Annotated in this window: 41 protein-coding genes (1 of these 41 running past the window's edge); 21 read left to right on the top strand and 20 right to left on the bottom strand. The window is 74.0% G+C overall.

Annotated elements, in window-relative coordinates:
• The 4 genes in view from ACGF5C_RS28825 to ACGF5C_RS28810 are tightly spaced (at most 3 nt apart) and all read right to left on the bottom strand, a layout consistent with a single transcriptional unit that may run on beyond the window.
• Positions 1 to 4,129: the 5' portion of an SDR family NAD(P)-dependent oxidoreductase gene (locus ACGF5C_RS28825; protein WP_393306639.1), read on the bottom strand. 1,745 nt of this gene lie to the left of the window's left edge; the window shows 4,129 of its 5,874 coding nt (coding positions 1–4,129); it begins with the start codon at positions 4,127 to 4,129; its stop codon lies off the left edge, out of view.
• Entirely contained in the window at positions 4,012 to 4,974 is a 963-nt protein-coding gene (locus tag ACGF5C_RS28820) for an enediyne biosynthesis protein (RefSeq protein WP_393306618.1), read from the bottom strand. Before ACGF5C_RS28820 ends, ACGF5C_RS28825 begins: the two co-directional genes overlap by 118 nt.
• A complete protein-coding gene (locus tag ACGF5C_RS28815; RefSeq protein ID WP_393306616.1) occupies positions 4,971 to 6,944 on the bottom strand; it encodes a CRTAC1 family protein in 1,974 nt (657 codons plus the stop codon). Before ACGF5C_RS28815 ends, ACGF5C_RS28820 begins: the two co-directional genes overlap by 4 nt.
• Positions 6,945 to 6,947: 3 nt before the next feature.
• Positions 6,948 to 7,916 (bottom strand): DUF1702 family protein, encoded by a 969-nt coding sequence (locus ACGF5C_RS28810; RefSeq protein WP_393306614.1) that lies wholly within the window; start codon positions 7,914 to 7,916, stop codon positions 6,948 to 6,950.
• A gap of 300 nt (positions 7,917 to 8,216) precedes the next feature.
• Between ACGF5C_RS28810 and ACGF5C_RS28805 the strand changes: the two genes are divergently transcribed.
• From ACGF5C_RS28805 to ACGF5C_RS28795, 3 genes are all read left to right on the top strand, one after another.
• Positions 8,217 to 9,059, top strand: a complete 843-nt coding sequence (locus tag ACGF5C_RS28805; RefSeq protein WP_393306637.1) for a helix-turn-helix domain-containing protein — start codon at positions 8,217 to 8,219, stop codon at positions 9,057 to 9,059.
• 118 nt (positions 9,060 to 9,177) lie between these two features.
• Entirely contained in the window at positions 9,178 to 10,497 is a 1,320-nt protein-coding gene (locus ACGF5C_RS28800; protein ID WP_393306636.1) for a nucleotide sugar dehydrogenase, read from the top strand.
• A 6-nt stretch (positions 10,498 to 10,503) separates the two neighbouring features.
• Positions 10,504 to 11,493, top strand: a complete 990-nt coding sequence (locus ACGF5C_RS28795; protein ID WP_393306612.1) for an NAD-dependent epimerase/dehydratase family protein — start codon at positions 10,504 to 10,506, stop codon at positions 11,491 to 11,493.
• Positions 11,494 to 11,924: 431 nt separating this feature from the next.
• Here the strand turns inward: ACGF5C_RS28795 and ACGF5C_RS28790 are convergent, their stop codons facing one another.
• Positions 11,925 to 12,662, bottom strand: a complete 738-nt coding sequence (locus ACGF5C_RS28790) for a class I SAM-dependent methyltransferase (RefSeq protein ID WP_393306610.1) — start codon at positions 12,660 to 12,662, stop codon at positions 11,925 to 11,927.
• Positions 12,663 to 12,763: 101 nt separating this feature from the next.
• Between ACGF5C_RS28790 and ACGF5C_RS28785 the strand changes: the two genes are divergently transcribed.
• Positions 12,764 to 13,150, top strand: coding sequence for an ArsR/SmtB family transcription factor (locus tag ACGF5C_RS28785; RefSeq protein WP_393306608.1), 387 nt, complete (start codon positions 12,764 to 12,766; stop codon positions 13,148 to 13,150).
• Between the two features lie 212 nt (positions 13,151 to 13,362).
• On the opposite strand, the gene ACGF5C_RS28780 is transcribed toward ACGF5C_RS28785, so the two are convergent.
• Positions 13,363 to 14,550, bottom strand: a complete 1,188-nt coding sequence (locus ACGF5C_RS28780) for a glycosyltransferase (protein ID WP_393306606.1) — start codon at positions 14,548 to 14,550, stop codon at positions 13,363 to 13,365.
• Positions 14,551 to 14,755: 205 nt separating this feature from the next.
• On the opposite strand from ACGF5C_RS28780, the gene ACGF5C_RS28775 reads away from it, so the two are divergent.
• The 3 genes from ACGF5C_RS28775 to ACGF5C_RS28765 all read left to right on the top strand — a co-directional run bounded on the left by ACGF5C_RS28775 (position 14,756) and on the right by ACGF5C_RS28765 (position 16,810).
• On the top strand, positions 14,756 to 15,529 hold the full coding sequence (locus ACGF5C_RS28775; RefSeq protein ID WP_393306604.1) for a class I SAM-dependent methyltransferase: 774 nt from the start codon (positions 14,756 to 14,758) through the stop codon (positions 15,527 to 15,529).
• A 178-nt stretch (positions 15,530 to 15,707) separates the two neighbouring features.
• Positions 15,708 to 16,253: an SRPBCC family protein gene (locus ACGF5C_RS28770; RefSeq protein ID WP_350712417.1), complete on the top strand. Its 546-nt coding sequence runs from the start codon at positions 15,708 to 15,710 to the stop codon at positions 16,251 to 16,253.
• An 8-nt stretch (positions 16,254 to 16,261) separates the two neighbouring features.
• Positions 16,262 to 16,810, top strand: coding sequence for an SRPBCC family protein (locus tag ACGF5C_RS28765; protein WP_357699560.1), 549 nt, complete (start codon positions 16,262 to 16,264; stop codon positions 16,808 to 16,810).
• A 284-nt stretch (positions 16,811 to 17,094) separates the two neighbouring features.
• On the opposite strand, the gene ACGF5C_RS28760 is transcribed toward ACGF5C_RS28765, so the two are convergent.
• The 4 genes from ACGF5C_RS28760 to ACGF5C_RS28745 form a co-directional block, all read right to left on the bottom strand.
• The gene (locus ACGF5C_RS28760; protein ID WP_393270329.1) at positions 17,095 to 17,937 is read right to left on the bottom strand and encodes an ABC transporter permease; all 843 of its coding nucleotides are present in this window, start codon (positions 17,935 to 17,937) and stop codon (positions 17,095 to 17,097) included.
• The gene (locus tag ACGF5C_RS28755) at positions 17,934 to 18,920 is read right to left on the bottom strand and encodes an ATP-binding cassette domain-containing protein (RefSeq protein ID WP_393306602.1); all 987 of its coding nucleotides are present in this window, start codon (positions 18,918 to 18,920) and stop codon (positions 17,934 to 17,936) included. The genes ACGF5C_RS28760 and ACGF5C_RS28755 overlap by 4 nt, the downstream gene beginning before the upstream one ends.
• Before the next feature lie 116 nt (positions 18,921 to 19,036).
• On the bottom strand, positions 19,037 to 20,746 hold the full coding sequence (locus tag ACGF5C_RS28750) for an ABC transporter substrate-binding protein (RefSeq protein WP_393306600.1): 1,710 nt from the start codon (positions 20,744 to 20,746) through the stop codon (positions 19,037 to 19,039).
• 23 nt (positions 20,747 to 20,769) lie between these two features.
• On the bottom strand, positions 20,770 to 21,768 hold the full coding sequence (locus ACGF5C_RS28745) for a methyltransferase (RefSeq protein WP_393306598.1): 999 nt from the start codon (positions 21,766 to 21,768) through the stop codon (positions 20,770 to 20,772).
• 204 nt (positions 21,769 to 21,972) lie between these two features.
• Between ACGF5C_RS28745 and ACGF5C_RS28740 the strand changes: the two genes are divergently transcribed.
• Genes ACGF5C_RS28740 through ACGF5C_RS28730 form a run of 3 tightly spaced genes read left to right on the top strand, consistent with a single transcriptional unit; the run spans position 21,973 to position 26,224 of the window.
• Entirely contained in the window at positions 21,973 to 23,295 is a 1,323-nt protein-coding gene (locus ACGF5C_RS28740; protein WP_393270319.1) for an aminotransferase class V-fold PLP-dependent enzyme, read from the top strand.
• Positions 23,296 to 23,297: 2 nt separating this feature from the next.
• Positions 23,298 to 24,980, top strand: coding sequence for an ABC transporter substrate-binding protein (locus ACGF5C_RS28735; protein ID WP_393306596.1), 1,683 nt, complete (start codon positions 23,298 to 23,300; stop codon positions 24,978 to 24,980).
• Between the two features lie 53 nt (positions 24,981 to 25,033).
• Entirely contained in the window at positions 25,034 to 26,224 is a 1,191-nt protein-coding gene (locus ACGF5C_RS28730) for a DUF885 domain-containing protein (RefSeq protein ID WP_393306634.1), read from the top strand.
• 69 nt (positions 26,225 to 26,293) lie between these two features.
• Here ACGF5C_RS28730 and ACGF5C_RS28725 read toward each other — a convergent pair whose 3' ends face one another.
• A complete protein-coding gene (locus tag ACGF5C_RS28725) occupies positions 26,294 to 27,487 on the bottom strand; it encodes a macrolide family glycosyltransferase (RefSeq protein WP_393306594.1) in 1,194 nt (397 codons plus the stop codon).
• 50 nt (positions 27,488 to 27,537) lie between these two features.
• Complete coding sequence (locus ACGF5C_RS28720; protein WP_363709474.1) at positions 27,538 to 28,530, bottom strand: aldo/keto reductase; 993 nt, start codon at positions 28,528 to 28,530, stop codon at positions 27,538 to 27,540.
• 197 nt (positions 28,531 to 28,727) lie between these two features.
• On the opposite strand from ACGF5C_RS28720, the gene ACGF5C_RS28715 reads away from it, so the two are divergent.
• The 11 genes from ACGF5C_RS28715 to ACGF5C_RS28665 all read left to right on the top strand — a co-directional run bounded on the left by ACGF5C_RS28715 (position 28,728) and on the right by ACGF5C_RS28665 (position 43,791).
• A complete protein-coding gene (locus ACGF5C_RS28715) occupies positions 28,728 to 29,858 on the top strand; it encodes a DegT/DnrJ/EryC1/StrS family aminotransferase (RefSeq protein WP_393306592.1) in 1,131 nt (376 codons plus the stop codon).
• Between the two features lie 34 nt (positions 29,859 to 29,892).
• Positions 29,893 to 31,029 carry a nucleotide disphospho-sugar-binding domain-containing protein gene (locus tag ACGF5C_RS28710; protein WP_393306590.1) on the top strand — a complete coding sequence of 379 codons (1,137 nt, stop codon included), beginning with the start codon at positions 29,893 to 29,895 and terminating at the stop codon, positions 31,027 to 31,029.
• A gap of 71 nt (positions 31,030 to 31,100) precedes the next feature.
• On the top strand, positions 31,101 to 32,309 hold the full coding sequence (locus ACGF5C_RS28705; protein ID WP_393306588.1) for a cytochrome P450: 1,209 nt from the start codon (positions 31,101 to 31,103) through the stop codon (positions 32,307 to 32,309).
• Between the two features lie 41 nt (positions 32,310 to 32,350).
• Positions 32,351 to 33,613: an NAD(P)/FAD-dependent oxidoreductase gene (locus ACGF5C_RS28700; RefSeq protein ID WP_393306586.1), complete on the top strand. Its 1,263-nt coding sequence runs from the start codon at positions 32,351 to 32,353 to the stop codon at positions 33,611 to 33,613.
• 49 nt (positions 33,614 to 33,662) lie between these two features.
• Positions 33,663 to 34,697: a ketoacyl-ACP synthase III family protein gene (locus ACGF5C_RS28695; protein ID WP_393306584.1), complete on the top strand. Its 1,035-nt coding sequence runs from the start codon at positions 33,663 to 33,665 to the stop codon at positions 34,695 to 34,697.
• Positions 34,698 to 34,740: 43 nt separating this feature from the next.
• On the top strand, positions 34,741 to 38,556 hold the full coding sequence (locus tag ACGF5C_RS28690; RefSeq protein WP_393306582.1) for a type I polyketide synthase: 3,816 nt from the start codon (positions 34,741 to 34,743) through the stop codon (positions 38,554 to 38,556).
• 30 nt (positions 38,557 to 38,586) lie between these two features.
• Positions 38,587 to 39,657, top strand: a complete 1,071-nt coding sequence (locus ACGF5C_RS28685) for a methyltransferase (RefSeq protein WP_393306580.1) — start codon at positions 38,587 to 38,589, stop codon at positions 39,655 to 39,657.
• A 4-nt stretch (positions 39,658 to 39,661) separates the two neighbouring features.
• On the top strand, positions 39,662 to 40,612 hold the full coding sequence (locus ACGF5C_RS28680; protein ID WP_393306578.1) for a formylglycine-generating enzyme family protein: 951 nt from the start codon (positions 39,662 to 39,664) through the stop codon (positions 40,610 to 40,612).
• 2 nt (positions 40,613 to 40,614) lie between these two features.
• Entirely contained in the window at positions 40,615 to 40,881 is a 267-nt protein-coding gene (locus ACGF5C_RS28675; protein WP_350677252.1) for a MoaD/ThiS family protein, read from the top strand.
• Positions 40,882 to 40,966: 85 nt separating this feature from the next.
• Positions 40,967 to 42,412, top strand: coding sequence for an NDP-hexose 2,3-dehydratase family protein (locus ACGF5C_RS28670; RefSeq protein ID WP_393306576.1), 1,446 nt, complete (start codon positions 40,967 to 40,969; stop codon positions 42,410 to 42,412).
• A gap of 179 nt (positions 42,413 to 42,591) precedes the next feature.
• Positions 42,592 to 43,791, top strand: a complete 1,200-nt coding sequence (locus ACGF5C_RS28665) for a cytochrome P450 (RefSeq protein WP_393306632.1) — start codon at positions 42,592 to 42,594, stop codon at positions 43,789 to 43,791.
• A gap of 32 nt (positions 43,792 to 43,823) precedes the next feature.
• Here the strand turns inward: ACGF5C_RS28665 and ACGF5C_RS28660 are convergent, their stop codons facing one another.
• The 8 genes from ACGF5C_RS28660 to ACGF5C_RS28625 all read right to left on the bottom strand — a co-directional run bounded on the left by ACGF5C_RS28660 (position 43,824) and on the right by ACGF5C_RS28625 (position 57,653).
• Positions 43,824 to 44,396: an SRPBCC family protein gene (locus ACGF5C_RS28660; protein ID WP_393306575.1), complete on the bottom strand. Its 573-nt coding sequence runs from the start codon at positions 44,394 to 44,396 to the stop codon at positions 43,824 to 43,826.
• A gap of 260 nt (positions 44,397 to 44,656) precedes the next feature.
• Positions 44,657 to 45,217: a copper resistance protein CopC gene (locus ACGF5C_RS28655; RefSeq protein ID WP_393306573.1), complete on the bottom strand. Its 561-nt coding sequence runs from the start codon at positions 45,215 to 45,217 to the stop codon at positions 44,657 to 44,659.
• A 10-nt stretch (positions 45,218 to 45,227) separates the two neighbouring features.
• Positions 45,228 to 45,821, bottom strand: a complete 594-nt coding sequence (locus ACGF5C_RS28650) for a hypothetical protein (protein WP_393306571.1) — start codon at positions 45,819 to 45,821, stop codon at positions 45,228 to 45,230.
• Positions 45,822 to 45,964: 143 nt separating this feature from the next.
• Positions 45,965 to 46,714, bottom strand: a complete 750-nt coding sequence (locus tag ACGF5C_RS28645) for a thioesterase II family protein (RefSeq protein WP_393306569.1) — start codon at positions 46,712 to 46,714, stop codon at positions 45,965 to 45,967.
• A gap of 94 nt (positions 46,715 to 46,808) precedes the next feature.
• Positions 46,809 to 47,744, bottom strand: coding sequence for a TauD/TfdA family dioxygenase (locus tag ACGF5C_RS28640; protein ID WP_393306567.1), 936 nt, complete (start codon positions 47,742 to 47,744; stop codon positions 46,809 to 46,811).
• A gap of 80 nt (positions 47,745 to 47,824) precedes the next feature.
• A complete protein-coding gene (locus ACGF5C_RS28635; protein WP_393306565.1) occupies positions 47,825 to 49,231 on the bottom strand; it encodes an MFS transporter in 1,407 nt (468 codons plus the stop codon).
• The gene (locus ACGF5C_RS28630) at positions 49,198 to 50,181 is read right to left on the bottom strand and encodes an ornithine carbamoyltransferase (RefSeq protein WP_393306563.1); all 984 of its coding nucleotides are present in this window, start codon (positions 50,179 to 50,181) and stop codon (positions 49,198 to 49,200) included. Before ACGF5C_RS28630 ends, ACGF5C_RS28635 begins: the two co-directional genes overlap by 34 nt.
• Before the next feature lie 5 nt (positions 50,182 to 50,186).
• Positions 50,187 to 57,653, bottom strand: a complete 7,467-nt coding sequence (locus ACGF5C_RS28625) for an amino acid adenylation domain-containing protein (protein WP_393306561.1) — start codon at positions 57,651 to 57,653, stop codon at positions 50,187 to 50,189.
• Positions 57,654 to 57,671 lie beyond the last annotated feature (18 nt).

Raw genomic sequence — 57,671 nt, 5'->3', positions numbered from 1 at the left:
CCCGACCGATGATGCTGCCGAACGTGACCAGCAGGCGCAGTTGTGCGGGATCGACCGCGGCGAGGACCGCCCGCAGGCCGTCGACCTTGGCGGCGAACACGCCCCGCAGGGCCGCCTCGTCCAGGTCGACGAGCGCGGTCGGGGTGTTCTGCCCGGCGCCGTGCAGCACGGCGGTCACCGGGCCCCAGTCGGCGGTCACCGCGGCGACCGCGTCGGCCACCGCGTCGGCGTCGGTGACGTCGACACGCAGGTAGCGCAGGTCGGACGCGGCGTCCGCGAGCCGCATCAGGTTGCCGGCCAGGGCCTCGTCGGCGGCGGGGTCGGACCGGCCGAGGACGGCCAGCCGGGCGCCGCTCTCCCGGGCCAGCATCAGCGCGGACTCGGCGGTGATGCCCTTGCCGCCGCCGGTCACCAGCAGCACGTCGGCCGGGCCCAGCGGCAGCGCGTCCGGCTCGGCGCCGGACGCGGGCAGCGGGCGCAGCACGGGCACCCGGCGGCCGCCGCCCGGGTCGTACACCACCTCGGTGAAGTCCTCCGTGGCGGCGACGTCGGCGACCACCCGGTCGACCGCGGCCGGGTGGAGGGGGGTGGTCACGACGGTGGTCCGCAGCCGGTCGCCCTCCAACCGGGCGGTCTTGGCCACCGCTCCCGCCCGCGCCGCCGGCTGCACGACCACGAGCCGCCCGCCGGGCGGTTGGCGCAGCGCCGCCTGGGCCCCGCGCACCGCGACGGCCAGGTGCTCCTCGTCGGGTTCGTCGGGCAGGCAGACCAGCACGCCGTCGCCGACGCCGCCCGCCTCCAGGGCCCGGCCCAGCGCGTCCGCGAGCGGGTGGTCGGGGTCGGCGAACACCTGCCAGCGACCGCACGGCTCCGTCGGGTCCGTCACCGACAGCGGCTCGTCGACCAGGTCGACGACGAAGGTACGCACCCACGGCGCGACGCCGGCGACGAGGTCCGCGCGCTCGTGCGGGGCCTCGCGCTCCCGGGCCTCCAGCGCCTCGGCCATCTCCCGGACGGTGGCGGTGGCGAAGTTGGTCGGTATCGCCACCGCGGAGAGCCCCATGGCGCGGGCGGCCTCGTTGACGAGCTGGCCGACGGTGATCGAGCTCATGTGCAGGTCGTCGAGGAACCGGCTGTCGTCCCGGAGCACCTCCACCGGCAGTTCGGCGCGCTGCGCCACGAGGTGCCGCACCAGTTCCAGCGCGCCGGTGGCGGCCGGCAGCGGGGTTTCGTCGGCCGGGGCCGGAGCCGGGACCGGTTCGACCGCGGCCGGCGCCGGCCCGGCCAGCTCGGGTGCCGCCTCGCACGGGCTCGCGAAGAAGGTGCGGGCGCGGTGCGGGTCGAACGGTCGGGTCAGTCGGTCCTCGAACAGGGCCGGGTACGCGGCCGGCCCGCCGAGCGCGTACACCGCGCCGACCGCGGCGAGCAGGCCGGACAGCGACTCGGCGTCGGTGTCGACCGCCAGCGCCGGCACGTCCGGCGCCTGCTCGCGGGCCAGCCCGGTGAGCACCTTGCCGGGGCCGACCTCGAGGAACAGGTCGACCTCGGCGGCGGCGCGTGCCAGCGCGGCGGCGAAGCGCACCGGAGCCTCGATCTGCCGGTGCAGGTGCTGCGGCAGGTCGGTGTCCGACGGAAGGACGGCGCCGGTCACCGTCGAGGCCACCCGGCGCAGCAGCGGCCCGAACCGGCGGGACCGCAGGCGCTCGGCGAAGGCGGAGGCCGCCGGTGTCATCAGCGGCGAGTGGAAGGCGTGCGGGACGGGCAGCCGGGTGCAGCTCACCCCCGCCGTCGCGGCCCGCCGGGCCACCTCGGCCACGACGTCGTCGCCTCCGGCGACAACCGTCTGCCGCGGCCCGTTGTAGCCCGCGATCACCGCGCTGGTGCCGGCCAGCAGGGCGACGGTCTCCTCCGGCCCGGCGGTGACGCCGAGCATCGCCCCCGGCGCGGCGTGCCTGGCCATGGCCTCGCCCCGGAGCGTGACGAGTTCCCGCAGCTCGTCCTCGTCGAGGCAGCCCGCCCAGTGCAGCGTGGTGAGCTCGCCGAGACTGTGGCCGACGACGACGGTCGCGTCGATGTCGAGCGCGGCGAGGGCGCGCAGCCCGGCCAGTGAGCCCGTGACGATCCGGGGTTGGGCGAACGCGGTCGACCCGGCCGCCTCGTCCCTGGGCGGTTCCCCGGCCGCCCGGTAGACGTCGTCCACCTCGGTGAACCGCCGGCGCAGCGCCCCACCGCCCCAGCCCCGGCCGGAGCCCTGGCCGGGGAACAGGAAGCCGACCCGGGCCGGCCGGGTGACCCGGCCGACGAAGACGCCCCGCGCCGGGTCGACCAGTGTCCCGGCGCCCCCGGGCGCCAGGGCCCGGGCCGCCAGTCCGAGACCGCGGTCGGCCTCCTCCGGCGACCGGGCCACGACCGCCGCCCGGTACGCGCGGCCGCGCTGGCCCCGGTGCAGGGTCGTGGCGAGGTCGCCCAGCTCGGCGAAGGCCAGCCCGGCCACGACCGTCCGCAGGTCGTCCAGCCGGTCGTGCAGCTCGTCGCGGGTGTCCGCGTCGACCAGGAGCAGCTCGGCGTCCTGCACGGACCGGGCGAGCTGCTGCGTCCGCCGGTCCAGGGACCGGCGGCGGGGGCGGGCGGGGCCGTCGACGACGAGGTGGGTGTTGATGCCGCCGAAGCCCATCGCGGTGACGCCGGCCCGCTGCGCGGCGCCGGCCGGCCACGGCTCGGCCCGCCGTACGGCGCGCAGCGCGGGCCGGTCCGCGGTGAGTTCCGGGTGCGGCTCGACGCACCCGACGGTCGGCGGGACGACCTGGTGGTGCACGGCCAGCACGGCCTTGATCAGGCCGGCCACCCCGGCTGCGGCCTTGGTGTGACCGATCATCCCCTTGATGGATCCGATCGCGGCGGCGGCGGCGTCCGGGTCGGCCGTCCGGCGCTCCTCGCTCAGGGCCCGCAGCTCGGTGCCGTCGCCGACGGCCGTGCCGGTGCCGTGCCCCTCGAACAGCGGCACGGTGTCCACCCCGAAACCGGCCCGCTGGTACGCGCGCCGCAGCGCCAGCCGGTAGCCGGCCGCCTCCGGCCGGGTGATGCCGCCCCGGCCGTCCGAGGAGACGCCCCACCCGGCCACCGAGGCGTAGATGCGCCGGCCCTGCGCGAGCGCGTCCCGCTCCCGCATGAGCACCACCATGCCGCAGCCCTCGCCGGGCCAGAACCCGTTGGACCGGCGGTCGTAGACGCGCATCTCGTCGCCGGCGAGCGCGCCGGTCTTGGCGAAGCCGACCATCTCGAAGGGGTCGATGGACAGGTCCACGCCGCCGGCCACCGCCACGTCGACGTCGAGGTCGGTCAGGCTGCGGCAGGCGGTTACCACCGACAGCAGCGAGGAGGCGCAGGCCCCGTCCACGGTGTACCCGCCGCCGTGCAGGTCGAAGTGGTTGCAGATCCGCCCGGCGATGGTGTTGGACAGGCCGCCCGCGAGGCTGTCCTCGGTGATCTCGGCGAACGGCGCCTTGTAGGAGCGCTCCAGGTCGGCGAGGAAGGCCGCCACCCGGTCGCCGTCCCAGCCCTGCTCGCCGAGGGCGGCGCCCACCACGCGCCGGACGTACGGCCAGCGCAGGCGCATCATGCCGGCCCGGGTGAACTCGCCGGTGAGGGTGTTGCCGACGACCACCGCCGTCCGCTCCCGCGGCAGCCCGTCGCCCTCGGGGTACCCGGCGTCGGCGAGTGCCTGCGCGGCCATGTCGAGGGCCAGCCAGTGGGTGAGGTCGGTGGACCGGTACGTGCTCCCGCTGACCTTGAACCCGACCCGGTCGAACTCGTAGCCCTCGATGACGGCCGCGTTGCCGGCGTAGTAGCGGTCGGGGGCGGCCGGGTCCGGGGACCAGTAGTCGGCGGCCCGCATCCGCTCGTCGGGCAGGCGCCGGAACGCGCGCCGCCCGGCGAGGGCGTTCTCCCACAGCTGCCCGGGGCCGGCGGCGTCCGGGAAGCGGCAGGCCAGGCCGACGACGGCGATCCTGCTCATGCCCGCACCATCTCGCGGGCCACGGGTGGCACTGTGCCGTCGACGGTCCCCGGGGCGGCGGGCGTCGTGCCCCTGCCGTCGCGGGCGGCGACGCGCACCGCGTGCAGCGACCAGAGGAAGCCGCCCCGGATCAGGCAGACGATGGCGGTGGCGAAGAAGAGGCCGTAGACGATGGACGCGCCGGTGAGGACGCCGTACACCAGGGCCACCCCGCCGCCGAAGGCGAACTGGGACAGCGGCCGCGACGGGGTCGTCCCCGGGTCGGTGATCATGTAGTTGGTGAACAGGACGAACGCCACCCCGGTCATGGTGGCCAGCGCCGACGGGATGGAGGTGTCCAGCACGAGCCCCCGCACCACCGACTGGAGCACGAAGACGCCCAGCCAGCCGGCGATCAGCCACATCCGGCCGGTGAGCTTCGCGTTGAGCATGGTGCCGAAGACGACGATGACCGCGGGGACGATCCAGTCCGCGGGGCCCTCCAGGTATTCGGTGAACTGGTACGGCGGGGAGATCGAGATCCACGGGAAGAGCAGCAGCACCACGGCGATGCCGAAGTTGGACGGGTTCATGAAGTGCCGCAGCCGGCCGTTGACCGGCACCCGCAGCAGCCACTTCCCGCTGATCGCCACGGCCACCGCGAAGATCATCACCGGCAGGCGGTCGTTGACGTACAGCAGCATGTTCACCGCGAGGGCGGTGATGTGCGCGGGGTAGAGGAACTCGACCAGGCCGCGCAGGCCGTTGCCGCGGAACCGGGGCGGGCGCTGCTCGGCCCGCGCGCCGATGATCTCCAACCCGAGCTCGACGGTGTAGCCGGTGGCGAGCGCGATCAGCGGCCACGCCCAGGCCTGCTCGAAGCCGAGCACGGTGTAGCCGGCGATGTTGAGGATGGTGATGGAGATGGCGAACCTGCGCAGCGCGGTGATCCGCGGGTCCTTCGCCGGCTTCTGCGTCATCGCGAGACCTCCCGAGCCTGCGAACCGAGGGTGAGGGTGTGTCGACCGGCGGTGAGCGACAGCTCCTGCTCGTGCGGGACGCCGGACCGGTCCCGCCAGGTGAGGTGGACCGACACCGGGCCGGTCACGTCGCCGAGACCGAGCGACACCTCGTTGCTGCGCCGGCCCGAGTGGCCGCTGCCGCCGTCGACCCGGTCGACGAGCACCCGGCCGTCCGGGGTGGTCACCCGGACCTGCGCGCCGACGACCGGCGACCCCGCCCCGGCGAGGGGGCCGGCGGCCGGCGCCTGCTCGTGCAGCAGCCGCAGGGTGAGGAAGGACCCGGTGTCCGGGCTGTCGTTGCGGTAGAAGACCGGAGCGTCCCACTGCCGGGCGACGGCGAAGTCGAGCCGCCCGTCGCCGTCGGCGTCGCCGGTCGCGATGCCCCGGCTGGGCACCCGGTCGGCCAGGCCCAGTTCATGGCTGAGGTCCTCGTAGCGGCCGTCGGCGCCCCGGACGTGGAAGGCCAGGTGCTGGCCCCCGGCGATGTCGTCGCCCTGCTCGACCCTAGGCCACCAGCGGGGGTTGGACAGCAGGTCGTCGTTGGCGGTGGCCGCCTCCTGCAACTGCGCCCAGCGGTTGACCTCGCCCTTGACGAAGCCGGCGGTCTGCACGATGGCCGGTTCGCCGCGGTTGGTGAAGTCGCCGAACTTGACGTCCCAGCTCCACCCGCTCCAGGCCAGGCCCAGCTCGGCGCTCCGGTCGTGCCACGGCGCCTCGCCGGCCCGCAGCGCGGCGCGCAGCGCATCGGTGTCGGCGGCGGTGTTGACGAACGCGAAGTTGCTCTCCTGGATGCCGAACGAGGTGGTGATGTTGCCGACGTACAGGTCGAACATGCCGTCGCCGTCGATGTCACCGAAGTCCACGCCCATGCCCTTGAACGAGTCGTGGCCGAGCCGCTTGGACTTGGGGGTCAGGCCGGGCAGCCCCGGGCTCTCGACCAGCGCGAAGGCGACCCGCCCCCGCTCCGACCGGTTGTGCAGCAGCCGGTCCGGCCCGAAGTCGTTGGCCACGTACAGCTCGGGCAACTGGTCGCCGTCGAGGTCGTTGGCGGCGACGGCCAGGGTCCAGCCCCGGGAGACCTTGGTGTCGAAGACGTCCGGGACCTCGGCGAAGGAGACGCTCGGCGTGGCGCCGGCGGTGGCGCCGGTCCATCGGAACACGTGGTCCTCGCCGCCGTTGAGGCCGTTGGACATGGACCGGTTCATCGCCACCCCGCCGTGCACGGTGTCGTCGAGGACGGCGCTGTCGGGGAAGTAGTTGCCGATGTAGACGTCCAACCGCCCGTCCCCGTCGAAGTCGGCCAGCGTGGCGGCGTTGGTGTTCCACTTCGGCCCGTCGTAACGGCTCCCGCCGGTCGACGCGCCCGGCACCAGCTCGACCGGGTGGTAGGCGTCCCGGGACAGTCCGGTCGCGTCCGCCCGGGCCAGGAAGACCACCGGGGTCCGGCCCCACCAGTACACGAGCAGGTCGGTGCGGCCGTCGGCGTTGAGGTCGCCGGGCAGGCAGCCCATCGGGGCGATGTACGGGTTCGTCGGCAGCGGCGCGGGGTCCAGCACGAACGGCTGGTAACGCTCGGCGCCGGCGGTCGGGGCCGGGGTCACCACGACGCGGTCGACGCGCGGGTCGGTGACGCACATGTCGTTGGCCAGCCCGTCACCGTCCAGGTCGTTCATCGCGACGCCGGCGCCGACGGAGGAGATCCACGCCGCCAGGTGCTGGTACGCGCCGTTGACCCGGCGGATCGACTGCTGCGGCAGCCCGCCCGGCATCGGCAGCGACATCGGCGTGAACCGGTACGGCTGGGCCATGGCGCGCCGCTCGTCGGCGTTCGCCTCCGGCTGCCGGACCAGCACGTACATGCCGGTGAGCAGCACCAGCGCGACCAGCCCGGCGATCTGCCGGCGGAACATAGTGATGATTGCCGACAAGGGTCAGCACCTCCCCAGCGTCACGAACTGCTTGGCGATCCGCTGCCGCCACACCAGGTAGGCCGGCTCCGGCCCGTCCCGGTCGAGGTCGGCCAACGCGGCCTGGGTGACCGCCGCCGCCTCGGCCGGTGGCGCGCCGCAGAAGACGTCGGTGGCGGCCGCGGTGTGCGCGGTGGTCAGTCCGGCGCGCTCCCGGGCCTCCGCCGCGAAGGCGCTGCCCTGGGCCATCGCCGGGGCGTACGCGCCGCTGCGCTCGCGCAGCCGCCGCAGGTCCTCGGGCGGTGCCCCGCCGGCGTACGTGGCGGCCAGCGCCACCCCGCTGTACAGGTCCTCGTGCCGGTCCGGCGGGAAACCGTCGACCGTGTCGGCGATCCGGTCGGTGTCGCCGCCCTCGACGAACCACAGCGCGCGGCCGATGCCCTGGTCCACGACGCGCCCGGTCCACCGCCCGATCGGGTCGCCGGGCCAGGGCAGCACCTCGTCGCGCCGGTGCGACCGCACGTACCGCCGGGTGTGGAAGTACGCCTGGTGGAATCCGTAGCCGTCCAGGGCGAGCCAGCCCAGCAACCGGTCGGCGGGTTGGATGGCGTGCCGACGCCAGCGGGGCAGGCGGGCCATCGCCCAGCCCACCCCGACATGGACCATGTAGACGTGCCGGGCGGCCGGCCCGGCCAGGAACCGGGCGACCCGGCGGCCACCGGTCAGCCCGTCCAGGACGGCGAGGCCCATCGCCGCGCCCTCGTACGCGAACCCGCGCAGCTCCGGCTCGACGGTCTCCAGCGCCACGGCCGCCTCGTCCGGGCCGCGCACGCCGACGGCGTGCCCGTAGCCGGTGAGGAAGTGGGCGCCGACCGACTCAAGCCGCTCACGGGTCGGCTCGTCCCGGGCGCGGAAGCCCCGGGTCGCGAAGGTGGTCTGGGCCATCCCCGGCGTCAGGACGTATTGACGAATGGTTCGCCAATTGGCGGGCATGGCGCACTCCTCCCGCAGGTGGGACGCGGTTAAATCAGACGACAGTTGACGAAATGGTTCGTCGAAATCCAGCTCCGACGGGAGCACCGGATCGCCGTACCGCTACGGACCCATGTTTCACGGCGTTCATCGGATCCACTTCTCCCAACTTGCTCGGCTGACCCGCCAATGGCGCCCCCAGCCGGTTGCCGAGGCGTTCAAGAAATCGTCAAGGAGGACTACGCAGACTCCTCTGCGGTGCCCGATCCACTGCCACAGGGAGCTGATGTGAAATCGACGTCTGGCGTTGCCCGGAGCACGATGGAGCAGTCCCGGGAGGCGGCTGCGGCGCGGGCCATCGACTACATGCGCCGGCATCTGTCGGAGCCGCTGCAGCTGGCCGACCTGGCCCGGGTGGTTCCCTTCAGCCCGTTCCACTTCCACCGGCTGTTCCGTGACGTGACCACGATGACCCCGGCCCGCTTCCTCGCCGCGCTGCGGATGGCGGAGGCCCGCCGGATGCTGCTGCACTCCGGCCTGACGGTGACCGCGATCAGCGGCCATGTCGGCTACACGAGCGCGGGGACCTTCACCACCCAGTTCTCCCGGCTGGTCGGCACGTCGCCGGGGCACTTCCGGCAGATGTCCCGGCTGCTGGCCGGCCGGCCCTGCCACGTCCTGGCGGGCTGGCTGCGCAACGCCGTCACGGAGGTCACCCGGCCCCGGATGGTGCTGCACGTGCCCGCCAGCGAGCCCGGCGACCTGGTGCTGGTCGGCCTGCGGGCCGACGGGGAGGCCGCGGACGCGTCGACCGCGTGGGCGGTGGCCCCCGACGGCGCGCAGGTCCCGGTGCTGGCGCGCCCGGGCACGTACCAGGCCCGGGTCGTGCTGGTCCGGGGCGACAGCACGCTGACCCGGGCCCTGGTGGACGAGGAGCCCACCAGCCACCTGGTCGGCACCGCCGAGCTGGTGCTGCCCCAGGACGGCTGCGCGGCCGCCCCGGTCGCCACCGCGCCGCCGCGGCCGACCGACCCGCCGGCGCTGGCCATCGGCCCGGTGTGCCGGCTCGTCGAGACGTTCACGCGGCTGTCCGGCCCGGTGGGCCGGTCGGGCCCGGCCTGGCCGGCCGGCCGCACCGCGCTGGCCGCGGCGGCCATCGCGTGACCCGGCGGCACGGGCACGCGCGCGTGCCGGCGACAGGACCACGAGGTCGTGACCAGGAAGGCGGTGCCGGGCCATCATGCCGTTCCTTCCCGACCCGGGCGGACCGTCCCCGCTGAGGGTGGTCATCGCCGGTGCCGGCTACGTCGGCACCTGTCTCGCCGTCACCCTCGCCGGCCGCGGCGCCGAAGTGGTCGCCGTCGACAGCGACCCGGGCACCGTCGCGGACCTGCGGGCCGGCCGCTGCCGGCTGCCCGAACCCGGCCTGGCCGGCGCCGTCCGGGACCTCGCCGCCACCGGACGGCTGACGGCCAGCACGTCGTACGACCCGGTCGGCGCGGCGGACGTGGTGGTCGTGACGGTCGGCACCCCGACCGACGCCGGCCACGAGATGGTCACCGACCAGCTCGTGGCGGCGTGCGAGCAGATCGCCCCGCGGCTGCGCGCCGGGCAACTGGTGATCCTCAAGTCGACGGTCTCCCCCGGCACCACCCGGACCCTCGTCGCGCCCCTGCTCGAGAGCGGCGGGCTGGTGCACGAGCGCGACTTCGGGCTGGCCTTCTGCCCGGAGCGACTCGCCGAGGGGGTGGCGCTGGCGCAGGTGCGGACGCTGCCGGTGGTGGTGGGCGGGTGCGGCCCGCGCAGCGCCGCCGCGGCCGAACGGTTCTGGCGGTCCGCGCTCGGCGTGGACGTCCGGCAGGTGCCGTCGGCCGAGGCCGCCGAGGTGGTCAAGCTCGCGACCAACTGGTGGATCGACGCGAACGTGGCGATCGCCAACGAGCTCGCCCGGTACTGCGCGGTGCTGGGCGTGGACGTCCTCGACGTCATCGGCGCGGCGAACACCCTACCCAAGGGCAGCAGCATGGTGAACCTGCTGCTGCCGGGAGTGGGTGTCGGCGGCTCCTGCCTGACGAAGGACCCGTGGATGGCGTGGCGGGACGGGCGGGACCGGGGCGTGCCCCTGCGCACGGTCGAGACCGCGCGCGCGGTCAACGACGACATGCCCCGGCACACCGCCGCCGTCATCGCCGACGAGTTGGTCAAGCTGGGGCGGGACCGGTCCGACACGACGATCGCCGTGCTCGGTGCGGCGTTCAAGAACGACACCGGGGACGTCCGCAACACTCCGGTGCGCGGGGTCGTGGCGGCGCTGCGCGACAGCGGCTTCCGGGTCCGGATCTTCGACCCGCTGGCCGACCCCGCCGAGATCGTCGCCCGGTTCGGCACCGCACCGACGGCGAGCCTGGACGAGGCGGTGAGCGGGGCGGGCTGCCTGGCCTTCCTCGCCGGGCACCGCCAGTTCCACGAGCTCGACTTCGGCGCCCTGGCCGAGCGGGTGGACGAGCCCTGCCTGGTCTTCGACGGCCGCATGCACCTCTCGCCGGCGCGCATCCGCGAGCTGCACCGGTTCGGCTTCGCCTACCGCGGCATTGGAAGGTGAGGAACAGTGCCCAGATCACTGGTCACCGGCGGCTTCGGCTTCGTCGGCAGTCACGTCGTCGAGCGGCTGGTCCGCCGGGGTGACGAGGTCGTTGTCTTCGACCTCGCCGACCCGCCGCCCGACCTGGAGCACCCGCCGGGCGCGATCCGGCACGTCCGCGGCGACGTCCGGGACGCCGACGGGCTGGCGGCTGCCGCCACCGGGGTGGACGAGGTCTACCACCTCGCGGCGGTCGTCGGCGTCGACCGGTACCTCAGTCGGCCGCTGGACGTGGTCGAGATCAACGTGGACGGCACCCGGAACGCGTTGCGCGCCGCGCTGCGCGCCGGCGCCCGGGTCGTGGTGTCCAGCACGAGCGAGGTGTACGGGCGCAATCCGCGGGTGCCGTGGCGGGAGGACGACGACCGGGTGCTCGGCAGCACGGCGACGGACCGGTGGTCGTACTCGACGAGCAAGGCGGCGGCCGAGCACCTGGCGTTCGCGTTCCACCGGCAGGAGGGCCTGCCGGTGACGGTCCTGCGGTACTTCAACGTCTACGGCCCGCGCCAGCGCCCGGCCTACGTCCTGAGCCGCACCGTCGCCCGCCTGCTGCGGGGCGTTCCGCCCGTGGTGTACGACGACGGCCGCCAGACGCGGTGCTTCACCTGGATCGACGAGGCGGCCGAGGCGACCCTGCTGGCCGCCGCCCACCCGCGCGCCGTCGGCGAGTGTTTCAACATCGGCAGCAGCGTGGAGACCACCGTCGCCGAGGCGATCCGGCTGGCCGGCACGGTGGCCGGGGTGCCGGTGACGGCCCAGAACGCGGACACCGGAGCCGGGCTCGGCTCCCGCTACCAGGACATCCCCCGCCGCGTACCGGACTGCGGCAAGGCCGCCGCGCTGCTGGACTGGCGGGCCCGCGTACCGCTGGTGACCGGCCTGCGCCGGACCGTCGAGTGGGCCCGCCGCAACCCGTGGTGGACCGCCCAGGCCGACGACGGACTGGTCGTCAGGTAGGTCGGGCCGGTGCGTCGGCCTTCACCGCCGGCGGGTGGCGGGCGGGTCGGTCCGGGTGCGGCCGTCCCGCCGGGGGCAGCCGTGGCCACGTTGTCACGTCGCCATCAGGAACCCGACGGCGACGGCCCAGCGGTGTCTGTCGGCCGTGGCCGGCCGGACCACACGGCGTCCCGCGCCGTCCTCGGGCGGGCGCAGCACGCCGTCGTGTTCGGTCCGGTCAGGCACGGAAAATGAACCGGGACACATTCCGACGAATCCGCGAACTGTTCACGAGATCGCCGCCGACTGTCCGGTTCCAGCATTTTCCGACAAACTGACGAATAGATCGTTACGAACAGAAGACTTCCACGGCCGTGATGCCGCGGCTAGCGTCCCGTCGGCTATGTGAAGGGCTCGGAAAGATCGACCGTCGAGCCGCTCGACCCGGGCGGTCAGCCCTTTGACCGGGTGGCGGAGCCGCCGGTGCGCGTCGCCACGAAAAGGCCCCGGCCGGTCAACCAGCCCTCGACGTACGCGGACTCGCAGCCGACCGCCGCGAACGCCGAGTCGTACTCCTCGCGGGTGAACATGGTGAGCAGGCCGACCTGGCTGAACTCCCGGATCCCGGCGGCGTCGCCGACGAGCCAGCGCTCCTCCATCCGCGTCACCCGCCCCTGCCGGGTGGACCGCGACACCCGCGCCACCGTGCGGCCCTCCTCGCGCACCAGGTCGCCGCCGACGTACCCGTCGATGAACCGCTCCGGGAACCACCACGGCTCGAGCACCAGCACGCCGCCCGGCGCCAGGTGGGCCGACATCGTGGCCACGGCGGCCCGCATCTCGGCCACCGTGCCGAGGAAGTTGACCGCGGTGAACAGGCAGGTCACCGCGTCGAACGTGACGCCGAGGTCGAACGCCCGCATGTCCCCGGGGTGCAGGCGCACCCCGGGCAGCCGGTGTCGGGCCAGCGCCAGCATCGCCGGGGCCAGTTCGAGCCCCTCCACGTGGGGAAAGCGGGCGGCGAAGGTCTCGAGGTGCGCGCCCGTGCCGCAGCCGACGTCGAGCAGCCGGACGGCGTCGGGGCGGGCGGCCAGGATCCGGTCGGCCACATCCGACGCCTCGTCGTGCCAGCTCTTGCCGCGGCCGCGGTAGGCGGCCTCGTACACCTCGGCATGCTCCGGTCCGAACATCTCTCCCCCTCGCGGCGTGGCCGCCCGTCCGTCGGCCGCCCCGGCGGCCCGACCGGCCGAACATGCGGCTTCTATAACCCCGGTCTGATATTGTCGTACCCGTGCACGCGTTCGACATCCTGGGCGATCCCGTCCGCCGGCGCATCATCGAGCTGCTGGCGGACGGCGAACTGTCGGCCGGTGAGGTCGGTGCGGTCGTGCAGCGCGAGTTCGGCATCTCCCAGCCCGGCGTCTCCCAGCACCTGCGGGTGCTGCGGGAGAACGGCTTCGCCACCGTCCGCCCGCAGGGCACCCGGCGGCTCTACGCGGTCGACCCCGCCCCCCTGCAGGAGCTCGACCGGTGGCTGGAGCGCTACCGGCGTTTCTGGAACCAGCGCCTCGACGCCCTGGGCACCGAGATCGCGCGCGGTCGCGCGCGGTCGACCGAGGACCGCACCGGCCGGTCCGCCGGGCGCCGGCCGCGCCCCCGGGCCGCCGACGAGGGCTGAGCAGTACGGGTGGCCGCGCGCGGCGCGGCCGGGGCACGGGCCAGAGGCCGCGAGGGGACACACCCGTCGGCGTGTCGCCGGCGCGCCGGCCATCCGCCCGGCGGGCGCGATGAGCCGAGGCGAGTGCCCCGGGGTCACCCCCGCCGCCGTCACCGCCCCCGGTGGGCGCCGACCGGGGCCGACGGGCGTCGGCCCCGGCGGCGGGCCAGCGGTCAGCCGGCGCTCCGGGCGGCGAAGTCCGGCAGCAGGCGGACGACCTCGTCGGGGCCCGGCATGGCGGCGATCTCGGCTGCTACGGCTTGAGCTCCCTTCCGGTAACTCTCGTCGGTCAGCAGGCGCTTCGCGGCGCTCGCCACCGTGTCGGGGCTGATGTCGTCTGTCAGCAGGTGGCCGCCAGCGCCGGCCTGCGCCACCGCCTGGGCGTTGGCGAACGAGTCCCCCGCCCACGGGAAGGACAGCTGCGGCACGCCGGCGCCGAAGGCGCCGAGAGTGGTGCCGCTGCCGCCGTGGTGCACCACCAGGTCGACGTGGGGCAGCAGCGCCGCCTGCGGCACCCACGACTCCAGCCGCACGTTGGCCGGCACGTCGCCCAGGCCGCTGACGTCGAGGGACGGGCCGCTGGCGACCAGGACGTCGGCGTCGAGGCCGGCGAGCCCGTCGATCGCCGCCCGCAGCACCTCGACGGTGCCGCCGCTGGCCGTGCCGAGCGTCAGGTACACCAGCGGGCGGGCGGTGTCGCGCGAGGACACCCAGGCCGGAACATCCCCCTGCTCGGTGAAGGGCACCGGGCGCAGCTCGTAGCGGTGCGGACGGGCCCGGAAGTCCGGCTCCTGCAGCGACGGCGGGAAGATGTCGACGAAGGGGTTGCCGAAGCCGTCGATGCGCCCGGCCGGCAGGTCGAGGCCGAGCCGCTGGGCCAGCCCGTGCACCTCCTGCTCGATGGAGCGGGTCAGCTCGTCCGGCGTGTCGCGGCCGACGCCGTGGCAGACGGCCGGGATGCCCGCCTTGAGGGCGGCCAGACCAGCGGCGTAGTTGCTGATCCCCTGCACCACGAGGTCGGGACGCACCCGGTCGATCACCGGCTGGAGCTCGTCGTAGATGCGCTGCGGGATGACGCGCCCGAAGACGATCTGCGGCAGCTCGCTGAGCTGCTCGGGGGTCAGCCCCTCGGGGCTGTCCGTGTCGAAGCGGATCCGCAGCGCCGCCAGGAATCCGTCGAAGACAGGCATCCCCGTGGCGACCGGGTCGAAGCCCAGCTTCCGCAGGGTGCCCGCGAAGGCCTCGCCGGTGGCGAAGGTGACTTCGTGGCCCGCCGCACGGGCCGCCGTGGCCAGTGGCAGCAGGGGATAGGTGTGGCCATGGGTTCCGAGACTGGAGAACAACACGCGCACCGCGATCACTCGCCTTTCCGGAGCTGAGGGAGGCGACCTTGCACTTCAGTCATATGTAGCACGCGGCTTGTCGCTTCAGGATGGTCCACCTTGCTGAAACCGGCGATCGAGCGCCCGGCAGGCGGAGCCCTGCGGACCGACCTTGTTGTTGTGTGGACAACCCCCCTCTACTACGCTTGAAACTATAAAGTGATCTAGGTAGTGGAGGCTGCGGATGGACAGCGGCGACGGCCAGGACCTGCGTGCGTTCGTACACGACTCACCGGAGGAGACGGAGACCACCCAGCGCCTGACGAAGCTCTTGACCAACTCCCCAATCCCGACAGAGGAACTGGTCAACAACCTCCCCCTGTTCCTGCGCCGCCACCAGATGACCGACCTGCTCTCCATGGACGCGCTCTACCGTGAGGTCCTCGACGTCCCGGGCGTGATCATGGAGTTCGGCGTCCGGTTCGGCCGTCACCTCGCCACCTTCGCCGCCCTGCGTGGTGTCTACGAGCCCTACAACCCGCTGCGGCGCATCGTCGGCTTCGACACCTTCACCGGATTCCCCGACGTCAACGACGTCGACCGCGTCGGCCCGACGGCGTACGAGGGCCGGTTCGCCGTGCCCGGGGGCTATCCGGCATACCTGAAAGAGGTGCTGGACGCGCACGAGTGCAGCGACTTCTTCGGGCACGTGACGCGGCGCAGCGTGCTCGTCGAGGGGGACGTCCGGGAGACGGTGCCGCGCTACCTCGCGGAGAACCCGCAGACAGTCATCGCGCTGGCGTACTTCGACCTCGACCTCTACGAGCCGACGAAGGCCGTCCTGGAGGCGATCCGGCCCTACCTCACCAAGGGCAGCATCGTCGCCTTCGACGAGCTCGACAATCCGAAGTGGCCCGGCGAGAACATCGCGATGCGGGAGGTGCTCGGGCTGGACCACGCCCCACTGCGCCTGTTGCCGGGTCGCCCGGCGCCGGCGTACCTGCGGTGGGGCGACTGACCAGCGACACCTGCCGCGGGCCCGGGACGGCGACACCCGGCGGGAACCGTGGCGCTCGCCGCGCGATTGACCGGACTACGTATAAACTATAACTTACGTTCGTGCCGACTTATGGAGGAGGATGGGCAGACCCCGTCTGACCCGCCCATCCTCCGCGCAGCGACAGTGAGGACGAGACATGACTCAGGAGAAGACCGCACCGGCCGCGAAGAGCACGACCACCAAGAGCACCGCCGCGAAGAAGCCCAAGCCCCCGAACTACGACCCGTTCGTCCGGCACAGCGTCACTGTCAAGGCCGACCGCAAGACCGCCTTCACGGTGTTCCTCGAGGGCTTCCCCGAGTGGTGGCCGAACAACTTCCGCACCACCAAGGTCGGGGCCCCGCTGGGCGTCGACAAGAAGGGCGGTCGCTGGTACGAGATCGACGAGCAGGGCGAGGAGCACACCTTCGGCCTGATCCGGAAGGTGGACTCGCCGGACACGCTGGTCATCGGCTGGCGGCTCAACGGCTTCGGCCGGATCGACCCGGACAACGCGAGCGAGTTCACCGTGACCTTCGTGGCCGACGGCCAGAAGAAGACCCGGGTGGACGTCGAGCACACCCACTTCGACCGGATGGGCACCAAGCACGCCAAGCGGGTCCGCAACGGCATGGACAAGGGCTGGCCGACGATCCTCCAGTCGTTCCAGAACAAGATCGACGAAGAGGGGGCGAAGAAGTGAACGGCCCGGTGGCATCAGGTCAGGCGACGGAGCGGGCCCTCGGCCGGCGCACCATCCCGGCCGGCGAGGCCCGCAGCATCATCATCCGGCAGCGGTACGACGCGCCCGTTGACGAGGTCTGGAGCGCCTGCACCGACCCGAACCGCATCAACCGCTGGTTCATCGAGCCCAAGGGCGACCTCCGCGAGGGCGGCAACTTCGCCCTGCAGGGCAACGCCAGCGGCGACATCCTGCGCTGCGAGCCGCCGCGGCGGCTCACCATCAGCTGGGTGTATGAGGGCAAGCCGGACAGCGAGGTGGAGCTGCGACTCAGCGAGGAGGGCGACGGCACCCTGCTGGAGCTCGAGCACGCGACGACCTCGGAGCAGATGCTCGTGGAGGTCGGCATCGGCTGGGAGATGGCCCTCGACTTCCTCGGCATGTTCGTCCGGGGCGACCTGCCGGGCGGCCCGGTCCCGGAGGACGCGGCCGAGGAGTTCGAGCCGAGCCCCGAGATGATGCGCATCTCGCAGGAGCGCGGCGAGGCCTGGGCGGCGCTGGTCCACTCCGGCTCGTAGCCGGGGCGGGGAGCTGCTCGATCGACCACGACGCGGCCCCGGACGGACGTGAGTCCGCCCGGGGCCGTCGTCTGTCCGCCGGCCGGTAACGGCTTCCCGGACGGCGCAAATGCCAGGGAAAGCTACCCGGCGCCGGCAGGTAGCGGCCCCTGGAGGGCACCCATGCCTGGGGAAGGGGGGCCGCCTCCGCCCGGCCGGTAGCGAATCCGCGGCCCACCGGGACACGCCGCGACGGCCCGGGCCCTGCGAGGGGAACAGGGCACCGGGGCCGTCGGGGAGGGGCGTCAGCGCTGCTTGCGGTTGTAGAGCCAGATGGTGGGCGGGGCGAGCACCGCGACGAGGATGACGCAGGCCAGCAGGCCGGCGCCCATCTCGCCCGAGGTCACCGTGCCGTGCATCAGCCCACGGGTGGCGGTCGCGGCGTGGGTGACCGGGTTCAGCTTCACCACCGCCTCAAGCCAACCCGGCATCGTCTGCGACGGGGCCAGGATGTTGCTGCCGAAGAGCAGGACGAACTGCAGGAGGTTGACCACACCGGCGGCGGCGGCCGGCTGCGGGATCAGCACCGCGAACAGCATCCACAGCCAGTTGACGCTGAAGGTGAACAGTTGCAGGTAGAGCAGGGCGAGCACCACGCCGGACAGGCCGCCCTCCGCCCGGAAGCCCAGCAGCAGGCCCACCGACAGCGGCACGACCGACGTCAGGGCGTACCGCACGGCGTCGCCGGCCATAGCCCCGACCAGCACGGCGGGCTGCCAGATGGGCGTGCTGCGGACCCGGTCGAACATACCGGTCGCGATGTCCCGGTTGAGCGTCAACGCGCTCATCATGCTCGACGACACCAGCGACAGGACGATCACGCCGGGGAGGAAGAACTGCAGGTATTCCCGGGGCGACCCGGCGATCGCGCCACCGAGCAGGTAGGTGAAGACCAGCGTCAGGACGATCGGGAAGACCACCGCGGTGCCCAGGTGGTCGTGCACGTAGCGGAGTTTGATCAGATTCCGCCAGGCGAACGTGCGAACGGCGAACAGCGCGCCGGGACGTGGCGGCCGTTCCGCGCCGGCCACCGACCGGCTGAAGATCTCAGCCGGCAGCGGCCTCACCTCCGTGCTGGGTGTCGTCATGCCCGTACCTCTGCTTCCTCTTCTTCGCTGGCGTCGAGCGTCGAGTGACCGGTGAGGGCGAGGAACACCGTGTCCAGCGAGGGCTGGCCGAGCGTGAAGTCGTCGACGTGGATGCCGGCCCGCGCCAGCTCGCCCAGGGCCAGGGCCGCCCGGTCGGGATCGGTCACCCGCACCGACAGCCGCGCCGGATCGGCGTCGAGGTCGACGGAGGCGCCGACGGCCCCGGCGAGCAGGGTGCCCGCGTCGGCCCGACGCTCGGGGTCACGCAGCCGGATTTCGAGCACGCCGGCGGCGCGGCTCGCCTTCAGCTCCGGCGGCGTGCCCTGGGCCACGATGCGGCCGTGGTCGATGAGCGTCAGCTCGTCGGCGAGGTGGTCCGCCTCGTCGAGGTACTGCGTGGTCAGCAGGACGGTGCCCCCCTCCCGGACCAGCCCCCGGATCATTTCCCAGACCTCGCTGCGGCTGCGCGGGTCGAGGCCGGTGGTCGGCTCGTCGAGGAACAGCAGCTCGGGGGCGACCACCATGCTCGCGGCCACGTCGATGCGCCGGCGCTGCCCGCCGGAGAAGGTGCTCACCAGCCGGTTGCCGACCTCGCTGAGGCTGAACGCCTCCATCAGCTGCTCCGCCCGCGCGGCCGCGGACGCGTGCCGGAGACCCTGCAGGCGGCCGGCGAGGATCAGGTTCTGCATGCCGGTCAGGTCCTCGTCGAGGGACATGGTCTGGCCGGTGAGGCCGATGCGGCGCCGGACCTCGGCGGCCTCGCGGACCACGTCGTGCCCGAGCACGGACGCGGCGCCGGAGGTCGGTCGCATCAGCGTGGCGAGCATCTTGATGGCCGTCGTCTTGCCCGCCCCGTTCGGGCCCAGCACCCCGTGGATCGTCCCGGCCCGCACCACCAGGTCCAGTCCGTCGACCGCGCGCGTCTGCCCGAAGGCCTTTACCAGCTCGCGGGTCTCGATGGCCAGGGCCGGATTGGTTGTCATGCTCACTCCTGTCGCGTCACAGGCGAACTCGGGCAGCTGGATCACGAAGTCCCGTCGAGGCAAAACTACAAGAGCCGCTTATATCAGTCAAGGCTGCTATTAGTCGCGGGCCGAATTCAGTCGGGCGGGTCCAGCCAGAGGTTCGCCGCGTCGTACCAGCGGTCCACGTGCGGCAGCGGGATCGCGCCCCGCACCCGGGAACTGGCCAGGTGCGCGATGGTCGGCTCGCAGGCCAGGATCGGCACGATCGCCACGTCCTGGAGCACCTGCCGGTCGACCCGGTGCCACAGCTCCTCCGCCTCGGCCTCCGTCCGGGCGGACAGCGCTCGGTCGATCAGGTCGTCGACGACCGGGTTGTGGTAGCCGCCGTAGTTGGCCGTGCCGGCGGCGGTGTTGGACTGGAACATGGGCTGGACGTACGACCGCCCGTTGTTGCCGAACCAGTCCGGCATCCAGGCGGCCGGGGTGATGTCCCACTCCCCCGCCGCCGCGCGGGCCGGGTCCTGGAGGATGCGGTAGTACTCGTCGGTCTGGTCGATCTCCACCAGCCGGACGTCGACGCCGCCCGCGCCCAGGTCCTCGGCGATCGCCTTGGCCACCTGGCCGTGCACCGCGTCGATCCGGTAGATCATGGTGAGCCGCAGCCCGTCGGGGTACCCGGCCTCGGCGAGCAGCTGCCGGCAGCGGGCCCGGTCGCCCCGGTCCCCCGGCGTCGGGTACGGGTCGTACTCGCGGTGGCCGAAGTTGCCCGGCGGGATGGCCGTGTGCGCGGGCCGGGTCACCGTGCCGATGTCCATGTCGTCGAAGAACCGGACCAGCCGCGCCTTGTCCACGGCGTACGCGATCGCCAGCCGGACGCCCCGCTTGCGCAGCGCCCCCCGCTCGTGCGGGCTGTGCAGGTTGAACGCCAGGTAGGGGTTCAGCGCCCAGCCGAGGTTCCGGTCGGCGTCGGTGGCGCGCCGGCGGGGGCTGCCCACGGCGGCGCCCCACGACAGGTCGGCCGCCCCGCTCTCGATCTCGGCGCGGACCCGCTCGTCGCTCACCCTCGCCATCCGGACCTCGATGCGGTCCACGTAGCGGCGGCGGATCGGGTCGGCGTCGGCCCGCCACGCGGGGTTGTGGTCCATGGTCAGGTGGCTGCCCCGGGCATAGCTGGTGATGCGGTACGGCCCGTTGGAGCGGACCAGCCGCGCGAAGTCCGGACCGTCCGGGACGAGGTCGTCGAACTCCCGCGGGGCGGCGGAGGCGAACGGCATCGCCAGCAGGTTGAGCATGTCGTTGGCGGGGCGCAGCAGCTCGATCACCAGGGTCCGGTCGTCCTTGGCCCACAGGCCGCGGATCTCGTGGCTGTTCTGGTAGTCGGCCAGCTCGGCGGCGGTGGGCGTACGATCGGCGAAGCGGGCGCGGTAGCCCTCGGCGAACTCCGCCATGCCGGCGATGGTGCTCGTGTAGTAGGCGATGGCGCCGGCCCCGGCGACCGGGTTGGCCATCCGCTTGAAGCCGCGCACGAAGTCCCCGGCGGTCACCGGCCGTGGCGGCGTGGTGTCCCACCGGACCCCGTCGCGCAGGCGGATCGTGTACGTGCGGCCGTCCTCGCTGAGCCCGCCGTTGTCCACCGTGGGCAGTTCGGCGGCCACGTCGGGCACCGGCACCAGCGCGGCGGCGTCCTCGGTGGTCGGGTAGCTGAACAGCTGCCGGGCGAAGAGCCGGATGACCTGGTGGGAGAAGGCGTAGTAGGCGGCGGCGGGGTCCAGGTGGTCGAGGCCACCGGGCCCGTAGTAGCGCAGCGTCCCGCCGTGGCGAGGCTGCTGGTCGTGGTCCGGCACGGGTCTGCGGCCCCTTCCCCGGGTCAGGCCGGCACGCCGACCGCGACGGACATGACCGACGAGGTGCCGACGACCCGGTCCAGGCGCAGCCCGGCCGCGGTGAACAGCGGCTCCAGCTCGGCGGCGGTGCGTTCCTGGCCGGTGCGCGCGGCGAGCATCATGAAGTCCATCTCCTTGCTCTGGTGCGCGTCGTTGCCCTCCGGGACGACCGCGTCGATCACGAGCACCCGGCCGTGCGCGGGCATGACCCGGCGGCAGTTCGTCAGGATCCGGACGCTGTCCTCGTCGCCCCAGTTGTGCAGGATGCGCTTGAGCACGTGCACGTCGGCGTGGGGCACCTCGCGGAGGAAGTCGCCCTCGACCACCTTCCAGCGCCCCGCCACGTCCGGGGCGTCCAGCCGGTGCCGGGCGACCACCTCCGCGCGGTCCAGCAGCACGCCCTGCAGGCCGGGATGCTCGCGCAGGACGGTGAGCAGGAAGCCGCCCCGGCCGCCGCCGACGTCCGCCACGGTGCCGGTGGCGGGGAAGTCGCCGGCACGGGCGAGGATGAGGTGTTCCGCCGCGCTGACCGTCTCCATGCCCTCGTAGTAGAGCGCCTCGACCTCGGCGTCGCCGTCGAAGTAGGCGTCCAGCGAGCTGCCGAAGATGTCGGCGAAGGCGGGCCGTTCCGGCCCCAGCGCGCTCGCCACCCGGTGGCTCATCGTCCAGAACATCGTGTCGGTGAACATGAGGATGCCGGCCCGCGCGGGCACCGGCGAGTCCGATCGCAGCGCCGCGCCCTTGTCGGTGAGCGCGAACCGGCCGTCGGACTCGCGGACCACGTCGCGGACCGCCAGCAGACGCAGCACCCGCCGGAGCGCGTCCGCGTCGGTGCCCGTCACGGCGGCCAGCTCGGCGGGCGTACGGGGGCCGTCGACCAGGTGGTCGGCGACGCCGATGGTGGCGGCGGCCCGCAGGGCTGCCGCGTAGGTGTAGCCCATCGCCTCCTCGTAGAGGGCCAGCGCCGACTGCAACCTGTCCATGTCCCCTCCGGCCCGTGATGGCGGACTCTGCCGCTGCACTGTGTCGAATGCTATACCTGAGTCAAGTGCCTGTCAGGTGTAGTGGAGGCCAGGAGCGCAACTTGCGCGATAGTCCTGACCATGTCCGCTTGAGAAAGTGATTGCAGTTCCCGGCCCGGAACGCCGCCGAGCCCCGGGCCCGCCGTCGGCTACGAAGGGATCACCGTGAGCCGTACCGTGGAGTCCCCTGGCCCGGCCACCGTGTCGGCGTCACCGGCGCAGAGTCCGCTGCGCACCGCGTCCTGGGCCCGCATCCGCGAGCTGTTCGCCCTGGACCCGACGACCGTGCACCTCAACACGGGGACGGTCGGCGCGATGCCGTACGAGGTGCTGGACACCGTGGACCGGGTGACCCGGCAGTGGACCGGCGGCCTGCTCGACGTCTACCGCCCGGCGATGTTCACCGAGTACCGGGACGCCATCGCCAGGACGTTCGGCGTGGACGGGGATGAGATCGTGATCTGCCACAACGCCACCGAGGGGGTCGCCCGGGTCATCCACGGCCTCGACCTGCGCGAGGGCGACGAGGTGGTGACGACCACGCACGAGTGCTACTCCGTGCTGTCCAACTTCAACCTGCTGCGCAACCGGTTCGGGGTGGTACTCAGGACCGTCACCCCACCGTCCGGCCACGAGGTGCGCGCGGAGGAGATCGTCGAGCTGGTCGAGGCCGCGATCACACCCCGGACGAAGGTGCTCTCGTTCGCCGCGATCACCCTGTTCACCGGGACGATGTTCCCGATCCGGCAGCTGTGCGAGCTGGCGCACCGGCACGGGCTGACCACCGTCATCGACGGCGCGCTGATCCCCGGCATGCTCGACATCGACCTGCGCGCGACCGGGGCGGACTTCATCACCTGCTCCGGGTCGAAGTTCCAGTGCGGCCCGCTGGGCACCGGCCTGATCTACGTCCGCAACAAGGTCGTCCCCGAGCACAACCCGCTGCCGCTGCCCACGTTCTGGCCGCTCATCTCGACCTGGTACCCGATGATGGGCAGCCCGCCGCCGCGGACCAGCACCGCCGTGGAGAGCTACAACATGGGCGACTTCCTGCAGAGCGCCGGCAGCGCCAACCTGGCGCGGGGCGCCGCCCTGGCCCGGGCCTTCGAACTGTGGGACGACATCGGCCGCGACCGCATCGAGGCGTACATCATGGACCTCGCCGAGTACGCCCGCGGCCGGCTCATCGACGCCTTCGGCGCCGAGGCGATGTACTCCCCCGGCGCCGACCCGCGGCTGCGCTCGCCGCTGCTCGCGTTCAACCCGTTCCGGCGGCCGGAGGACGCCTGGAACATCAAGAAGTTCATCGGCTTCGTCAAGCGCCTGGAGACCGAGCACCGGATCTGGACCCGCTGGACGGAGTTCGACGTGCCCGGCTCACCGCACCAGCACTACGCGGCGCGCATCACCACCCACCTGTTCAACAACCGGGAAGAGATCGACCACACCGTACGGACGATGGTCCGCCTCGCCGAGGAGATGTCCTGACCGTGACGCAGGCGCGCAGTGCAACGACGACGAACGACACCCGGCGGTGGGGCACCCTGCGGCTGCTCGGGCCGGCCGCCGTCCACCAGGCGGACCCGGCGGCCGCCTGGTCGCCGGCCGAGCGCCAGTTGCTGCGGCTGTGCACCCGGCAGCTGATCAGCTACCGCCCGGAGCCCGACCCGGGCGACTGGCGCGCCCTCGCGCCGGTCGCCGACCTGGCCGCCGACGTCCCGTCGACCTACAACGCCGGCCTGGGCGCCAGCCACCGCAGCTACGTGGTGCACCTGCGCCCCGGGGTGCTCTGGGACACGCCGACCCCCCGGCCGGTGACCGCGCACGACGTCGTACGCGGCTTCAAGCGGCTGGCCAACCCGCTCACCCGGCACCCCGCGCTGGCGTACTTCCGGGGCACCCTGCGGGGCATGGGCCGGTACTGCGACGAGTACGCCGCGGCGGTCGCCGGCCGCCCGGTCACCGCCGCGCTGCTCGCCGGCTTCCAGGACGCCCACGACATCCCCGGGGTCTTCGCCGTCGACGACGAGACGGTGGTCTTCGAGCTGGACCGCCCGGCGCTGGACTTCGTCGACATGCTGGCGCTGAGCGGCGCCTCCCCGGCCCCGGCGGAGTACGACGCCCACCTGCCGGGCAGCGTCGACCTGCACGAGCACCTGGTCGCCAACGGCCCGTACCGCGTCGTGTCGTGGCGCCCGGGGGGCACGATCCGGCTGGAGCCGAACCCGGCGTGGCGCGCGGAGACCGACCCGATCCGCCAGCAGCGGTTCGACGCCGTCGAGTTCCGCGTCGCCACGGGCGGACCGCGCGAACTGACCGACCGGCTCGCCGCCGACGACGCCGACCTGCCGTGGGGCGTGCCGAGCGGCCCGGTGCCCGGTCACCGGCTCGACCCCTGCCTGGTGTTCAACCTGCGCGACCCCGCCAACCCGGCCGTCGCCGACGCCGCGGTGCGCCGGGTCGTCGCCGGGGCGGTCGACCGGGCGGCGCTGGTGCGCATCGCCCGGGCCGCCGACCCGTGGTCCGAGGTCCGCGCCGCGCACACCGTCGTGCCCCCCGGCAACGACGGACACCGACAGCCCGACCCGCTCGCCGACCCGGCCCCCGACGCCGGCGCGGACCCGCGCAAGCGGCTCGCCGCCGCGGGGCACCCGGACGGGCTCACCCTGACCGCGGTGCATCCCGACAGGGCCGAGGACCTGGCGCTGGCCCGCTCGTGGGCGGCCGACCTCGGTGCCGCCGGCATCGACGTACGCCTGGTCGCGCTCGACGACGCCAACCACCGGGCCCTGCTCGCCGGCACGGGCGACGCGCCCGCCCTGCGGTGGGACCTGGCGGTGGCCGTGTTCACCGCGCCCTGGGCCTACGGCAACGCCCGGGTGTTCCTGCAACCGCTGGTCGGCGAGGGGCCCGGCAATCCCGGCGGCTACCGCGACGCCCGGGTCGACGGGCTGGTCGAGCGCGCGCTGGACGCCGCCGACCCGCGCGAGGCGGTCGCGCGGTGGCAGGAGGTGGAACGGCTGCTGCTCGCCGACGCCGCGGTCGTACCCCTGCTGTTCCGGCGGGCCACGGACGCCGCGCCGCGCGGGCCCCGGGTGCGGCACGCGACCGCCCTGCCGGCGCTCGCCGGCCTGCCCGACCTCGCCGACGTGCGGCTCGGGGTGGACCGGTGACCGGTGTCGCCGCCGACGCGGTGGTCGCCGACTACCTCGCGCTCGGGCTGCGGATGGGCCGGCTCGTCGAGGGCTACGTCGACTGCTGGTTCGGCGACCCGGCCCTCGCCGAGCGGGTCGCCGCGGAGCCGGCGCCGGACCCGGCGGAGCTGGCCGGGCAGGCCCGCGACCTGCTGCGCCGCCTGGGCGACGCGGACCTCGAGGAGGAGCGGCGGCGGTTCCTCGCCGCGCAACTGACCGCGGTGGAGTGCGCGGCCCGGCGGGCGGCGGGCGAGCAGACCGGCTTCCTGGCCGAGGTGGAGACCTACTTCGACGTCGAAGTGGGGCTGGGCGACCCGGACCGGTACGCCGCCGCCCACGACGCCATCGACGCGCTGCTGCCGGGCACCGACCCGCTGATGGACAAGGTCGAGGCGTTCTACGCCCGCAACGTGGTGCCGCCGGAGCGGCTGGGGCACGCCGTGCGGGCCGTCGCCGACGCGCTGCGCGCCCGCGCCCGGCCGCTGCTCGGCCTGCCCGACGCCGAGCGGGTCGACATCGAGGTGGTACGCGACCGGCCATGGAACGCGTTCAACCGGTACCACGGCGGCTTCCGCTCCACGGTGACGCTGAACGAGACGGCGGGGCGGACCATCGCCGTGCTGCCGCTGATGGCCACCCACGAGGCATACCCGGGCCACCACACCGAGCACTGCCTCAAGGAGGCCGGCCTGGTGCTCGCCCGGGGCTGGGACGAGCACCGGATCGCCCTGGTCAACACCCCGCAGTGCCTGGTGGCGGAGGGCACGGCCGAACACGCGGCGGCGGCGCTGCTCGGGCCCGGCTGGGGACGGTGGACCACCGAGGTGCTGGCCGACGAGGGGGTGCCCGTCGAGGGCGAACTCGTCGAGCGGATGGTGGGGCTCGTCAACGAGCTGATGCCGGCCCGGCAGGACGCGGCGATCCTGCTGCACGACCGGGGGGCGTCGATCGACGACGCGGTGGAGCACCTGCACCGGTGGCTGCTGCTGCCCCGCGACCGGGCCGAGCAGATCGCCACCTTCCTGACCGACCCGCTGTGGCGGGCCTACTCGGTGACGTACATCGAGGGGGCCCGGCTGGTCGGCGGGTGGCTCGCCGCCCGGCCGGCCGGCGAGCCGCTCGTCGCGCGGTACCGCACCCTGCTGACCGAGCAGCTACGTCCCGCGCAGCTCCGCGACGGCACCGTCCCCGCGGGCGCGCGTCCGGTGCCCGCCGCCGGCTGAGCGCCCGCGCCACCGGCCGCCGCACCGCCCGGGCAGTGCCGTGCGCGGCCGGTCAATGCGCGGGCGGGGTCAGCGGGCGCGGGCCAGGTGCGCCTCCACCGCGTCGGCGGCCCGGGCCGCGCCGCCGGCCCGGCGGACGTGGCCCCGCATGGCCTCGACCCGGGAGATCAGCGCGGGGTCGGCCGCGACGGCCCCGACGGCGGCGAGCAGCGTGTCGCCGTCGGCCTTCTCCCCGGGCAGCACCGCGCCGAGGCCGAGCTGGTCGACGCGCCGGGCCATCGGCTGCACGTCGAAGGACTGCGGCACGACCACCAGCGGGCGCCCCCAGTACAGCGCCTCCATGAGGGTGCCCATGCCGCCGTGCGTCACGCAGACCGTCGCCTGTTCGAGCACCTTGACGTGCGGAACCCAGCGGTGCGCCTCGACGTTGGGCGGCAGGTCGCCGAGAGCCGCGGGGTCGACCTGGCCGCCCAGCGTCATCACCACGTGCCACGGCTGGCCGTCGAACGCCCGCGCGCAGTCGCGGAAGAAGCCGGGCCGGTCGTTGAAGGTGGTGCCGAGCGACACCAGCACCACCGGCAGGTCGTCGGCCGGGCGGCTCCACTCGCCGAGGAACCGCCGGTCGTCGAAGCACGGCCCGACGAAGACGAAGCGGTCGTCGAAGGTGTCGCCGGCGATCTGGAACGCCTTCGGGACGAAGACCAGGTTGAGTTCCTCCACGTGGTTCCAGCACTCCACGACCGACCGGGACAGGCCGTGCTCGGCCAGCAGGTCCCGCAGGGTGTCGCGGAACACCGGCAGGTCGAGCGGGTCGATCGTGCCGGCCAGGGTGACCATGTCCTGGGAGAACGAGTAGTGCTCGTTCGACGCGAACGCCGCGCTGAGCCGGACGGCCGGCCGCCGCCAGCGGGCGGCCAGCAACTGCCCGGCGATGAACGGGAAGTCGTCGTAGAGGACCAGGTCCGGCACGTCGCCGTCGAGCGCGGCGGCGGTGGCCCGGAGCACCGAGACGTTCTCGCGCAGGTACATCAGGTGGGGGCGGACGCCGAGGTCGTCCGAGCCGAACACCTCGGCGGCGTCCGCGTCGATGATCTCCGACTGGTAGGGGACGACCGTCGCGCCGGCGGCGCGGACCGGCTCGGCGAACCCACCGGCGGTGACGTAGCTGACCCGGTGGCCGCGCCGGACCAGCTCGGTGACCACGGTGAGGGTGGGCAGGATCAGGCCGTGGCTGGCGACGTTGACGATCAGGAGGTGGGCCATCGTCGACTCCGTCCGTGGTCGGGGTCCCGGGCGCGCCGGCGCGGGTCGGGTCAGGACATCCAGGCGTCCGGGGCGGCGCCGCCCCGGCCGAGCGGCGGGAACAGCTCGTCGAGCCGGGCGAGCTCGGCCGCGGACAGCGGCCGGTGCAGGGCCCGCAGGGCGCCGTCCAGGTGTTCGGGAGTACGCGGCCCGACGACCGCGGCGGTCACCGCCGGCCGGTGCAGCACCCAGGCCATGCCGACCTCCGCCGGGTCCCGGCCGGCCTCGGCGCAGAACTTCTCGTACGCGGCGAGGGTCGCGCGGTGGTGCTCGACCGCCTCGGCGGCCCGTCCCTGCGCGGACTTGACCGCGGTGCCGTCGGCCAGCTTCCGCAGCACGCCGCCGAGCAGCCCGCCGTGCAGCGGTGACCAGACGAGCACCCCGATGCCCTCGGCGGCGGCGGCCGGGAGCACCTCCAGCTCGACGTACCGGCTGACCAGGTTGTAGACGCACTGCTCGCTGACCAGCCCGAGCAGCCGGTGCCGGCGCGCGGCCTCCTGGGCGCTGACCAGGTCCCAGCCGGCGAAGTTCGAGGAGCCGACGTAGCGGACCTTGCCCTGCCGGACGAGCTGCTCCATGGCCTGCCAGATCTCGTCCCAGCCGACCTCCCGGTCGACATGGTGCATCTGGTAGAGGTCGATGGTGTCGGTCTGGAGCCGGCGCAGCGACGCCTCGCAGGCCGCGACGACGTGTCGGGCCGACAGGCCCCGGGCGTTGGGGCCGTCCCCCATCGGGTTGCCGACCTTGGTCGCGAGGACCACCTCGTCCCGGCGGGCCGGGTCCTTGGCGAGCCAGCGCCCGATCATCTCCTCGGTCCAGCCCCGGTGCACCCGCCAGCCGTAGATGTCGGCGGTGTCGACCAGGTTGATCCCCTGCGCGACGGCGTGGTCGAGCAGCCGGTGGGCGTCGGCCTCGTCGACCCGGCCGCCGAAGTTGACGGTCCCGATCGCGACCCGGCTGACCCGCAGGCCGGTCCGCCCGAGCCGGACATGCAGCGACGACACCCCGGACCTCCCGTGCACCCGGTGCCGGACGCGGCGTCCGGCGACCCGTTGAAGATATACATTTCTCAACCTCCTCACCTCGCCGGCTGCAAGTTCCGCAATCAGGAAGAACGCCTGTCGGGCGATATCGACAGGGATCCCTTGACGGCCCTCCGGGGGGACTTGAGAATCATGTGGCAACTAGCGAGAGGGGCGCCATGATCCCGCTGTCCAAGGTGGCCATGTCTCCGGACGTCGGCACCCGCGTCTCCGCCGTCCTGAGCAGTGGCCGGCTGGAGCACGGGCCGACCGTCGCCGAGTACGAGGCGGCCGTGGGCAGCCGCATCGGCAACCCCCGGGTGGTCTCGGTCAACTGCGGGACGGCCGGGCTCCACCTGGCCCTGAGCCTCGCCGCGCGGCCGGGGGCCGGCGAGCCGGAGCACGACGGCCCGGGCGAGGTGCTCACCACGCCGCTGACCTTCGAGGGCACGAACTGGCCCATCCTCGCCAACGGGCTGCGCATCCGGTGGGTGGACGTCGACCCGGCCACCCTCAACATGGACCTCGACGACCTGGCCGCGAAGATCTCGCCCGCCACCCGGGCCATCGTGGTGGTCCACTGGCTCGGCTACCCGGTGGACCTCAACCGGCTGCGCGCCGTCGTGGACCGGGCCACGGCGGGGTACGCCCGCCGCCCGCTGGTCGTCGAGGACTGCGCGCAGGCGTGGGGCGCCACCTACCGGGGCACGCCACTGGGCACGCACGGCAACGTCTGCGTGTACAGCACCGGCGCAATCAAGATCCTCACGACCGGCAGCGGCGGCTTCGTCGTGCTGCCCGACGACGACCTGTACGACCGACTTCGGCTGCGCCGCTGGCTCGGCATCGAGCGGGCGTCGGACCGGATCACCGGCGACTACGACGTCGCCGAGTGGGGCTACCGGTTCATCCTCAACGAGATCGGCGGGGCGATCGGCCTGTCCAACCTGGAACGGGTCGACGAGCTGCTGCGCCGGCACCGGGAGAACGCCGCGTTCTACGACAAGGAACTGGCCGGCATCGACGGCGTCGAGCAGACCGAGCGCGCCGACGACCGGGAGCCCGCCTTCTGGATGTATCCGCTGAAGGTCCGCGACCGTCCCGCCTTCATGCGCCGGCTGCGCGACGCCGGCATCGCCACCAGCGTCGTCTCACGCCGCAACGACGCGCACAGCTGCGTCGCGTCGGCCCGTACCACCCTGCCCGGGCTGGACCGGGTGGCGGACCGCGTGGTCCACATCCCGGTGGGCTGGTGGCTCACCGAGGACGACCGGTCCCACGTCGTCGAAACGATCAAGTCCGGCTGGTGATCCCCGCCGCAACCCCGAACAGAAGGGCTTCGACATGCGCGTGCTGTTCGTCTCCTCCCCCGGTATCGGCCACCTCTTCCCGCTGATCCAGCTCGCCTGGGGCTTCCGCACGGCCGGACACGACGTGCTGATCGCGGTCGCCGAGCACGCCGACCGGGCCGCTGCCGCCGGCCTGGAGGTGGTCGACGTGGCGCCCGACTTCAGCGCGGTCAAGGTCTTCGAGCAGGTGGCGAAGGACAACCCGCGCTTCGCCGAGACCGTCGCCGCGCGTCCCGCGATCGACCTGGAGGAGTGGGGGGTGCAGATCGCGGCGGTGAACCGCCCGCTGGTCGACGGGACCATCGCCCTGACCGACGACTTCCGGCCCGACCTGGTGGTCTACGAGCAGGGGGCCAGCGTCGGGCTGCTGGCCGCCGACCGCGCCGGGGTGCCGGCCGTGCAGCGCAACCAGAGTGCCTGGCGGACCCGGGGCATGCACCGCTCGATCGCCTCCTTCCTGACCGACCTCATGGACAAGCACCAGGTCAGCCTGCCCGAGCCGGTGGCGACGATCGAGTCGTTCCCGCCGAGCCTGCTGCTGGAGGCGGAGCCCGAGGGCTGGTTCATGCGCTGGGTGCCGTACGGCGGCGGCGCCGTCCTCGGCGACCGGCTGCCGCCGGTGCCCGCCCGGCCCGAGGTGGCGATCACCATGGGCACCATCGAGCTCCAGGCGTTCGGCATCGCCGCCGTGGAGCCCATCATCGCCGCCGCCGGCGAGGTGGACGCCGACTTCGTGCTCGCCCTCGGCGACCTCGACATCAGCCCGCTGGGCACGCTGCCGCGCAACGTCCGGTCGGTCGGCTGGACGCCGCTGCACACCCTGCTGCGTACGTGCACCGCGGTGGTGCACCACGGCGGCGGCGGCACCGTGATGACCGCCATCGACGCCGGCATCCCGCAGCTGCTCGCCCCGGACCCGCGCGACCAGTTCCAGCACACCGCCCGGGAGGCCGTCAGCCGGCGCGGCATCGGCCTGGTCAGCACGTCGGACAAGGTCGACGCGGACCTGCTGCGCCGGCTCATCGGGGACGAGTCGCTGCGCACCGCGGCCCGGGAGGTACGCGAGGAGATGGTCGCGCTGCCCACGCCCGCGGAGACGGTACGGCGCATCGTCGCGCGCATCTCGGGTTGAGCCGGTCGCGCCGCCCGCCGCCGCCACCGTCGGCGGCGGGCGGCGCGGGGAGCCACTGGAAGGGGCACCTCGTGCTGGTCGATGCCGTGACCGCGTTCGATCCCACCGACGCCGACGTCCGGCGTGACCCGTACCCGTCCTACCACTGGCTGCTGCGGCACGACCCGGTGCATCTCGGCGCCCACCGGGTCTGGTACGTGTCCCGCTTCGCCGACGTGCGCGGCGTGCTCGGCGACGAACGCTTCGCCCGGACCGGCATCCGCCGGTTCTGGACCGACCTCGTCGGGCCCGGGCTGCTCGCCGAGATCGTCGGCGACATCATCCTGTTCCAGGACGAGCCCGACCACGGCCGGCTGCGCGGGGTGGTCGGCCCGGCCTTCTCGCCGTCCGCGCTGCGCCGGCTGGAACCGGTCATCGCCGGCACCGTCGACGACCTGCTGCGGCCCGCCCTGGCCCGGGGCGCGCTGGACGTGGTCGACGAGCTGGCGTACCCGCTGGCGCTGCGCGCGGTCCTCGGCCTGCTCGGCCTGCCCGCCGCCGACTGGGAGCCGGTCGGGCGGTGGTCGCGCGACGTGGGGCGGACCCTGGACCGGGGTGCCAGCGCCGAAGACATGCATCGCGGCCACGCGGCGATCGCCGAGTTCGCCGACTACGTGGAGCGGGCCCTCGCGAGGCGGCGGCGCGAGGGCGGCGAGGACCTGCTGGCGCTGATGCTCGACGCCCACGACCGCGGCCTGATGAGCCGCAACGAGATCGTCAGCACGGTGGTCACGTTCATCTTCACCGGCCACGAGACGGTGGCCAGCCAGGTGGGCAACGCCGTGCTGAGCCTGCTGGCGCACCCGGACCAGCTCGACCTGCTCCGGCGTCGGCCGGAGCTGCTGGCCCAGGCCGTCGAGGAATGCCTGCGGTACGACCCGTCGGTGCAGTCCAACACCCGGCAGCTCGACGTCGACGTGGAGCTGAACGGCCGGCAGTTGCGCCGCGACGACGTCGTGGTCGTCCTGGCCGGCGCGGCGAACCGGGACCCCCGGCGGTACGACCGGCCCGACGAGTTCGACATCCGGCGGGACCCCGTCCCGTCGCTGTCCTTCGGCGCGGGGATGCGCTACTGCCTCGGGTCCTACCTCGCCCGTACGCAGCTGCGCGCCGCGGTGGCAGCGCTGGCCCGGCTGCCGGGCCTGCGGCTGGGCTGCGCGCCGGACGGCCTGACCTATCAGCCGCGCACCATGTTCCGGGGCCTGGCCAGCCTGCCGATCGCGTTCACGCCGGGCGGTTGAGCGCCGCGACGTCCCTGTCCGAGCAGGAGGAGTTGTCGACCATGAGCCATCCCGAACCCGAGTACGACGTGATCGTCGTGGGCGGCGGCCCGGCCGGATCGAGCACGGCCGGTCTGCTCGCCCAGGAGGGCCACCGGGTCCTGCTGCTGGAGCGCGAGAAGTTCCCCCGCTACCACATCGGCGAGTCCCTGATCAGCGGCGTCACCCTCACCCTGGACGCGCTCGGCGTGCGCGAGCGGATGGCGGAGCTGCGCTTCCAGATCAAACACGGCGGTAGCCTGCTGTGGGGGGCCGACCAGACCGCCCCGTGGTCGTTCCGGTTCCGGGAGATCCGCGACGCCCGGTTCGACTACTCGTGGCAGGTCCGGCGCGCCGAGTTCGACGCGATGCTGCTGGACCGGGCGCGGGAACTGGGCGTGGTGGTGGTCGAGGGAGCCACCGTCCGGGGGCCGCTGACCGACGGCGACCGGATCGCGGGCGTCAGCTACCAGTTCCGGGGTGAGGCCGACCCGGTCGACGCCCGCGCCGCGATCGTGGTCGACGCGTCAGGGCAGCAGCGCTGGCTCGGCCGGCACTTCGGGCTGGTCTCCTGGCACGACGACCTGCGCAACATGGCGACGTGGAGCTACTACGCCGGGGCGCTGCGCTACCCCGGCGACCACGAGGGCGACCTGCTCGTCGAGAGCCGTTCCCACGGCTGGCTCTGGTACGCGCCGCTGAGCCGCACCCTGACCGGAATCGGGTACGTCACCCCGTCGGACCGGTTCGTCGAGTCCGGCCTGCCCCCGGAGCAGTTGCTGGAGAAACAGATCGCGGAGTCGAACGAGGTCTCCTGGCTCACCGCCGGCGCGCGGCGGGTCGACGCCTACCGCACCGCGCGGGACTGGTCGTACGCGTGCACCCAGTTCTCCGGGCCGGGCTGGGTGCTGGTCGGTGACGCGGCCGCCTTCATCGACCCCCTGCTGTCCTCCGGCGTGACGCTGGCGATGCGCGGCGCGCTCAGCCTGTCCCGGGCGGTGCACGAGGCGCTGGCCGCGCCGGAGAAGGAGCGCCACCTCATGCAGGTGTACGAGGACCGCTACCGGGACTTCCTCGCCGCCCTGATCGAACTGATCCGGTTCTTCTACGACGGCGCGCACGGCCGCGACGAGCTGCACCTGCGCGCCCAGACCATCGTGGACCCGGACCGGCTGATGCCTCCGAAGATCTCGTTCGTCTCCCTGCTGTCAGGGCTGGCGCGGGGCGACGAGACGCTCGACATCGCCCCGCGGACGGCCATTGACCGCCCGTCAGCCGCTATATAATCTTAAAGCGAATTGCCTCGATCACATCCAACGCCGAGGAGATAAGCCGATGCGCACCGCCGGAACGTACATCCGTGGGATCGGGGCCTACCTTCCTGAGACCGTCACCGTCGAGGACGCCGTCGCCCAGGGCCTGTACCCGCAGGAGGACATCGAGACGCACGGGCTGGGCGGCGCCGCGATCGCCGGCGAGCTGCCCGCGCCGGACATGGCGCTGCGCGCCGCCCAGGACGCCCTCAAGGAGAGCGAGCTGGGCCGCGGCGACATCGACCTGCTGCTCTACGCGGCCACCTGGCACCAGGGCCCCGAGGGCTGGCTGCCGCACGCCTACCTCCAGCACTACCTCCTCGGCGGGGTGCCCCGGGCGACCGAGATCCGGCAGGGCTGCAACGGCATGTTCACCATGCTCGAGATCGCGGCCAGCTACCTCAAGGCCGCGCCGGAACGCAAGGCCGCGATGCTCGTCGCCGCCGACAACTACGGCACCCCGCTGCTGGACCGCTGGCGCACCAACCTCGGCTTCATCCTCGGCGACGCCGCCTCGGCGGTGGTGCTGAGCACCGAGAGCGGCTTCGCCGAGCTGCTGTCGGTCTGCTCCATCACCGTGCCGGAGGCCGAGGAGGTGCACCGCGGCGGCGAGCCGATGTTCCCGCCCGGCATGACCGTCGGCCGGGAGCTCGACTTCGGCGCCCGGCTCTTCTACCACATCACCGAGCAGACCCCCGTGCTCGCCGTGCTCGGCGAGGCCCAGGAGACGATGACCACCGTCGCCGAGCAAGCGCTCGCCGAGGCCGGCATCGGCACCGCCGACCTGGCCAAGGTCTCCTTCATGAACTACTCCCGCGAGGTGGTCGAGCAGCGCTGCATGGCGCCCCTGGGGCTGGGGATGGACAAGTCCACCTTCGACTTCGGGCGCATGATCGGGCACTGCGGGGCCAGCGACCACCTGCTCGCCCTGCACCACTCGCTGCAGGCCGGCGAGGTCACCGCCGGCGACCACGTGCTCTGGCTCGCGATGGGCCCCGGCGTGGAGTTCACCGCCGCCGTCCTGCGCGTGCTGGACAACCCCTACGTCGACCGCTGACCGCCCCCGCCCGCGCCGCGACCCGACCAACGGAGGTACGACGATGACCCGGGACGATCCCGCCGACAACCCGTACCAGGTGGCCATCATCGGCATCGGTTGCCGGCTGCCCGGCGACGTCGACACCCCGGACGCCCTCTGGGAGCTGCTGCTCAAGGGCGGCCAGACCGCCGGGGAGATCCCGGCTCAGCGCTGGCGCGCCTACCGGGAGCGCGGCCCCGAGTACGAGGCGGTGCTGCGCGACACCGTCACCGCCGGCAGCTACCTGCGCGACGTCGCGGGCTTCGACCCGGAGTTCTTCGGCCTCTCGCCCCGGGAGGCGGCCGAGATGGACCCGCAGCAGCGGATCCTGCTCGAGGTCGGCTGGGAGGCCCTGGAGCACGCCGGCCTGCCACCCACCCGGCTGACCGGCACCGACACGGGCGTCTTCGTCGGGGTCAGCACCACCGACTACGGCGACCGGCTGCTGGAGGACCTGCCGACCGTCGAGGCGTACACCGGGATCGGCGCGGCCACCTGCGCCCTGGCCAACCGCATCTCCTACGCGCTGGACCTGCGCGGCCCGAGCGTCGCCGTCGACACGGCCTGCTCGGCGTCGCTGGTCGCGGTGCACCTGGCCTGCCAGAGCCTGCTGCTGCGGGAGAGCACGGTGGCCCTGGCCGGCGGCGTGAACCTGGTGCTCGCCCCCGGGCAGAACGCCTCCCTCCAGGCCGCCGGCACCCTCGCCCCAGACGGCGTGAGCAAGTCGTTCGACCGCGACGCCGACGGGTACGGCCGCGGCGAGGGGTGCGGCGTGCTGGTGCTCAAGCGGCTCGACGAGGCCGAACGAGACGGCGACCGGATCCTGGCGGTGATCCGCGGCAGCGCGGTCAACCAGGACGGTCACACCGACGGCATCATGGCCCCGTCCGGCCCCGCGCAGCAACACGTCGTCCGCCGCGCCTGCGACCGGGCGGGCGTCGCCCCGGCCAGCGTGGACTACGTGGAGGCGCACGGCACCGGCACCCAGCTCGGCGACCCCGTCGAGGCGACCGCGCTGGCCGCCGTCTACGGCGCCGGCCGCCCCGGCGACCGGCCCTGCCTCATCGGCTCGATCAAGTCCAACGTCGGGCACCTGGAGGGCGCCGCCGGCGTCGCGGGGCTGATGAAGGCCGTCCTCGCGCTGCACCACGGCCAGATCCCGGGCACCCCGCTGCGTGGCGAGCCGATCGACGCCGTCGGCGACGGCACCGGGCTGCGCCTGGTGACCGGCACGCTGCCCTGGCCCGATCGGGACGGTCCGCGCCGCGCCGCGGTCTCCGGGTTCGGCTACGGCGGCACCATCGCCCACATCGTCCTGGAGGAGGCGCCGCCCGTTCGCGCCGGCGCCGACGCACCGGCGGCCGACGACGCCACCCGGCCGCTGTTCCCGCTGTCGGCCCGGTCCGACGCCGCCCTGCGCCAGCAGGCCGCCCGGCTCGCCGACCGGCTCGGCGGGGACGACCGGCCGGGCCTGGCCGACGTCGGCCACACGCTCGCGCGCCGCCGGGCCCACCTGACCCACCGGGCGGTGGTCACCGGGCAGGACCGCGACGAGGCGGTCGCCGCCCTGCGCCGGCTCGCCGCCGGCCAACCGGACCCCGACACGGTCTCGGGAGTGGCGCCGGCCGGCCGGCCCGCCCGGCCCGTCTGGGTCTTCTCCGGGCACGGCTCGCACTGGGCCGGCATGGGCCGCGACCTGCTGGCCCACGAACCGGCCTTCGCCGCCGCGATCGACGAGATCGAGCCGGTCGTCGCCGAGGAGGCCGGCTTCTCGCTGCGGCAGGCGCTCGCCGACCCCGAGCTGGCCGGGGTGGACCGCATCCAGACGCTGACCTTCGCCATGCACGTCGGCCTGGCCGCGGTCTGGCGGGCGTACGGGGTCCGCCCGGCCGCCGTCATCGGGCACTCGGTCGGCGAGGTCGCCGCCGCCGTGACCGCGGGCATCCTGGCCCCGGTCGACGGGGCCCGGCTGATCTGCCGCCGGTCCGCCCTGCTGCGGCGGGTCGCCGGCCGGGGCGCGATGGCCATGGTCACCCTGCCGTTCGCCGACGTCGCCGAGCGGCTCGCCGGCCGCGCCGACCTGGTCGCGGCGATCGCCTCCGCCCCCGCGTCCACCGTGGTCTCCGGCGACATCGCCGCCGTGGACGCCGTGATCGAGCAGTGGCCGGCGGACCGGATCGCGGTCCGCCGGGTGCAGTCCGACGTGGCCTTCCACAGCCCGCACATGGACGCCCTCGCCGACGAGCTACGGGCCGCCGCGACCGACCTGCGCACCTCGGCGGGGACCGTGCCGATGTACTCGACGGTGCTCGACGACCCGCGCGCCGCGGCCGCCTGCGACGGGGCGTACTGGGCGGCGAACCTGCGCCGGCCGGTCCGCCTGGTCGACGCGGTCGCCGCCGCCCTCGCCGACGGGCACCGCACGTTCGTCGAGATCTCCGCCCATCCGGTCGTCGCCCACTCGCTGCGCGAGACGCTCGACCACGCCGGCATCGAGGACGGGTACGTCGGGACCACGCTGCGCCGCCACGCCCCCGGGCACCGCACGGCCCTCGCCGCCGTGGCGGAGGCGCACTGCCACGGCGTCGAGGTCGACTGGGCCGCGCTGCGGCCCGACGGCGGGCTGACCGACCTGCCCCGGTACGCCTGGCGGCACCAGGAGCTGTGGCGCGAGCCCACTCCCCCGGTGGCCGCCGGCGGGCACGACATCGGCTCGCACACCCTGCTCGGCACGGCGACCACCGTCGCCGGCAGCGAGCTGCGGCTGTGGCACACGGTGCTCAGCGACGCCAGCCGTCCGTACCCGGGCAGCCACACCGTGCAAGGCGCGGAGCTCGTGCCGGCCGCGGTGCTCGCCGCCACCTTCCTCGCCGCCGGCGCCCGCGACGGCGCGCCGGCGGCCCTGCACGACCTGTCGATGCGGGTGCCGCTGGCCACGGCCGGGCGCCAGGAGATCCAGGTGGTGGACGACGGCGGAAAGCTGCTGCTCGCCTCCCGCCCGGCCGGCGCGGACGCCGCGCCGTGGCTGACCCACGCCACCGCGCGCGTGACGGGGGACGACGCCGCCCCGCCGGCGCGGGCCGCCGACACCCGGGGGCCGGGCGGCGTGGTCGCCGACCCGGGGCTCGTCCGGGACCGGCTGGCCCGGGTCGGCGTGCCCGAGACGGGCTTCCCGTGGCGGGTCGACCGCCTCACCACCGGCGACGGCGGGCTGCGGGCCCGGGTCCGCTTCCCCGAGCCGGCCGAGGACTGGGCTGCCGTCATCGACGCGGCGGTGTCCATCGCGCCGGCCGCGTTCCCCGGCGAGCCCCGGCTGCGCCTGGTCGACGCGATCGAGCGCATCTGGACGACCGGCGCGCCGCCGGCCGTCGCCATCGTCGACGTCGTCCGGGACGGTGGGCGGGATAACACCGTCGACGTGACGGTCTCCGGGGCGGACGGCACGGTCACCGCCCGGCTCACGGGCCTGCGCTACCCGGTGGTCCCCGACGCCCCGGCCGCCGACACCGACGGGACCGGCCCGGCCCGGCAGTCCCTGGCCGACCTCGACCCGGAGGAGCTGCGCGAGCGCCTGATCGAGGAGGTGCGCGCGGTGGTCGCCGCCGAGATGAAGCTGGCCGCCGAAGCGCTCGACCCGCGCCTGCCGCTGGTGCAGCAGGGCATGGACTCGGTCATGACGGTCATCGTGCGCCGGCGGCTGGAGAAGACCTACCGCCAGCTGCTGCCCGCCTCGCTGTTCTGGCAGCAGCCCACCGTCACGGCGATCGCGGTGCACCTGGCCGAGCTGATCGCCGCCCCGTCGCCGGACGGGGCCGTCGCCGGTGCCGCGGCCCGCTGACCCACCGGACGCGTCGACCCGGAGGAACGCATGGAACTCACCACGACCGCCACCCGGCCCGGGCTGCGGCACCGGATGCAACAGCTGATCTACGGGTTCTTCACGGCGCAGACGCTGCACGTGGCGGTCCGGCTGCGGATACCGGACCTGCTCGCCGACGGCGCGCGGGACGTCGGCGACCTCGCGGTGGCCACCGGCGCGGACGCCCCGTCGCTGCGCCGGCTGCTGCGGGCGCTGGTCTTCCTGGAGGTGCTCGACGAGCCCGCGCCGGGCACCTTCGCCCTCACCGAACAGGGCGAGGTGCTGCGGGCGGGCGTGACCGGGTCGATGCGGGAGCTGGTGCTGCTGCTGTCCGGGCCGGAGAGCTGGGCCGCGTGGGGGCAGCTCGAACACAGCGTGCGCACCGGCGAGGTGGCGTGGGAGCACGTGCACGGCCGGAGCTGCTTCGACCACCTGATGGCGGACCCGCAGCGGCAGGCGGCGTTCAACGCGGCCATGGCCGAGGGCTCACGGGCGTTCGTGCCCACGCTGCTGTCGGCGTACGACTTCGGCGACCTGCGCACGGTAGTGGACGTGGGCGGCGGCAGCGGCGCCCTGCTCGCCGGGGTGCTCGCGGCGCACCCGCACCTGCGCGGCACGGTCTTCGACACCCCCGACGGCGTGGCCGACGCGGCGCGCACCGTCGCCGAGCAGGGCGTCGCCGACCGGTGCGGGGTGGAGGCCGGTGACTTCTTCGTGTCCGTGCCGTCGGGCGCGGACGCCTACGTGCTCAAGAGCGTGCTGCACGACTGGGACGACGAGCAGTGCGTGCAGGTGCTGCGCACCGTCCGCCGGGCGGCCCGGCCCGACAGCCGCGTGATCCTCGTCGAGTCACTGATGCCGGCGACGGTCACCACGGCGCCGAGCGTCGCCCAGGTGGTCATGAACGACCTGAACATGATGGTCTGCCACGGCGGCCGGGAGCGCACCGTGGCGGAGTTCCGCGAGCTGCTGCGGGCGGCGGGCTTCCGGCTGGAATCCGTCACGCCCTGCCCGGCGCCGAGCGTCGTCGGCATCCTGGAGGCCACGCCGACCCCGGTCACCGGGCCGGACGGGAGCTAACGCGATGGCACGCATCGGCGACCTCGACGCCGCCAGGCCCGCGCCGGAGGCGCCTCCCGAGGACATGGTCCGCGTCCCGGGCGGGACGTTCCTGCAGGGCTCGCCCGAGCGGACGCTGGACTGGCTGGACAGCGAGGGCCAGGCCTTCCCCCGCGACTGGTTCACCGACGAGACGCCGCAGACTCCGGTCACGCTGCCCGACTACCTCATCGACCGGCACCAGGTGACCGTCGCCCAGTTCGCCGCCTTCGTCTCCCGCACCGGCTACGTCACGTCCGCCGAGCGGGCCGGGGGCAGCATGGTCTACGGCGAGCAGTACTGGGAGATCCTCGAGGGCGCCTGCTGGCACCGCCCGGCCGGGTACGGCAGCGGCGTCCGCAACCGCTACGACCACCCCGTCGTGCACATCTCCTTCGAAGACGCCGAGGCGTACGCGCGCTGGGCGGGCCGGCGGTTGCCCACCGAGTCGGAGTGGGAGCGGGCCGCCACCGGCCCGTCGTACCGGCTCTGGCCCTGGGGCGACACCTGGGACAGCCGGAACGCCAACACCGCGGAGCACACGGCCGGGGCCCTCGGCGACCTGGACGCCTGGCGGACCTGGTGGGGGGCCATCCACGCCGCGCAGGGGCCGATGCCGCAGACCACGCCGGTCGGCGCGTTCTCGCCGCGCGGCGACAGCGTCGACGGGTGCGCCGACATGACCGGCAACGTCTACGAGTGGACGTCCACGGTGGCGCACCTGTACTCGCCCACCACCCGGTGCGACCCGACGATCCACCTGGTGATGGGGCGCTTCCGGGTGGTCCGGGGCGGGTCCTGGATGAACTTCCGCTACCAGGTGCGGTGCGCGGAACGGTTGTACGGGGACGCGACCGGATGGTCCAACTTCGCTCTCGGCTTCCGTTGTGCGCGTGACGTCACGGCGGTCCCCGACGTCGACGACAACGGGAGGTAGCGATGGTCACGGTGTTGCTGTCGGCCGGCTGGGCCCACCGGGGGCAGAAGAGTTTCGAGTGCCGCGAGGGCACCGTGCGGGACGTCATCAGGGAGTTCGTCGAGACGTACCCCGTCTACCGCCGCCGGCTGCTCGACGACACGGGCGAGCCGCTGACCTACTACAACGTCTACCTCGACGGGGACCTCGTCGAGAAGGCGGACCGGTCCCGGGTGACCGCCCGGGCCGACAGCACGGTCGCCATCGTCCCGCCGCTGGCCGGGGGCTGACCCACCGGTCGGACGCCCGGGTCCCGACCCGGCCGACGTCCGACCACCGGCGTCCCGCCGAGCGCGTCCCCGTCAGGGAGGAAGCATGCTCCTGCCGCACACCGACGCCCGACCCGGCCCCGGGCGGGCCGACCGTGACGACCTCGCTCGCCGGCTGGCCCGGTCGGCCCGGCACCGTCCCCGCTCGGCCGGCCGGCTGGCGGCCTGGCTCGCGCAGCGACAGCGGGCGAACCCGTTCGAGGTCACCGAGGTGCCGTTCGCCGACCTGACCGGCTGGCACTTCGCGCCCGGCTCCGGCGACCTGGTGCACGAGAGCGGCCGGTTCTTCAGCGTCGAGGGCCTGCACGCGCGGACCGACCGCGGGCCGGTCGGCGAGTGGTGGCAGCCGATCATCCACCAGCCCGACCGGGCGATCCTCGGCATCCTGGCCCGGGAGATCGACGGGGTGCTGCACTTCCTCATGCAGGCCAAGATGGAGCCGGGCAACGTCAACGGCGTCCAGTTCTCCCCCACCGTGCAGTCCACCCCGAGCAACTACCAGCGCACGCACCGCGGCGCCCGGTCCCGCTACGTGGAGTACTTCCTGGAACCGGGGCGCGGCCGGGTCCTCGTGGACGTGCTCCAGTCGGAGCAGGGCTCCTGGTTCCGGGGCAAGCGCAACCGGAACATCATCGTGGAGGTCGCCGACGAGGTGGCACCGCACGAGGACTTCGTGTGGCTGACCCTCGGCCAGATCCACGACCTGCTGCACCGGCCGAACCTGGTCAACATGGACGCCCGTACCGTGCTGTCCTGCCTGCCCGGCCACGCGGTCGCCGACGAAGACGGGGACGGGGACGGGGACGCCGGGACGATCGGCCGCGCGGTGGCGGAGTCCTCGCTCGCCGACGACGGCGCATGGCAACCGCTGCTCGAGGTCCGCAACTGGTTGACCGCCAACAAGGCCGGTCCCACCCTGACGACCCGGCAGGTCCCGCTGCGCGAGGTGCGGGACTGGTACCGCACCGACGACGAGATCCGCCACCGCTCCGGCCGGTTCTTCCGCATCGTCGGCCGGCGGGTGCGGGCCAGCAACCGGGAGGTGGCGCAGTGGTGCCAGCCGTTGCTGGCGCCGTGCGGGACGGGTCTGGTGGCGTTCGTCGTCCGACGCATCGACGGCGTGCTGCACGTGCTCGCCCACGCGGACCTGCGGCCCGGCTACCGGGACACCGTCGAGCTGGGGCCGACGGTGCAGTGCACCCCGGACAACTTCACCGGCCCGGCCCGGGACGGCCGCCCGGAGTACCTCGACCTGGTCCTCTCCGACGAGGTGCGCGTGCACTACGACGTGCTGCAGTCGGAGGAGGGCGGCCGGTTCCACCACGCGGTGACCCGGCACATGGTGGTGGAGGTGGACTCGGGCTTTCCCACCGCGACACCGCCGGACTACACCTGGCTGACCCTGCGCCAGCTGACCACCGTGGCGGCCTTCAGCTACCAGGTCAACATCGAGGCCCGCAGCCTCCTGCTCTGCCTGCGGGCGCTGCGGTGACCGGGCGCGACGACCAGCCCGACGGCGGCCCGCCGGCCCCACCCGGGCCGCCGGCCCCACCCGGGCCGCCGGTCACGTCCGGACCGCCGGTCACGTCCGGACCGCCGGTCACGTCCGGACCGCCGGTCACGCCCAGGCAGGCGGCGGCCGGGCCGGCCGGAGCCGGGAGCGCGGCCGGAATCGACGCGTTTCCGCTGCCCCGCCGGTGCCCGTTCGGCCCGCCGGCCGAGTACGCCCGGCTGCGGACCGAACAGCCGGTCGCCCGGCTGCCCATGCTCGGCGGCAACACGGCCTGGGTGGTGTCCCGGTACGCCGACGTCAAGCAGGTGCTCAGCGACCCGCGAATGAGCGCGGACCGGCGCCGGGCCGGTTTCCCGCGGTTCGCGCCGACCACGGAGAGCCAGCGGCAGGCCTCGTTCGAGAACTTTCGTCCTCCACTGAACTGGATGGACCCGCCGGAGCACACCGCGGCCCGCCGCCAGATCGTCGACGAGTTCGCCGCGCGGCGGGTGCGACAGCTGCGGCCGCTGGTCGAGCGGGTGGTGGACGAGCACCTCGACGCCATGACGGCCGGGCGGTCGAGCGCCGACCTGGTGCCGTCGTTCAGCTATCCGGTGCCGTCGCGGGTGATCTGCGAGATGCTCGGCGTGCCGTACGGCGAACACGGGTTCTTCGAACGCCGGTCCACCCGGATGCTGAGTCGCGGCGCGCCCGCGGACGAACGGGCCCGGTGCGCCCGCGAGATCCGCGACTTCCTCGACGGCGTGGTGACCGACAAGGAGCGGCACCCCGGTGACGACGTGCTCAGCCGGCTGCTCGCCGCGCAGCGCGCGGCCGGCGAGCCGGACCACGAGGCCGTGGTGAGCATGGCCTTCGTGCTGCTGGTCGCCGGGCACGTCACGACATCGAACATGATCTCACTGAGCGTGCTGGCCCTGTTGGCCCATCCGGAGCGGCTCGCCCGCCTGCGCGCCGAGCCGGGCCGGTTCCCCGCCGCCGTCGAGGAGTTGCTGCGGTACTTCACCGTCGTCGAGGCGGCGACCGCGCGCACCGCCACCGCCGACGTGACGATCGGTGGGGTGACCATCCGGGCCGGGGACGGGGTGGTGGCGCTGGGCCAGGCCGCGAACCGGGACCCGGCGGCGTTCGACCGCCCGGACGAGTTCGACCCGGACCGCGACGCCCGCCACCACCTCGCCTTCGGCTACGGACGCCACATCTGCCCCGGCCAGCACCTGGCCCGGCTGGAACTGGACGTCGCGCTGAGCCGGCTGGTCCGACGGCTGCCCGGGCTGCGGCTGACCGTGGACGTGGACGACCTGCCGCTCAAGGAGGAGGGCAACATCTTCGGCCTGTACGCGCTGCCGGTCGCCTGGTGAGCACCCGCGGCCCGGGGCGGGACCGCGCCCGGTCAGCGTCGCTGGGCGATCACCGTCGTCCACGCCTGGCTGATCCGCTCGGCCGACTCGGACGCGGCCGCCATATCCTCGGGACCCGCCGTGGCGATCCAGTCGACCGCGCGGCCCTCGGGCAGCGTGCCGGCGAGGTAGTCGTCCAGCGCGACCAGGCTCATCTCCCAGCCGGCGCCGATGCCCCACGCCCCCGGCGCCGCGTTGGGGATGATCTCGGCCGGCACCGGCGCGTGCTCCAACTCCAGGACGGTGGCGTCCCCCGCCGGCGTGAGCCGCAGCTCGACCTCGCTGCTGCCGTCAGCCGACTCCCAGGTCAGGCCGATCGTGTTCGGCCGCTCGCACCGCAGGATCTCGCCGCTGGCGTTGCCCTCCAGTTGGTAGCGCCCGCCGACCCGCAGGTCACCGGAGATCGGCAGGAACCAGCGCACCAGGCGCTCGGGATCGGTGATGGCGTCCCACAGCTCCTCCGGTGAGGCGTCGTAGCTGCGCCGGACCACCAGGGCGTTCATGCCGCTGGGGTGATCGCGCAGCTCGCGCTCGGTGTCCCTGACGACGTCGGACGTCTTGTTCATGCCACCTGGCCTTCCTGCTGGTGCGTGGTGCCAGCGGAGCCGTCCGGCCCGCACGCCGAGGACTTTAGCAGCCATGACTTACCTAACGTCCGATTTGTGCCCCCCGGAGGGGGCGCGCCGTGCGCACACCACCCGATCGGGGCACGCGGAGGCGGCACGACCGCATGGTGGTCGACGAGGCGCTACCCCCGCACGACAAGCACCCGCCCGGCCCGAGCGGGTGCACCGGGCGGGCGGGCAGGTTGGAACGGGTCGCGGGATCAGGCGGTGTCGCGGTCGACGCGGGAGCGGCGCCGGGCGAGCAGCACGAGCACGGCGAGGAGCGCGAGGCCGTCGACGGCGAGCAGGGCGGCGCCGACCGGGTCGACCCCGTGGGCGTGGGCCGGCACCGGGGGCTCCGGCTGCGGGGCCGCCGCCCCGCCCGCCGCGCCCACCGTGAACCGGGCGATGCCGGAGGCGTCCCGACCGTCGTCGGTGACCACGTGGTACGCGACGGCGACCTCACCGGACCCGGTGACCCGCACCGCCTGGGTCAGGCCGTCGCGGCCGGCGGCCATCAGCGCCCCCTGGTTGAGCAGGGACCGGTCCGCGGCGTAGACGGAGATGTGGGATCCGGCGAGGTCCGGCCGGCCGTCGACCCGGATCCGTACCGCGGTCGGCGCGCCCGACAGGACGGCGCCGTCGGCCGGCTCGAGCGAGACCACCTCGACCTTCGACGCGGCGGCGGACGGCGAGTCGATCCGGCCGGCGAGGGCGAGAACGGCCACCAGCGCCGCCACGGTGAGGGCGGCGCCGGCGTAGATCCGTCGCGTGCTCGACATGACGGCCGGGTCAGTCGGTGGCCGCCACGGGCTGGCGCCACGTCGGCGCACCGGCCCGGTGCACGCAGGAGCACGTCGCGGCGGCCCGCTCCGCGGCGTTCGGGCGCAGGTGCAGGTACATGGCGATCAGCATCGGGAGGAAGACCACCGAGTTGTAGAACAGATGCAGCTCCACCCGGGGCACGATCAGCTGGAGCAGGCTCGTCGGCTCGGCCGCGCCCGGCAGCCGGAAGGCGCTGTGGGCCTGCACGAGCAGCAGCGCGTGCTCGATGTGGTGCCAGAACTGCAGGGCCAGGGCCACCATCCACCAGGCCCGGGAGCGGCCGGTGAACCCGGACCGCAACAGGAACAGGCCGATCAGCATCACGATGGCGTAGCCGTAGTGCATCCACTCGGAACTGACCAGCCAGGGGAACGGCATCCCCAGCACGCCGCGCGCCTCCGGCCGCGGCCAGCCGAGCACCCAGATCTGGTACGCCTGCACCAGGTGCTCCGCCCAGTGCGCGACGACCACCGCCATGTACAGGGTGAGCGCCGTGCGGTGGAACCTGCCGTTGAGTGACGCCACCAGGCCGGGCGACGCGTTGCTCGCAGCGGTTGCCATGGATCCTCCAGACTCCACACCGGAAGGTGTCCCCTAACGCTAGAAGGCGGCAGGACCACAGCGTGACTCTGAGCTTGCGCTGAGTGCGCCGGCGGAGGTGAGGGCGTCGTGGATCGGGCCGGGATCCGGCGGGGGGCGGACCGTCAGCGCAGCCGCGCGGTCACCGCGGCGAGCAGGCGTTCCTGCTCCGGCACCAGGTAGAAGTGGTCACCGGGGAAGGTCTCCAGCGCGAAACCGCCGGTGGTCAGCTCGGCCCAGGCGTCCACCGTCGCGGTGGTGCAGGTCGGGTCGTCGGTGCCCAGGTAGGCGGTGATCGGGGTACGCACCTTCTCCGGTTCCCGGGGCAGGTATCGGTAGAGCATCCGCAGGTCCGCCCGGAGCGCGGGCATGATCAGCTCGCGCAGCTTCGGTGACCGCAGCAGCACCGGGTCGACCTCGCCGAGTGCGCCGATCCGGCCCAGCAGGTACTCGTCGTCGGCCAGGTCCGGGTCCAGCTCGACCCGGCTGACGTGCGGCGCGCCGTGGCCCGAGACGAACAGCATGCTCGGGGCGAAGCCGTGGCGGGACTCCAGCCGCCAGGTGACCTCGTACGCCACCGACGCGCCCATGCTGTGACCGAAGAACGCCAGCGGCCGGTCCAGGTACGGCAGGAGCACCTCGATGATCCGGTCGGCGAGCACGTCCATGTCGTCGACGCACGGCTCCAGCAGCCGGTCCTGCCGGCCCGGGTAGCAGACCGCCAGCAGGTCGGTGGCGCCGTCCAGCAGCCGCGCCCAGGGCTGGAACACGTTCGCGTTCCCCCCGGCGTGCGGGAAGCAGACCAGCCGCAGGTCGGACTGCTCGACCCGGCGGAAGACCCGCAGCCACCGGCCGCGCCCACCGGCCTCGTCCATCCGTACACCCCTCTCCCCGGGCCGAAGGCCGGCTCGACCCGCGCCGGCCTGTCCGGGCGGTGACCACGCCGCGCGGACAGGCCGTGCCGGCCGGTCAGTCCGACATCGCCACCAGGATGCGGCGGTCCCCGGTGTAGGGCCGCCGGCCGTGCGCCACCAGCACGTTGTCGATCAGCAGCAGGTCGCCGACCCGCCAGTCGACGTCGATCGCGGCGTCCAGCCCGCGGTCGCGGATCTGGAACACGTATTCCTCCGGGATCGGGCTGCCGTCGGCGAAGGTGACCGACTGGGGCAGCTCGTCCTGCGTCATCACCTGGGTCATCACCCGGGCCACCTCGTCGTCCAGGCCCGCCGGGTGCCACTGGTCGGTCTGGTTGAACCAGACCTCCACCCCGGTCACCGGGTGCCGCGTGGTCGCCGGGCGCACCTGGCTGACCCGCAGGCCGTCGGCGGTCCACTTCCAGGTCGCCCCGGTTCCGGCGAGGAACTCCTCGACCACCGCGCGGTCGTCGGTCTCGAAGGTCTGCTGCCAGCTCTTGCCCAGCCCCAGGCCGTCGTGCAGGTTCTGCTGGTAGCACACCCCGCCGGAGAAGGCGGCGCGGACCTCCGGGTCGAGGGATTCCAGCCAGAGCCGGGCGTCGACCACCGGGGTGGCGCCGCCGGTGCGGGCGGCGATCTCACAGTAGAAGAGCAGCCGGGCCGGCCAGTGCGCGGCGTACGACAGCTCGTTGTGCATGGAGATGGTGTACTGCGCGGGGTACTCCGTCGAGGTGTAGACGTTGCGGCCGACCTTGGTCCGGGGCGAGTTGCCGTGCACGTAGGCCAGCCGGTTCGGCAGCAGCAGGTCCATCACCTGGTCCAGGGTGCCCGGCTCGACGTCGAAGCCCCGGAACACCAGCGCCTTCTCGGCGGTGAGCAGCGCCGTCAGGTCCAGCTCGCGCAGCTGGCCGACCAGCCCGTCGACGGTGGGCGCGCAGCCGGCGCTGGTGGGCGTGATCTCGTACGGCTGCCAGGTGCCGTGCTCGGTCATCGGAAGGTCTCCTCCACGCGAAGGTCGGTCCACTGCCGCGAGCTTGGCGGCGGCAGCCATATTTCCTCGATATCGCGGGGTCAGCCGGCCACGCGCGGGCCGGTCCCGGCCGGCCCGGCCGCCGCCCGCACCGGCTCGGCCCCGCTGGCCGCGGCGCGGTCCGCCTCGGCCCGTTCCGCTTCCGCCCGCTCGGCCGCTGCCTCGGCCCGTTCCGCCTCGGCGGCGGCCCGGGTGCCGAAGGCGAGCACCGCGAACACCGCGATCACCACCATCGACGCGCCGACGACCGCCAGCGCCACCTCGATGCGTACGGCGTCCAACAGGAAGCCCGCGAGCAGCGCGCCGGCGGAGTTGGCGCCCGAGGCGAGCAGCGTGAAGATCGAGCCGGCGCGGCCGCGCAGCTCGTCGGGGGCCGTCTTGACCAGGTAGAGCATCCCGGCCACGTTGCCGACCCCGGCCCCGTAGTTGACCAGGGCGAGGATCGCGCTGACCGCGACCAGTCCGGGCGCCACCACCAGCAGCGGCATCAGCACCGCCCAGGCCACGTTGATGCCGATCATCATCCGCCGGATGCCCCAGCGGCGCAGGTACGCGTTGCTGGTCATCGCGCCCACCATGCCGAAGACGCTGTTGACCACCAGCAGCAGGCCGACCGTGGAAGGCGCGCCGCCGCGCTCCTTGACCAGCACCACCAGGCCGAGGCCGAGGACCTGGAACAGGATGTTGCTGGCCGCGAAGAGGCACAGCGCCCGGCGCAGGTAGACCTTGCCCCAGACGAAGTCGAAGCCCTCCCTGATCTGCGCCAGCAGCCCGCCCGCGCGGTCCGCCGCCGACCGGGGCGCCCGCAGGTCCCGCCGGACGAACAGCAGGGTGACCAGCGATACCAGGTGCGCCACGGTGGCGAAGAGGAACGGCGCGAACCGGGCCGCGGAGTAGAGCAGGGTGCCGGTCGGTTGACCGAGGATGCTGGCCGCGTTGGCCCGCGACTCGTTGGCCGCCATCGCCGCGCCGAGCCGGTCGGTCGGCACCACGCTGCACACCGCCGCCCGTTCCGCCAGCGTGTAGCAGATGCCGAGGGTGGCCTCGACGAACGCGACCACCATCAGGTGTGGCAGCCACACCGCGTCGAGCAGCACCGCCGCCGCCACGCTGCCGGCCCCGACGACCCGGCCGGTGGTGCAGACCAGCATCGTCGTACGCCGGTTCCACCGGTCGACCAGCGCGCCGGCCGGCAGTTGGGCGACCAGGTTCGGCAGCAGCGCGGCGAAGGTGACCAGGCTGGCCGCGGTGGCCGACCCGGTCGACCAGAAGACCAGCAGGGTGTAGCCGATCGAGGTGGCCCGGGAGCCGAGCGCGGAGACCCCCGAGCCGACCCAGAGCAGCAGGAAGTCCCGGTTGCCGGTCAGCGACGCGCGCTGCCGGCCGGCGGCGGCGCCCGGCTTCTCGGGCGCCGTCACCGTGCCGGCCCGCCCGCCGGGGCCTGGCACCAGTCGAGCACCGCCATCGCGCTGTAGAGCTTGTTCTCCGCCTGCTGGAAGGCGATGCTGGCGGGCCCGTCAAGCACCTCGGCGGTCACCTCCTCGCCGCGGTGCGCCGGCAGGTCGTGCAGGAAGACCGCGTTCGGGCTGCGCCGCCAGAGGTCCTGCTCCACCCGGAACGGGGCGAAGACCCGGCGCCAGTGCGGGTCCGGCTTGCTGGTGCCGGTGGTCTGCCAGCGGGTGGTGTAGATGGCGTCGAGGTCACCGGGCAGGTCGGACATGTGGTGCCGCTCGACGATGCTCGCCCCGCAGGCCCGAGCCTGCCGGGTCGCGGTGTCCAGGACCTGCGCCGGCAGGGCGTACCCGGGCGGGGTGCGCAGTTCCAGCTCCACCCCCGGGAACCGGGTGATCGCCAGGGCGAGCGCGGTGGCCGTGTTGTTGGCCTCCCCCACGTAGAGCAGGCGCAGCCGCTCGATCCGGCCGAACTGCCGCAGCAGCGTGGTCAGGTCCGTCAGCGCCTGGGTGGGATGCTCCTCGGCGCTCATCGCGTTGACCACCGACATCCGGTCCTGGGCTGCCCAGGCGCGCAACTCGGCCGGGTCGCCGGCGGTACGCGCCACCAGCACGTCGAGCATGGTCGACAGCACCCGGCCGGTGTCCGCGCTGGTCTCTCCGGTGTTCGTCTGCAGGTCCTGGGGCCCGTACTGGATCACGCCCGCGCCGAGCCGCAGGGCCGCCGCGGTGAAGGCGGTCCGGGTCCGGGTCGAGGTCTTGAGGAAGTACGCCCCGACCACCCGCCCGGCGAGCGGGGCGTCGCACTCCCCGGCGGCGAACCTCGCTCCCCGGGCGACGACCGAGTACAGGTCCTCGTCGGACAGGTCGCTGATCGACACCAGGTGCCGGCTGCGTCGTCCGGCCGGCGGTTCCGCGCCACGGCCGGCGCCGGTCGGTGCGGTCATCGTGCTCACTGGGTCTCCGATCCCTCGGTGGTGTCGGCGAGCCGGGCGATGACCTCGTCGCCCGCGTCGCCGTTGGTCAACAGCACGACTCCGCTGCCGGCGTGCATCCGGCCGACGGTGATCGCCCGGTACCCGGTCGACGTGCCCCGGTGGGTGATTTCCACCTCGGCGGCGTCGAGGTGGTCGACCGCGCAGCCGAGCCCCCACACCCCGCCCACGCCGGGGGCGGTCATCTCGCGGGTCAGTCCGGGATCCAGCAGGACGGCTCGGCCGCCGCGGTGGGCGAGGTGCAGCTCCCGCTGGAGCCGGGCGAGGTCGGTCGCGGTGGTCCAGAGCCCGGCCGCGGCCGGGTCGGCCCGCACCTGCCAGCCGCCGTCGACCGGCTGGCCCGACCGGTCGTGGCCGAGCGCCACGGGCCGCCCGCAGCGCAGCGGGAAGTCCTGGTCGAACCCGCTGCCGGTCATGCCCAGCGGGTCGAGGACCAGTTCCGCCAGGAGCGCGGCGAACGGGGTGCCGGTCACGTCCTCGAGGAGCTGCTGGACGACCACGTAGTGGCTGTTGCGTTCCTCGGCGGCCGTGCCCGGCTCCCGGGTCACCCGCACCGGCGGGTGGGTGGCGCCGGCCTCGCCCCGCAGCAGATCCAGCGGGGTGGGCACCGGGCCGCCGCGCGGATGACCGGTGCTGCCGGTCGGGCTCAGCCCGGCGCTGTGCCCGAGCAGGTGCCGCAGGGTCACCGGCCGGTCGCCGGGCACCTGCCAGGACTTCAGGTAGCCGTTCACGTCGGTGTCGAGGTCGAGGTGCCCCTGGCGCACCAGCACCAGGACGCCCACCGCCGTGACGTGCTTGCTGACCGAGCCGACCTGGAACACCGTCTCCGGCGTCACCGCCTCGCCGCCGTCGGCCCGGAGCCCGTACGCCCGCGCCTCGACCAGCTCGCCGTCGGCGAGCAGGGCCAGCGACGCGCCGGGCACCCGGTGCCGGGCGAGCGCCGGCGCCAGCGGCGGCGCCACCGCGCGGGCGCGGGCCGACGGCCGGTCCGCCGGCAGGGCGGCGGCCAGGTCGGCCAACGGCCGGTCCAGCATGGCCTGTTGCAGGGTCAGCGGGATGCCGGCCTGCCGGGCGGCGGTGACCACGGGCACCACCAGCAGGGAGTGCCCGCCGAGGGCGAAGAACCGGTCGTGCCGGCCGATCCCCTCGACGCCGAGCACGTCGGCCCAGATCCCGGCGAGGGCCTGCTCGGTCGGGCCCTGCGGCGGGACGTGGTCCGCCGAGGCGCGCAGCGGCACGGCCGGCAGCGCCCGCAGGTCCACCTTGCCGTTGGCGTTCAGCGGGATGGCGTCGACCGGGACGAAGGCCGCCGGGACCAGCGCGGCGGGCAGCCGCCGGGCACAGTGCCCGGCCAGGTCGTCCGCGCCGCCCACGTGGTACGCGACCAGTTGGTTCCCGCCGCCGGGGGCCGGTCGGGCGGTCACCACCGCGTCGCGGACGGCGGGGTGCGCGACGAGCACCGCGCGGATCTCGCCCGGCTCCACCCGGTGCCCACGGATCTTCACCTGGTCGTCGACCCGGCCGAGCAGGTCGAGCTGCCCGTCCGGCAGCCAGCGACCGCGGTCGCCGGTGCGGTACAGCCGGGAACCCGCCGGCCCGTACGGGTCGGGCACGAACCGGTCGGCGGTCAGGTCGGGCCGGCCGGCGTACCCCCGGGCCAGGCCCGGCCCGCCGAGGTAGACCTCGCCGACCGCGCCGACCGGCACGGGGTGCAGCCGCGCGTCCAGCACGTAGGTGCGCATCCCGCCGAGCGGCCGGCCGACCGGCGCCACGTCCCCGGGCAGCGCCCCGGTGACCGGGTGCCGGCTGACCGCCACGGTCGCCTCGGTCGGCCCGTACTCGTTGAGCAGCACGGTCCGCGGCGCCAGCGCCTGCCAGCGCTCGCAGGTGCGCCGGGTGAGCGTCTCGCCGCCGAGCACCAGCACCGGGGTCAGCGCCGCCGCCTGCTCGGGCGTCAGTTGCCCGGCGAGCAGGTCCAGGTGGCTCGGGGTGAGCTTGACGAAACTGAACGGCCCGGCCTCGGCCAGCCGCGGGCCGAGCTCGTCCAGCCCGGCGTCGGCCGGCAGCAGCCACAGCCGCTCTCCGGCGACCAGCGGCGCCCAGATGGTGGTCACCACCATGTCGAAGGCGACCGAGGAGAACAGCGGCGCGCCGCCCGGCCGGTCGGCGACGAGTTCGCGGACCGCCCAGTCGAGGTAGCCGGCCAGGCTGCGGTGGCTGACCTGCACGCCGTTGGGCCGTCCGGTCGATCCGGACGTGAAGATCACGTACGCGAGCTGGTCCGGGTCGGTCCGGCCGGGGGGCCGCTCGTCGGGGTGGGCGGCGATCCGCTCCGCGTCGGCGTCGACCAGCACCCGCTCCACGTCGGGGAACCGGTCGGCGTAGCCGGTGCTGGTGACCACCACGGTGACGCCGGCGTCGGCCAGCATGGACGCGATCCGGGCGGCCGGATAGGACGGGTCGAGCGGCAGGTACGCCCCGCCCGCCTTCCAGATGCCGAGCAGCGTGGTGACGAGGTCGACGCCCCGGTCGAGCAGCACCCCGACCACCCGCTCCGGCCCGACGCCCCGCTCCCGCAGGTGCCAGCCGAGCCGGTTCGCCGCCGCGTCGAGCCCGGCGTGGCTCAGCCCACCGACCGCCTCCGTGTCGCCCGCGGCGGCGGCCCGCGCCTGGATCAGGTCGGGCACCAGCCCCGGCCGCTCCGGCGCGTCCTCGTCGGCCGCCTCGGCCCAGCCCACCAGCACGTCGTGCCGTTCCCGCTCGGGCAGCCGGACCGCGCGGGGGTCGCCGTCCGGGTCGGCCACCATGGCCGTCAGGACGAGCCGGTACATCGCGGCCATCCGTTCGACCTCGGCCCGGTCCAGGTGGTCGCTGTCGCTGCTGAGGGCGAGGTGCCCGGCGACCGCGGAGACTGCCAGTGCGAACTCCGAGCTGGCGGCGGCGTACCGGGGGCCGGCCTCGACGCGTTCGCCGACCACCTCCTCGAAGTCGAGGTAGCTGAAGTAGACATCGACCAGGCGGGCGCCGGCGACTGCCGGCCGGATCGCCGGCGCCGGGTACCGCCGGTGCGGCCACATCTCCACCTCCCGGGCGTGCGTGCGGCGTACCAGCTCGATCCAGCTGGTGGCGTCGCGGTCGTGCGGGAACGGCAGCGTGTTCAGCGACATGGCGTAGACCCGCTCGCTGCCCGCCATGTCCGGCCTGGTGTGGCAGACCAGACCGCTGTAGAACCGCGGCTCGTCGGTGAGCTGGCCGAGCACCGTCAGGTGCGCCGCGTGCAGCACCGCCTTGAGCGAGACCCGCGCGGCGGAGGCCAGCGCGCGCAGGCCCGGCTCCAGGTCGTGGAACGGCACCCGCACGGTGTGGGCGGTACGCGCCTGCGGCGGCAACGCGGGCCGCCACGCGGCGGGGAAGGTGAACTTGGCGTACCGATCCACCAGGTCCTGCCAGTGCCGCCGGTCCACCGGGGACTCCAGGGCCCGGCGTTCCGCGGCGACGAAGTCGGCGAACCGCACCTCCGGCAGCGGCTCCGGCTCCGGCCGGCCACCGGCGCGCAGCGTCCGGTAGCGGTCCAGGATCTCCACCACCAGCGCGTGCAGGCTCCAGCCCTCGACGATCACGTGGCAGATCGTCAGCATCAGCCGCCAGCTCCGGTCGGTCTCCTGGCACGCGACGAACCGCAACATCGGCGCCCGCCCGACGTCGAACGGCGACCCGTACTCCACCGCGACCAGCCGGCGCAGCTCGGCCTGCCGGTCGTCCTCGCCGAGCCCGCGCAGGTCGCGCAGTGCCACCGGCACCCGCACGGCGGGGTGCACCAGCTGCATCGGCACCGAGTATCCGGTCGGCTCCACCGAGGAGCGCAGCACCTCGTGCCGGTTCACCACCTGCTCCACCGCGTCGCGCAGCGTCGGCAGGTCCACCGGGTCGTCCTCGCGGACGAGGAAGGATGCCACGTTGTGGTAGTGGTTCCAGCCGTTGTCGGCCAGCATCTCGAGCAGCATGCCGAGCTGCACCTGGGACAGCGGGTACGCGTCGGCGAGGCCGGCCGGCAGCAGGGCGCGGTCCGGCGGGGAGACCAGCTCGAAGGGCCGGACGGGGCGCTCGACGTGCACCGGCCCGGTGCGCTCGGCCAGCGCGGCGCAGAGCCGGGCGACGGTCTGCAGGTCGATGACGTCCGCGACCGACACGTCCAAGCCGGCCGCCCGCAGCGTGCTGGCCAGCACCAGCGCCTTGATCGAGTGCCCGCCCAGCTCGAAGAAGCTGTCCTCGACGCCCACCGCCGGCAGGCCCAGCACCTGCGCCCAGATCCCGGCGACCCGTGCCTCCAGCTCGGTACGCGGACCGACCGCGTCCCGCCCACCGCCGGGACCGCCGGCCTCCGGCGCGGGCAGCGCCCGCCGGTCCAGCTTGCCGCTGTTGTTGCGGGGCAGCTGGTCCAGCGTCACGAAGGCCGACGGAATCATGTACTCCGGCAGCGTCCGGGCCAGCGCGGGGCGCAGCTCAGCGGCCGTCGGCCGCTGTCCGGGCGCGCCGACCAGGTAGCCGACCAGTCGTGGGTCGCCCGGGGTGTCCTCGCGCAACACGACCACCGCCTCGGCGACCCGCGGCAGCGCGGCCAGCGCCGACTCCACCTCGCCCAGCTCGATCCGGTAGCCGCGCAGCTTCACCTGGTCGTCGAGGCGGCCGAGGAACTCCACGCTGCCGTCGGGCAGCCGCGTCCCCAGGTCGCCCGTGCGGTACATCCGGGTGCCCGCGGGGCCGTACGGGTCGGGCAGGAACCGCTGGGCGGTCAGCGCCGGCTGGTTCAGGTAGCCCCGGGCGACGCCGTGCCCGGCCAGGTGGATCTCGCCGGGCACGCCGAGCGGCGCCGGGTGTCCGTGCTGGTCGAGCACGTACATCCGCAGGCCGGGCAGCGGGCGGCCGATCCGGCTGCCCACGCCCGGGGCCAGGTCGGCCCGGGTGATGCGGTGGTAGGTGGAGTAGACCGTGGTCTCGGTGATCCCGTACATGTTGACCAGGGCGATCCGGGCCAGCCCCAGCCGGTCGACCCACGGGGTGAGCTCGGCGAAGTCGAGCCGTTCGCCGGCCAGGACCACCGCACGCAGCGCCAGCCGCCGCAGCCGCGGGTCGCCGTCGGCGGCGAGTCGGACCAGGCCGCGGAACGCCGTCGGGGTCTGGGCCAGCAGGGTCACTTCCTGCTCGACCAGCAGGTCGAGCAGGTCTTCTGGCACCCGGGCCACCTCGCGGGGCACCACCACCAGCCGGCTGCCGTGCAGCAGCGCGCCCCACAGCTCCCAGACCGAGACGTCGAAGGCGTACGAGTGGAACAGCGCGACGGCGTCGGTCTCGTCGGTGGCGTAGTGCTCCTGGGCGCTGTCGAGCAGCCGCAGCACGTTGGCGTGGCTGACACAGACACCCTTCGGGCGGCCGGTCGAGCCGGAGGTGTAGATGACGTAGACCGGGTCGTCGGCGTCGTTCACCGGGACCGGGTCGGTCTCCGGGTAGCCGCCGAGGTCGGTGTGGTCGAGCAGCACCAGGTCCCCGTCGAAGCCGGCCAGCGCGCCGGCGTGGTCGCTGGTGGCGACCACCACCCGGGCGCCCGAGTCGGCGAGCAGGTACGCGATCCGCTCGGCCGGCTGCGCCGGGTCCAGCGGCAGGTACGCCGCGCCGGCCTTGAGGACGCCGAGCAGGGTCGGAACCAGGTCCGGTCCCCGGTCCAGGCAGACACCGACCACCGTGCCCCGGCCGCCACCGGCCGCCCGCAGGTGCCCGGCGAGCCGGTTGGCCCGCGCGTTGACCTGCGCGTACGTCGACCTGGTGGAGCCGGCGACCACCGCCACCGCGTCGGGTGCCGCGGCCACCCGGGCCTGGAACCGCTCGGCCACGGTGCCGGTCACCGGTTCCTCGACGCCGGTGTCGACCACGCCGAGCAGCCGTTCCCGCTCGCCGCCGGGCAGGCAGACCGCCTGCGCGTCGCCGGCCGGGTCGCCGACCATCGCCGTCAGCACCGCCCGGTACATGCCGGCCAGCCGGTCCAGGTTGGCCTGGGAGAGCACGGTGCTGCGGCTGGAGAGCTCGTAGCTGCCCCGGTGCGCGAAGACCGACAGCTCGAACTCGGTCGCGCCGTCGCCGGCGCTGCCGACGACGACCGGCTCGCTGCCCGTCGCGGCCACGCCCTCCGCTGCCCGGGTGAAGTCCTGGTAGTTGAAGAGCACCCGCAGCAGCCGCTGCCCGCTGCCGCGCTGGATCTCCGCCAGCGGGAACCGCCGGTGCGGCCAGAGCTCGACCTCCCGGTCGAAGACCGCGGTCACCAGGTCGCGCCAGGTCCGGGCGGTGCGCTGGTAGCCGAACGGGAGGGTGTTGAGGTACATGCCCTGCACCCGCTCGGCGCCGAGCAGCTCGGGCCGGGCGTCGCAGACCAGGCCGGTGTAGAAGCTCTCCTCGGTGGTGAGCTGGCTGAGCACCTTCAGGTGCGCGGCGTGCAGCACCGCCTTGACCGACACGCCGGTGTCGGAGGCGAACCGCGCCATGGCCTCGTCCAGGTCGGCGAACTCGACGGTGGTCGAGGTCGCCTTCGGGTCGCCGGGCTCACCCCAGCCGGCCGGCAGGGCGAACGGACTGCGCCCGTCCACCGCCGACCGCCAGTAGTCCCGGTCCTCGGCGGAGGCGAGCGAGGCCAGCTCGGCGGCGATGAAGTCGGCGTACCGCACCGGCGGACGCTCGACCTCGCCCGGGGTCCGCCCGTCGGCCAGCTCGGCGTAGACGGCGAGCAGTTCGGCGCGCAGCTGCGCGGTGCTCCAGCCCTCGGTGACCGCGTGACAGATGGTGAAGCTCAGCCACCAGGTCTCGTCGGTGTCCCGGTGCGCGGCGACCCGCAGCAGCGGCGCGGCGGCCAGGTCGAAGCGGTTGGCCCGCTCGGCCGCGACGAACTCCTCGAAGAGCCGCACCTGCTGTTCCGCCGGCACGTCCCGGCCGTCCACCACGGTCACCTGCGGGGTCACCTCGGCGTGCACGAGCTGCATCGGCACCGAGTAGCCGGTGAGGTCGAACGAGGTACGCAGGATCTCGTGCCGGGCGACGATCGTGGCGACGGCGGCCCGCAGCGCCTCGGCCGAGAACGGCCGTCCGTCGCTGACCCGGTGGGCGATGACGCTGTGGTAGGCCGCCCGGTCCCCGCTGGTGGCCAGCTCGACCAGCATGCCGAGCTGGGTCTGCGACGCGGGGTAGGCGTCGGTGAGGCCCGCCGGCAGGGCGGCCCGGTCGGCCTCGCTGATCAGGGCGAACGGGGCCACCGGGGTGAACGCCTCGACCGCGTCGGCGCCGCCGAGAGCCGCGGCCAGGCCGCGGACCGTACGGTGCGCGAACACGTCCCGCACACTCGTCGGATAGCCGGCCGCACGCAACGTCCCGACCAGCGTCACCGCCAGCATCGAGTCACC

This window comes from Micromonospora sp. NPDC047620 (assembly GCF_043205005.1).
Taxonomy (GTDB): Bacteria; Actinomycetota; Actinomycetes; order Mycobacteriales; family Micromonosporaceae; genus Micromonospora.
Note: the sequence above shows the minus strand (reverse complement) of the source record. Positions and strands in the feature narration are given on the sequence as shown.

Coding starts and splice junctions, on each gene's coding strand:
- ACGF5C_RS28820 (WP_393306618.1), bottom strand. CDS start 4,974: ATGACGCAGAAGCCGGCGAAGGACCCGCGGATCACCGCGCTGCGCAGG.
- ACGF5C_RS28810 (WP_393306614.1), bottom strand. CDS start 7,916: ATGCCCGCCAATTGGCGAACCATTCGTCAATACGTCCTGACGCCGGGG.
- ACGF5C_RS28805 (WP_393306637.1), top strand. CDS start 8,217: ATGGAGCAGTCCCGGGAGGCGGCTGCGGCGCGGGCCATCGACTACATG.
- ACGF5C_RS28790 (WP_393306610.1), bottom strand. CDS start 12,662: ATGTTCGGACCGGAGCATGCCGAGGTGTACGAGGCCGCCTACCGCGGC.
- ACGF5C_RS28775 (WP_393306604.1), top strand. CDS start 14,756: ATGGACAGCGGCGACGGCCAGGACCTGCGTGCGTTCGTACACGACTCA.
- ACGF5C_RS28770 (WP_350712417.1), top strand. CDS start 15,708: ATGACTCAGGAGAAGACCGCACCGGCCGCGAAGAGCACGACCACCAAG.
- ACGF5C_RS28760 (WP_393270329.1), bottom strand. CDS start 17,937: ATGACGACACCCAGCACGGAGGTGAGGCCGCTGCCGGCTGAGATCTTC.
- ACGF5C_RS28755 (WP_393306602.1), bottom strand. CDS start 18,920: ATGACAACCAATCCGGCCCTGGCCATCGAGACCCGCGAGCTGGTAAAG.
- ACGF5C_RS28745 (WP_393306598.1), bottom strand. CDS start 21,768: ATGGACAGGTTGCAGTCGGCGCTGGCCCTCTACGAGGAGGCGATGGGC.
- ACGF5C_RS28730 (WP_393306634.1), top strand. CDS start 25,034: ATGGGCCGGCTCGTCGAGGGCTACGTCGACTGCTGGTTCGGCGACCCG.
- ACGF5C_RS28725 (WP_393306594.1), bottom strand. CDS start 27,487: ATGGCCCACCTCCTGATCGTCAACGTCGCCAGCCACGGCCTGATCCTG.
- ACGF5C_RS28715 (WP_393306592.1), top strand. CDS start 28,728: ATGATCCCGCTGTCCAAGGTGGCCATGTCTCCGGACGTCGGCACCCGC.
- ACGF5C_RS28710 (WP_393306590.1), top strand. CDS start 29,893: ATGCGCGTGCTGTTCGTCTCCTCCCCCGGTATCGGCCACCTCTTCCCG.
- ACGF5C_RS28700 (WP_393306586.1), top strand. CDS start 32,351: ATGAGCCATCCCGAACCCGAGTACGACGTGATCGTCGTGGGCGGCGGC.
- ACGF5C_RS28695 (WP_393306584.1), top strand. CDS start 33,663: ATGCGCACCGCCGGAACGTACATCCGTGGGATCGGGGCCTACCTTCCT.
- ACGF5C_RS28690 (WP_393306582.1), top strand. CDS start 34,741: ATGACCCGGGACGATCCCGCCGACAACCCGTACCAGGTGGCCATCATC.
- ACGF5C_RS28685 (WP_393306580.1), top strand. CDS start 38,587: ATGGAACTCACCACGACCGCCACCCGGCCCGGGCTGCGGCACCGGATG.
- ACGF5C_RS28680 (WP_393306578.1), top strand. CDS start 39,662: ATGGCACGCATCGGCGACCTCGACGCCGCCAGGCCCGCGCCGGAGGCG.
- ACGF5C_RS28675 (WP_350677252.1), top strand. CDS start 40,615: ATGGTCACGGTGTTGCTGTCGGCCGGCTGGGCCCACCGGGGGCAGAAG.
- ACGF5C_RS28670 (WP_393306576.1), top strand. CDS start 40,967: ATGCTCCTGCCGCACACCGACGCCCGACCCGGCCCCGGGCGGGCCGAC.
- ACGF5C_RS28660 (WP_393306575.1), bottom strand. CDS start 44,396: ATGAACAAGACGTCCGACGTCGTCAGGGACACCGAGCGCGAGCTGCGC.
- ACGF5C_RS28655 (WP_393306573.1), bottom strand. CDS start 45,217: ATGTCGAGCACGCGACGGATCTACGCCGGCGCCGCCCTCACCGTGGCG.
- ACGF5C_RS28650 (WP_393306571.1), bottom strand. CDS start 45,821: ATGGCAACCGCTGCGAGCAACGCGTCGCCCGGCCTGGTGGCGTCACTC.
- ACGF5C_RS28645 (WP_393306569.1), bottom strand. CDS start 46,714: ATGGACGAGGCCGGTGGGCGCGGCCGGTGGCTGCGGGTCTTCCGCCGG.
- ACGF5C_RS28640 (WP_393306567.1), bottom strand. CDS start 47,744: ATGACCGAGCACGGCACCTGGCAGCCGTACGAGATCACGCCCACCAGC.
- ACGF5C_RS28630 (WP_393306563.1), bottom strand. CDS start 50,181: ATGACCGCACCGACCGGCGCCGGCCGTGGCGCGGAACCGCCGGCCGGA.